The 55,141-nt window shown below is 75.2% G+C and carries 55 protein-coding genes, 1 pseudogene and 1 riboswitch (1 of these 57 cut by a window edge); of the genes and pseudogenes, 35 read left to right on the top strand and 21 right to left on the bottom strand.

Annotated elements, in window-relative coordinates; genetic code table 11:
- Positions 1-743, top strand: partial view of a hypothetical protein gene (locus tag ACP7CD_RS14120; protein WP_426120462.1) — the 3' portion only. 349 nt of this gene lie to the left of the window's left edge; only the last 743 of its 1,092 coding nucleotides appear in the window; its start codon lies beyond the left edge, outside the window; the stop codon is at positions 741-743.
- 36 nt (positions 744-779) lie between these two features.
- Here ACP7CD_RS14120 and ACP7CD_RS14115 read toward each other — a convergent pair whose 3' ends face one another.
- The 3 genes from ACP7CD_RS14115 to ACP7CD_RS14105 form a co-directional block, all read right to left on the bottom strand.
- Positions 780-2,006, bottom strand: coding sequence for an NAD(P)/FAD-dependent oxidoreductase (locus ACP7CD_RS14115; RefSeq protein WP_426120461.1), 1,227 nt, complete (start codon positions 2,004-2,006; stop codon positions 780-782).
- A gap of 9 nt (positions 2,007-2,015) precedes the next feature.
- A complete protein-coding gene (locus ACP7CD_RS14110) occupies positions 2,016-3,188 on the bottom strand; it encodes a type III polyketide synthase (RefSeq protein WP_133410964.1) in 1,173 nt (390 codons plus the stop codon).
- A gap of 93 nt (positions 3,189-3,281) precedes the next feature.
- Positions 3,282-3,893: a malonic semialdehyde reductase gene (locus ACP7CD_RS14105; RefSeq protein WP_207307521.1), complete on the bottom strand. Its 612-nt coding sequence runs from the start codon at positions 3,891-3,893 to the stop codon at positions 3,282-3,284.
- Positions 3,894-4,019: 126 nt separating this feature from the next.
- Between ACP7CD_RS14105 and ACP7CD_RS14100 the strand changes: the two genes are divergently transcribed.
- The 3 genes from ACP7CD_RS14100 to ACP7CD_RS14090 all read left to right on the top strand — a co-directional run bounded on the left by ACP7CD_RS14100 (position 4,020) and on the right by ACP7CD_RS14090 (position 8,663).
- Positions 4,020-4,442, top strand: coding sequence for a DoxX family protein (locus ACP7CD_RS14100; protein ID WP_426120460.1), 423 nt, complete (start codon positions 4,020-4,022; stop codon positions 4,440-4,442).
- 204 nt (positions 4,443-4,646) lie between these two features.
- Positions 4,647-6,302 carry a S8 family serine peptidase gene (locus ACP7CD_RS14095; RefSeq protein WP_426120459.1) on the top strand — a complete coding sequence of 552 codons (1,656 nt, stop codon included), beginning with the start codon at positions 4,647-4,649 and terminating at the stop codon, positions 6,300-6,302.
- Positions 6,303-6,536: 234 nt separating this feature from the next.
- A complete protein-coding gene (locus ACP7CD_RS14090; protein ID WP_426120458.1) occupies positions 6,537-8,663 on the top strand; it encodes a S8 family serine peptidase in 2,127 nt (708 codons plus the stop codon).
- A gap of 26 nt (positions 8,664-8,689) precedes the next feature.
- Here the strand turns inward: ACP7CD_RS14090 and ACP7CD_RS14085 are convergent, their stop codons facing one another.
- The 3 genes from ACP7CD_RS14085 to ACP7CD_RS14075 are packed head-to-tail and all read right to left on the bottom strand — an operon-like array spanning position 8,690 to position 10,695.
- Complete coding sequence (locus ACP7CD_RS14085) at positions 8,690-9,238, bottom strand: TspO/MBR family protein (protein WP_115163501.1); 549 nt, start codon at positions 9,236-9,238, stop codon at positions 8,690-8,692.
- 3 nt (positions 9,239-9,241) lie between these two features.
- Positions 9,242-9,895 (bottom strand): hypothetical protein, encoded by a 654-nt coding sequence (locus ACP7CD_RS14080; RefSeq protein ID WP_272026728.1) that lies wholly within the window; start codon positions 9,893-9,895, stop codon positions 9,242-9,244.
- A complete protein-coding gene (locus tag ACP7CD_RS14075) occupies positions 9,892-10,695 on the bottom strand; it encodes a glycosyltransferase family A protein (protein ID WP_095651197.1) in 804 nt (267 codons plus the stop codon). The genes ACP7CD_RS14080 and ACP7CD_RS14075 overlap by 4 nt, the downstream gene beginning before the upstream one ends.
- Before the next feature lie 38 nt (positions 10,696-10,733).
- On the opposite strand from ACP7CD_RS14075, the gene ACP7CD_RS14070 reads away from it, so the two are divergent.
- The 5 genes from ACP7CD_RS14070 to ACP7CD_RS14050 all read left to right on the top strand — a co-directional run bounded on the left by ACP7CD_RS14070 (position 10,734) and on the right by ACP7CD_RS14050 (position 16,519).
- Positions 10,734-11,339, top strand: coding sequence for a MarR family winged helix-turn-helix transcriptional regulator (locus ACP7CD_RS14070; RefSeq protein ID WP_035923226.1), 606 nt, complete (start codon positions 10,734-10,736; stop codon positions 11,337-11,339).
- 143 nt (positions 11,340-11,482) lie between these two features.
- Entirely contained in the window at positions 11,483-12,505 is a 1,023-nt protein-coding gene (locus ACP7CD_RS14065) for a polyprenyl synthetase family protein (protein WP_031283749.1), read from the top strand.
- Positions 12,502-14,988: a phytoene desaturase family protein gene (gene crtI, locus ACP7CD_RS14060; RefSeq protein ID WP_426120457.1), complete on the top strand. Its 2,487-nt coding sequence runs from the start codon at positions 12,502-12,504 to the stop codon at positions 14,986-14,988. Before ACP7CD_RS14065 ends, crtI begins: the two co-directional genes overlap by 4 nt.
- Positions 14,985-15,341, top strand: a complete 357-nt coding sequence (locus tag ACP7CD_RS14055; RefSeq protein WP_017834831.1) for a lycopene cyclase domain-containing protein — start codon at positions 14,985-14,987, stop codon at positions 15,339-15,341. Before crtI ends, ACP7CD_RS14055 begins: the two co-directional genes overlap by 4 nt.
- Positions 15,338-16,519 carry a prenyltransferase gene (locus tag ACP7CD_RS14050; protein ID WP_017834832.1) on the top strand — a complete coding sequence of 394 codons (1,182 nt, stop codon included), beginning with the start codon at positions 15,338-15,340 and terminating at the stop codon, positions 16,517-16,519. Before ACP7CD_RS14055 ends, ACP7CD_RS14050 begins: the two co-directional genes overlap by 4 nt.
- A 44-nt stretch (positions 16,520-16,563) precedes the next feature.
- On the opposite strand, the gene ACP7CD_RS14045 is transcribed toward ACP7CD_RS14050, so the two are convergent.
- Both ACP7CD_RS14045 and ACP7CD_RS14040 read right to left on the bottom strand, forming a co-directional pair.
- Complete coding sequence (locus tag ACP7CD_RS14045; RefSeq protein WP_109243072.1) at positions 16,564-17,997, bottom strand: phytoene desaturase family protein; 1,434 nt, start codon at positions 17,995-17,997, stop codon at positions 16,564-16,566.
- On the bottom strand, positions 17,994-18,860 hold the full coding sequence (locus tag ACP7CD_RS14040) for a UbiA family prenyltransferase (RefSeq protein WP_426120456.1): 867 nt from the start codon (positions 18,858-18,860) through the stop codon (positions 17,994-17,996). Before ACP7CD_RS14040 ends, ACP7CD_RS14045 begins: the two co-directional genes overlap by 4 nt.
- 161 nt (positions 18,861-19,021) lie before the next feature.
- Here ACP7CD_RS14040 and ACP7CD_RS14035 point away from each other — a divergent pair, with 161 nt between their 5' ends.
- From ACP7CD_RS14035 to ACP7CD_RS14025, 3 genes are all read left to right on the top strand, one after another.
- Entirely contained in the window at positions 19,022-20,215 is a 1,194-nt protein-coding gene (locus tag ACP7CD_RS14035; RefSeq protein ID WP_017834835.1) for a glycosyltransferase, read from the top strand.
- A gap of 186 nt (positions 20,216-20,401) precedes the next feature.
- Positions 20,402-20,563, top strand: a complete 162-nt coding sequence (locus ACP7CD_RS14030) for a hypothetical protein (protein WP_426120455.1) — start codon at positions 20,402-20,404, stop codon at positions 20,561-20,563.
- A 78-nt stretch (positions 20,564-20,641) separates the two neighbouring features.
- Positions 20,642-21,895, top strand: coding sequence for an alpha-hydroxy acid oxidase (locus tag ACP7CD_RS14025; RefSeq protein WP_426120454.1), 1,254 nt, complete (start codon positions 20,642-20,644; stop codon positions 21,893-21,895).
- A gap of 189 nt (positions 21,896-22,084) precedes the next feature.
- On the opposite strand, the gene ACP7CD_RS14020 is transcribed toward ACP7CD_RS14025, so the two are convergent.
- The 3 genes from ACP7CD_RS14020 to ACP7CD_RS14010 are packed head-to-tail and all read right to left on the bottom strand — an operon-like array spanning position 22,085 to position 25,847.
- Positions 22,085-23,623, bottom strand: a complete 1,539-nt coding sequence (locus tag ACP7CD_RS14020) for a dihydrolipoamide acetyltransferase family protein (protein ID WP_426120453.1) — start codon at positions 23,621-23,623, stop codon at positions 22,085-22,087.
- 2 nt (positions 23,624-23,625) lie between these two features.
- Positions 23,626-24,675: an alpha-ketoacid dehydrogenase subunit beta gene (locus ACP7CD_RS14015; protein ID WP_017834839.1), complete on the bottom strand. Its 1,050-nt coding sequence runs from the start codon at positions 24,673-24,675 to the stop codon at positions 23,626-23,628.
- Entirely contained in the window at positions 24,672-25,847 is a 1,176-nt protein-coding gene (locus tag ACP7CD_RS14010) for a thiamine pyrophosphate-dependent enzyme (RefSeq protein ID WP_336650429.1), read from the bottom strand. The genes ACP7CD_RS14015 and ACP7CD_RS14010 overlap by 4 nt, the downstream gene beginning before the upstream one ends.
- Positions 25,848-26,088: 241 nt before the next feature.
- Between ACP7CD_RS14010 and ACP7CD_RS14005 the strand changes: the two genes are divergently transcribed.
- From ACP7CD_RS14005 to ACP7CD_RS13995, 3 genes are all read left to right on the top strand, one after another.
- Positions 26,089-26,541: an Lrp/AsnC family transcriptional regulator gene (locus ACP7CD_RS14005; protein WP_017834841.1), complete on the top strand. Its 453-nt coding sequence runs from the start codon at positions 26,089-26,091 to the stop codon at positions 26,539-26,541.
- Positions 26,542-26,654: 113 nt separating this feature from the next.
- A riboswitch (SAM riboswitch) is annotated at positions 26,655-26,776 on the top strand.
- Positions 26,777-26,813: 37 nt separating this feature from the next.
- Positions 26,814-28,142, top strand: coding sequence for an O-acetylhomoserine aminocarboxypropyltransferase/cysteine synthase family protein (locus tag ACP7CD_RS14000; protein WP_109221296.1), 1,329 nt, complete (start codon positions 26,814-26,816; stop codon positions 28,140-28,142).
- Between the two features lie 8 nt (positions 28,143-28,150).
- The gene (locus ACP7CD_RS13995; RefSeq protein ID WP_426120452.1) at positions 28,151-29,338 is read left to right on the top strand and encodes a cystathionine gamma-synthase; all 1,188 of its coding nucleotides are present in this window, start codon (positions 28,151-28,153) and stop codon (positions 29,336-29,338) included.
- A gap of 71 nt (positions 29,339-29,409) precedes the next feature.
- Here ACP7CD_RS13995 and ACP7CD_RS13990 read toward each other — a convergent pair whose 3' ends face one another.
- A complete protein-coding gene (locus ACP7CD_RS13990; RefSeq protein ID WP_232035199.1) occupies positions 29,410-30,537 on the bottom strand; it encodes a tellurite resistance/C4-dicarboxylate transporter family protein in 1,128 nt (375 codons plus the stop codon).
- 87 nt (positions 30,538-30,624) lie between these two features.
- On the opposite strand from ACP7CD_RS13990, the gene ACP7CD_RS13985 reads away from it, so the two are divergent.
- Positions 30,625-31,524, top strand: a complete 900-nt coding sequence (locus ACP7CD_RS13985; protein ID WP_426120451.1) for a sulfurtransferase — start codon at positions 30,625-30,627, stop codon at positions 31,522-31,524.
- Here the strand turns inward: ACP7CD_RS13985 and ACP7CD_RS13980 are convergent.
- The 3 genes from ACP7CD_RS13980 to ACP7CD_RS13970 all read right to left on the bottom strand — a co-directional run bounded on the left by ACP7CD_RS13980 (position 31,490) and on the right by ACP7CD_RS13970 (position 35,414).
- Entirely contained in the window at positions 31,490-33,061 is a 1,572-nt protein-coding gene (locus ACP7CD_RS13980) for an SDR family oxidoreductase (protein WP_426120450.1), read from the bottom strand. The genes ACP7CD_RS13985 and ACP7CD_RS13980 overlap by 35 nt on opposite strands.
- 131 nt (positions 33,062-33,192) lie before the next feature.
- Complete coding sequence (locus ACP7CD_RS13975) at positions 33,193-34,308, bottom strand: fatty acid desaturase family protein (protein ID WP_017834847.1); 1,116 nt, start codon at positions 34,306-34,308, stop codon at positions 33,193-33,195.
- Between the two features lie 53 nt (positions 34,309-34,361).
- On the bottom strand, positions 34,362-35,414 hold the full coding sequence (locus ACP7CD_RS13970) for a ferredoxin reductase (protein ID WP_035923198.1): 1,053 nt from the start codon (positions 35,412-35,414) through the stop codon (positions 34,362-34,364).
- A 103-nt stretch (positions 35,415-35,517) separates the two neighbouring features.
- Here ACP7CD_RS13970 and ACP7CD_RS13965 point away from each other — a divergent pair, with 103 nt between their 5' ends.
- Positions 35,518-36,726 (top strand): PucR family transcriptional regulator, encoded by a 1,209-nt coding sequence (locus ACP7CD_RS13965; RefSeq protein WP_229588109.1) that lies wholly within the window; start codon positions 35,518-35,520, stop codon positions 36,724-36,726.
- 19 nt (positions 36,727-36,745) lie between these two features.
- Here the strand turns inward: ACP7CD_RS13965 and ACP7CD_RS13960 are convergent, their stop codons facing one another.
- The gene (locus ACP7CD_RS13960) at positions 36,746-37,561 is read right to left on the bottom strand and encodes a lysophospholipid acyltransferase family protein (RefSeq protein WP_035923195.1); all 816 of its coding nucleotides are present in this window, start codon (positions 37,559-37,561) and stop codon (positions 36,746-36,748) included.
- Positions 37,562-37,809: 248 nt separating this feature from the next.
- Between ACP7CD_RS13960 and ACP7CD_RS13955 the strand changes: the two genes are divergently transcribed.
- The 7 genes from ACP7CD_RS13955 (at position 37,810) to ACP7CD_RS13925 (ending at position 42,560) form a co-directional block, all read left to right on the top strand.
- A complete protein-coding gene (locus tag ACP7CD_RS13955; RefSeq protein WP_017834851.1) occupies positions 37,810-38,208 on the top strand; it encodes a DUF4870 domain-containing protein in 399 nt (132 codons plus the stop codon).
- Positions 38,209-38,369: 161 nt separating this feature from the next.
- Positions 38,370-38,654, top strand: coding sequence for a hypothetical protein (locus ACP7CD_RS13950; protein WP_017834852.1), 285 nt, complete (start codon positions 38,370-38,372; stop codon positions 38,652-38,654).
- A gap of 39 nt (positions 38,655-38,693) precedes the next feature.
- Entirely contained in the window at positions 38,694-39,266 is a 573-nt protein-coding gene (locus ACP7CD_RS13945) for a hypothetical protein (protein ID WP_426120449.1), read from the top strand.
- A gap of 34 nt (positions 39,267-39,300) precedes the next feature.
- Positions 39,301-39,873: a hypothetical protein gene (locus tag ACP7CD_RS13940; RefSeq protein WP_426120448.1), complete on the top strand. Its 573-nt coding sequence runs from the start codon at positions 39,301-39,303 to the stop codon at positions 39,871-39,873.
- Between the two features lie 73 nt (positions 39,874-39,946).
- On the top strand, positions 39,947-40,351 hold the full coding sequence (locus ACP7CD_RS13935; protein ID WP_035923187.1) for a hypothetical protein: 405 nt from the start codon (positions 39,947-39,949) through the stop codon (positions 40,349-40,351).
- Positions 40,348-41,907, top strand: coding sequence for a hypothetical protein (locus ACP7CD_RS13930; RefSeq protein ID WP_126346571.1), 1,560 nt, complete (start codon positions 40,348-40,350; stop codon positions 41,905-41,907). The genes ACP7CD_RS13935 and ACP7CD_RS13930 overlap by 4 nt, the downstream gene beginning before the upstream one ends.
- Positions 41,877-42,560 (top strand): ABC transporter ATP-binding protein, encoded by a 684-nt coding sequence (locus tag ACP7CD_RS13925; RefSeq protein WP_426120447.1) that lies wholly within the window; start codon positions 41,877-41,879, stop codon positions 42,558-42,560. The genes ACP7CD_RS13930 and ACP7CD_RS13925 overlap by 31 nt, the downstream gene beginning before the upstream one ends.
- Here the strand turns inward: ACP7CD_RS13925 and ACP7CD_RS13920 are convergent.
- The gene (locus ACP7CD_RS13920) at positions 42,524-43,219 is read right to left on the bottom strand and encodes a response regulator (RefSeq protein WP_017834857.1); all 696 of its coding nucleotides are present in this window, start codon (positions 43,217-43,219) and stop codon (positions 42,524-42,526) included. The two genes, ACP7CD_RS13925 and ACP7CD_RS13920, sit on opposite strands and share 37 nt — an antisense overlap.
- Before the next feature lie 182 nt (positions 43,220-43,401).
- Between ACP7CD_RS13920 and ACP7CD_RS13915 the strand changes: the two genes are divergently transcribed.
- The gene (locus tag ACP7CD_RS13915; protein ID WP_017834858.1) at positions 43,402-43,587 is read left to right on the top strand and encodes a hypothetical protein; all 186 of its coding nucleotides are present in this window, start codon (positions 43,402-43,404) and stop codon (positions 43,585-43,587) included.
- 86 nt (positions 43,588-43,673) lie between these two features.
- Positions 43,674-44,891, top strand: a complete 1,218-nt coding sequence (locus tag ACP7CD_RS13910; protein WP_272026736.1) for a sensor histidine kinase — start codon at positions 43,674-43,676, stop codon at positions 44,889-44,891.
- On the opposite strand, the gene ACP7CD_RS13905 is transcribed toward ACP7CD_RS13910, so the two are convergent.
- Positions 44,820-46,106 (bottom strand): MFS transporter, encoded by a 1,287-nt coding sequence (locus tag ACP7CD_RS13905; protein ID WP_017834860.1) that lies wholly within the window; start codon positions 46,104-46,106, stop codon positions 44,820-44,822. The genes ACP7CD_RS13910 and ACP7CD_RS13905 overlap by 72 nt on opposite strands.
- A gap of 56 nt (positions 46,107-46,162) precedes the next feature.
- On the opposite strand from ACP7CD_RS13905, the gene ACP7CD_RS13900 reads away from it, so the two are divergent.
- The 7 genes and pseudogenes from ACP7CD_RS13900 (at position 46,163) to ACP7CD_RS13870 (ending at position 50,005) form a co-directional block, all read left to right on the top strand.
- Positions 46,163-46,801, top strand: a complete 639-nt coding sequence (locus ACP7CD_RS13900) for a DNA-3-methyladenine glycosylase I (RefSeq protein ID WP_017834861.1) — start codon at positions 46,163-46,165, stop codon at positions 46,799-46,801.
- A 58-nt stretch (positions 46,802-46,859) separates the two neighbouring features.
- Positions 46,860-47,069: a hypothetical protein gene (locus ACP7CD_RS13895; protein ID WP_017834862.1), complete on the top strand. Its 210-nt coding sequence runs from the start codon at positions 46,860-46,862 to the stop codon at positions 47,067-47,069.
- Positions 47,070-47,073: 4 nt separating this feature from the next.
- Entirely contained in the window at positions 47,074-47,907 is an 834-nt protein-coding gene (locus ACP7CD_RS13890; RefSeq protein ID WP_017834863.1) for a PhzF family phenazine biosynthesis protein, read from the top strand.
- Positions 47,908-47,944: 37 nt separating this feature from the next.
- Positions 47,945-48,121 (top strand): annotated as a pseudogene (locus ACP7CD_RS13885) (acyl-CoA thioesterase); the annotation flags it as partial.
- A gap of 70 nt (positions 48,122-48,191) precedes the next feature.
- Complete coding sequence (locus ACP7CD_RS13880) at positions 48,192-49,061, top strand: SMP-30/gluconolactonase/LRE family protein (protein WP_426120446.1); 870 nt, start codon at positions 48,192-48,194, stop codon at positions 49,059-49,061.
- A gap of 5 nt (positions 49,062-49,066) precedes the next feature.
- Complete coding sequence (locus ACP7CD_RS13875) at positions 49,067-49,240, top strand: hypothetical protein (protein ID WP_017834866.1); 174 nt, start codon at positions 49,067-49,069, stop codon at positions 49,238-49,240.
- 60 nt (positions 49,241-49,300) lie between these two features.
- A complete protein-coding gene (locus tag ACP7CD_RS13870) occupies positions 49,301-50,005 on the top strand; it encodes a TetR/AcrR family transcriptional regulator (protein ID WP_017834867.1) in 705 nt (234 codons plus the stop codon).
- Position 50,006: 1 nt separating this feature from the next.
- Here the strand turns inward: ACP7CD_RS13870 and ACP7CD_RS13865 are convergent, their stop codons facing one another.
- On the bottom strand, positions 50,007-50,552 hold the full coding sequence (locus ACP7CD_RS13865) for a GNAT family N-acetyltransferase (RefSeq protein WP_095651855.1): 546 nt from the start codon (positions 50,550-50,552) through the stop codon (positions 50,007-50,009).
- Between the two features lie 131 nt (positions 50,553-50,683).
- Here ACP7CD_RS13865 and ACP7CD_RS13860 point away from each other — a divergent pair, with 131 nt between their 5' ends.
- Together ACP7CD_RS13860 and ACP7CD_RS13855 are read left to right on the top strand one after the other, a co-directional pair.
- Entirely contained in the window at positions 50,684-52,810 is a 2,127-nt protein-coding gene (locus ACP7CD_RS13860) for a 3-hydroxyacyl-CoA dehydrogenase NAD-binding domain-containing protein (RefSeq protein ID WP_109221283.1), read from the top strand.
- A 46-nt stretch (positions 52,811-52,856) separates the two neighbouring features.
- The gene (locus ACP7CD_RS13855; protein ID WP_035923166.1) at positions 52,857-54,095 is read left to right on the top strand and encodes an acyl-CoA dehydrogenase family protein; all 1,239 of its coding nucleotides are present in this window, start codon (positions 52,857-52,859) and stop codon (positions 54,093-54,095) included.
- A gap of 93 nt (positions 54,096-54,188) precedes the next feature.
- On the opposite strand, the gene ACP7CD_RS13850 is transcribed toward ACP7CD_RS13855, so the two are convergent.
- Together ACP7CD_RS13850 and ACP7CD_RS13845 are read right to left on the bottom strand one after the other, a co-directional pair.
- On the bottom strand, positions 54,189-54,527 hold the full coding sequence (locus ACP7CD_RS13850) for a hypothetical protein (protein ID WP_017834871.1): 339 nt from the start codon (positions 54,525-54,527) through the stop codon (positions 54,189-54,191).
- 205 nt (positions 54,528-54,732) lie between these two features.
- A partial coding sequence (locus ACP7CD_RS13845; RefSeq protein WP_426120445.1) for a hypothetical protein occupies positions 54,733-55,141 on the bottom strand: 409 nt, incomplete at its 5' end.

Here is a 55,141-nt window from a genome sequence, read left to right as displayed (position 1 = left end):
ACTTCTCCCGCAAGGCCTGCCGGCTGCTGGCCGCCCTGGTCGGCGCGATCCGGGACGGCGCCGAGGACGCCCCTTCGCCGTCCGCGGTGCACGGGGCCCTGGGACGGGCGGCGGCGCGCAAGGTCTCCTCCGGGGAGGCGGGAGGCGCGGCCTACGTCGTGCTTCCCGGGCGGATGAACCGGCTGCGGCTGCTGATCGGCATGATCCTGAGCAACCAGCCCGGGCGCCTGCTGCCGGCCCTGGCCAGCTGCGTGGCGGCCGCGGCCGCCACCGGCGCCTTCGGCATCTTCTACGCCTCCATCTGGAACATGTCCGACGTCCTGTCCCCGGTCCGGCTGGCCACGATCAGCGTGGTGGTCACCGCCGCGCTCAGCGGCTGGCTCATCCTCCACAACGGCCTGTGGAACCGTTCCGCGGACGACGGCGAACCCTGGCGGTCCCGGTCGGACAACGCCTCCACCGTCATCACCGTGTGGCTGAGCGTGGCCCTGATGTACGTGCTCCTGTGGGCGATGCTGCTCCTCGTGGGCCTGGCGGTGATCGAGGCCGGCTACCTCGAGTCCCAGCTGGGCCATCCCGTCGATCTCCTCGACTACCTGCACCTGTCCTGGCTCGCCGCGTCGCTGGGCACCCTGGCCGGCGCCCTGGGCTCGAACTTCGACAGCGACGAGGCCATCCGCGAGGCCACCTACAGCCGCCGGGAGCACCAGCGCCGCCGGCTCGCCGACACCTACGACGACTGACCCGGCGTGGCCGGGTCACCCCCGCAACCAGCGGGCTCAGGCCAACAGGGCCTCGGCCGCGCGGCGCCCGGAGCGCAGGGCGCCCTGGGTCGAGCCGTCGGTGCGGTGGTCGCCGCACACGTACAGGCCGTCGCCGAGGGCGGCGGGCCGGTCGGCCACGAGCCCGGGCGGCTGCTCCGGCAGCGCCCGGCGCACCTCGTGCACGGTCAGCAGGTCCCAGGCGGCGGCGTCGGCGGACCAGATCGTGCCCAGCTGCCGGCGGACGTCGGCCTCGGCGGGGAGCTCGGCGCCCCGCGGCAGGAGGGCGGTCGCCTGGATCAGCGCCCGGCCGTCCGGGGCGTAGCTGGGGGCGGCGTTGCTGACCACGGCCGTGTCGACGAGCGGGCCGGTCGACTCGCCCGGCAGGACCAGGCACCCGAGGTCGGAGGGCGCGGCGTCCGCCGCGAACCACCAGGTCGCCTCGCCCTTCATGGGGGTGTCCGGCAGGTCCAGGAGCCGGGCGGCGGCCGGGCCCTCGGTGGCCACGACCACGGAGGACGCCCGCCAGGCGGCGTCCCCGGCGCCCACGGTCCACCCGTTCCCGGTGCGCTCCACCGCGTCCACGCGGGCACCGAGGACGGCCGGGGACCGGAGCCCGTCGTGGATCCAGGCCGGGAGCGCGCCCATGCCCCCGGAGGGCAGACCGGGGGTGCCGAGCAGGAACCAGCCGACGAGCTCGCGCACGAAGGCGGCCGAGGTGCGGCCCTCGTCCTCGAGGATCACGCCGGCCAGGAACGGCTCGAGCACCAGGTCCCGCAGCGGTCCCCGCACTCCTGCGGCGTCGAGGGACTCGTGCCAGGGCAGGTCCCGCCGCTCCCGGCGCCGCGCGCGGGGGTCCAGGCCCGGGGCGAGCCAGGCCGCCAGGGCGGGCAGCCGGCGCAGCTCCACGAGCGGGCTGCGCAGCGTCCCCGGCAGCCGGGAGGGGACGCGGCGGGGGTCGGCGAGGACGTCGATGCCGTCGCCGCGGCGGACCCCGGCGGCGGCGTCGAACTTCTGGATCCCCAGGGCCGCGACGTCCACGCTGCGCCGCAGCTCGGTGTAGGCGGGGTTGAGGACCTGGAACCCGCGATCGCAGCGGAAGCCGTCGACCGTGTCGGTGCGGATCCGGCCCCCGACGCCGTCGGAGGCCTCCAGCACCACCACGTCCAGTCCGTGCCGTTCGAGCAGGTGGGCGCACTGCAGGCCGGCGAGCCCGGCGCCGACGACGACGACGTCGTGGTCCACGGGAACCTCCTAGCGGATCGGGACGGCCGCGGCGGGATCGAGCTCCGCGGCCGGTGCCGCGGCCCGGGCGGGGATCGTGAACAGCGCCGACTCTACGGTCAGGCCCGGCCCGAACGCCAGGGCGCAGACGGTGCGGGTCTCGTCCGCCGGGGCCGCGTCGATCACCTGGCGCAGGACGTGCAGGACGGTCACGCTGCTCATGTTGCCGCGCGTGGCGAGCACGTCGCGGGACTCCCGCAGCGCCTCGGGCGGCAGCCCCAGGGTGTCCTCGAGCTTGTCGAGGATGCCGCGGCCGCCGGGGTGGAGGGCCCAGTCGGTGATGCGGTCCCGGTCGACGGACCCCTCCGGCCCGTCCAGCAGCGCGGCGAGGGCGGTGTGGATGTTGTCCTCGAGGACCTGGGGCACCGCGGCGCCGAGGATCATCTCGAACCCGGCGTCGCCGATGGTCCAGGCCATGGCGTCCTCGCCGTCCGGGATCACGAGGGTGCGGAACCGGTCGAGCTCGAGCAGCGGGGTGACGCCCTCGGGCGTCCGCGCGCTGACCACGGCCGCCGCGGCGCCGTCGGCGAAGAGCGCGGCCCCCCTGATGGCGTCCGGGTCCCGGGCCGGGCGCAGGTGCAGCGTGCACAGCTCCACGGCCACGAGCAGGACCACGGCGTCCGGGTCCGCCGTGGCGATGGCCGCGGCCTGGCGCAGCCCGATCAGCCCGCCGTGGCAGCCCATGAAGCCGATGTGCGCACGGCGGACGGCCGGGTCGAGGCCGAGGTCCCGGACCAGCTGGTAGTCGGGGCCCGGGGCGAAGAAGCCGGTGCAGGAGACGGTCACCACGTCGGTGACGGTCGCGGGGTCGAGCCCGGGGCAGCGGGCGAGGGCGTCCCGCGCGGCCTCGGCGAAGAGCGCGGGGGCCTGCTCCACGTAGGTCCGGTTCCGGACGCCGGTGAGGGGGGTCAGGAACCGGCCGTCCTCCGTGATGTACGGGGATCCGGCGCGGGCGCCGTCCTCGACCAGCTCGGACAGCACCGTGTGCCGGCGCTGGACCCCGGAGGCGCCGAACACCGTGCGCAGCAGCCGGGCGTTGAGCCGGTCGGTGCCGGGCTGGGCCTGGTAGAGGTCCTGGGCGTCGGTCTGCTCGAGCACGTGCGGCGGGAGGGCCGTGCCGAGGGACAGGAGTGCGGGCGTCATCCCGTCCAGTATCCGTCCTCGGGCCGACAGGTGCCACGGAGGGCGCGCGGGGACCGGGCGGACCCGCGGCCGGCGGGTCCGCCCGGGGCCGCCTCAGACAGTGCGGGTCGCGGCGTCGAAGTCCAGGCGCGGCAGCCGGTCGTGGCGCGGGGCGGCGGGGGCGCCGATGTTCACGACCATCAGCGCGCGCAGGCTCGTCCCCGCGTGGAACTCGGCGTCCACCCCGGGAGCGTCGAAACCGCCCATGGGGCCCGCGGCGAGACCGACGGCGCGCACGGCCAGCACGAAGTACCCGGCCTGCAGGTGGGCGTTGTCCCGGCCCATCTGCGCGCGCAGCTCCTCGTTGCCCGCGAACATCTCCTGGTTGCCGGCGGCGGGCGGGAAGACGACGGGCAGGTGCTCGTGCCAGTCCACGTCGTAGCTGAGCACCGCGACGGCGGGCGCCGCGGCGGTCTTCGCCCGGTTGCCCTCGGCCATGTGGGGGAGCAGACGCTCCCGGGCCTCCGCGGAGCGGATCCACGTCACGCGCAGCGGCTGGATGTTCATGGCCGTGGGGCCCATCCTGGCGAGCTCGAAGGCCGCCCGGAGCTGCTCGTCGGCCACGGGCTCGTCGAGGAACTCCGAGGCCGTGCGGGCCTCGCGGAAGAGGAGGTCGGCGGCGAGGGCGTCGAGGGTGAGCTGGTCCTGCAGGGTCTCGGGGGCCACGGGGTGTCCTTTCGGAGGCACGGTCATCTTGATGTACACGTCAACAAAGAGCGGGGCGGGTCTATGCCGGGGACGTCGTGTGCCGTCCGTCACGTCGCGGCGCCTCCCGCTGGGTACCCTGGCCCCATGCCCCTCCGTCTCCCGCAGCTCCTGTCCGGACCGGACCGCCGCGCGGCCCGCTCCGGCGCCGAGGCGGCACGCGCCCTCCGCCTGGGCGCGGCCCTGTGCGGGACGGGCGTGCTCCACCTCGTCCGGCCCACGCTCTTCGACGGGCTGATCCCGCGGTCCCTGCCGGGCCCGCCCCGCGCCTGGACGCTGGGCTCCGGGGCGGCGGAGATCGGCGTCGGGGCGCTGCTGCTCCGTCCCGGCACCCGCCGCGCCGGCGGCTGGGCCGCGGCCGCCCTGTTCGTGGGCGTGTGGCCGGGCAACGTCACCATGGCCTGGCGGGCCCGCCGCGGCTCCCCGGTCCGGCGGGCCGTGACGCTCGTGCGGCTCCCCCTGCAGGTCCCCCTGATCGCCACAGCCCTGCGCATCGCCCGGGCGGGCTGAGGGCCCGCCGCCCGGCCCGGGGGCGTCCCCCGGACCCCGGTCCACGGGGTTCGCATTCGGTCACACACGCACACCGTCCCTACGCTGGGCAGAGCACAGGAGTGGGGGCTCCGTTTCCGCAGGGGGATCGCTCTCGCTCCAGTCCATCGGGGGGGTGGGCCGTGCGCACCATCCCGCCTCCCGTCCCGACGGCCGGAGGAATCCTTGACCACCACCCGCAGCACCACCGCTTCCCTCGCGCTCGCGGCCGCCCTCGCCCTCGTCCCGCTGGGCTCCGCCGCGGCGGAGCCCGGGGCCGCCGCGACCGCGGGCCAGGCCGTCCAGCCGGTCCCGGCGGCCACCGGAACCGCTCCCGGTGCCGACTCGGCAACGGCGGCGGCGACCGACCGCGTCGTCGTGAAGTTCCGGGACGGCACCGCCCCCGAGGACTCCCGCGACGTCGTGTACGCGCAGGCCGCCGGCCGGTCCGGGGGCGCCGGGCTCGTGGAGACCACGGCCACCGCGGACGGCGCCCAGGTGGTGCGGACCGACGGGATGCTGGCCGGCGCCGAGCTCGACGCGCTGACCACCGCCCTGGAGCAGGACCCCGCCGTGGAGTACGCGGAGCCGGACCTCCTGGCGACCACCACCGCCGTGCCGAACGACCCGTCCTACGCCGCGCTGCAGTGGAGCCTGTGGGACGACCCGGCCGGACTGGGCATGCCCCTCGCGTGGGACCGGGCCACCGGCGCCGGGCAGACCATCGCCGTCGTGGACACCGGCATCACCGCCCACCCCGACCTGGACGCCAACGTCCTGCCCGGCTACGACTTCGTCTCCACGGCCCAGAACGGCCGGGACGGCGACGGGTGGGACGCCGACCCGACGGACATGGGCGACTACCCCGACGCCGTGCTGTGCCCCAACAGCCCCATGCCCCCGAGCTCCACCTGGCACGGCACCCACACGGCCGGCATCGCCGCGGCCGACGCGAACAACGGACTGGGCGTCGCGGGGGTGGCCCCGGACGCGAGGATCCTGCCCGTGCGCGCCGTGGGCGCCTGCAGCCAGGGGTACATCACCGACGTCGCCGCCGGCGTCCTGTGGGCCGCCGGCGCCCCGGTGGCGGGCGCCGCCGCCAACCCGAACCCCGCGACGGTCATCAACCTCAGCCTCGGCGTGCCGGGGGAGTGCCCGGCGGTGCTGCAGTCCGCGATCAGCGAGGCCGTGAACCGCGGGATCCCCGTGGTCGTGGCCGCGGGCAACCAGGCCGTGGACGCCGCGCAGTCCGCGCCGGCCAACTGCGCCGGCGTGATCTCGGTCGCCGCGACGGACGTCTCGGGCGCGCTGGCCCCCTACTCCAACTTCGGCTCGGTCACGGTCGCGGCCCCGGGCGGGGACCCCTACGCGCAGATCCTCTCGACCGGCAACGCCGGGGCGCAGGGCCTCGGCGCACCCACGTACACGGAGCGCAACGGAACGTCCATGGCGGCCCCGGCGGTCGCCGGCACCGTGGCGCTGCTCCGGGAGCTCGCCCCGGGGCTGGGCGTGGCGGGTCTCCAGGACGCCCTGACCTCGACGGCCCGGCAGGCCCCCGGCGGGTGCGCGCCCGGCTGCGGCGCCGGCATCGTCGACCCGGTCTCCGCGCTGGTCGCGGTGCAGGGCGGCGAGCCCTTCAGCACCGCGGGCGGCATCGGGGCGCTGCACCGGAAGATCGGCGCGACCACCGGCGAGGCCCGCTCCCGGGAGCTGTGCGCCCTGGGCGGCACGCCCTGCTTCCAGGAGTTCGCCAACGGCTGGATCGTCTGGAACGCCGGCCTCGGGGCCCGCTGGCAGCAGGTCCTCCCGGCCCAGTGGTGGGCGATCCCCGCCGCCGGCTGACCCTCGCCCCGCCCGCCGGCGCCGTCCACCCGCTCGGGGTGGGCGGCGCCGTCGTCGTCCCCGGGCCGTTCCTCCGGAACGACCTCAAAGTCCAGCGAAAAGCATGGATCTTCCCATTCGGTAACACGAGCAAACGCTCCGTACGCTGAGCGCAGCGGCGCCGGCTCCCCTTCCCGTGGTCGGCGCGCCGCAGCTCCCCCGCTGCGCGCTGCACCCCCACCGGCTGGAGAGTCCATGACGTCCTTCCACGGCCGCGCCCTGACGGCCGCCCTGGTCCTGATCCTGGCCGGCGCCGCGGCCCCCGCCACGGCCCGGCCCCCGGTCGGGACCACCATGCCCGCCGCACCGGCGCCCGCGCCCGCTGCGGAGGGGGCCGGGAGCCCCGGCGCGACCGACCGGGTGATCGTGAAGTTCAAGGACGGCGCGGAACCCGCCCCGCTGGCCCGCGAGCGCGTCTACGCGGAGGCCGCGGAACGGATCGCGCCCGGGGGCGCGGCGGCGGGCGAGCCGGCGGCGGCGCCCCTGCTGGACGAGATCAGCCGGACCGTGGACTCGGCCCGGGTCGTGGCGGCGGACGGGCTCCTCGACGCGGAACAGCTCGAGACCCTGACCGGCGCCCTCGAGGAGGACCCGGCCGTCGAGTACGCCGAGCCGGACCATCTCGCGAGCATCGCCGCGGTGCCCGACGACCCGTACTACGCGACGTCGCAGTGGAACCTCCAGCCCGCCGCGGCAGGCCTCGACCTGCCCAGCGCCTGGGACCGGGCGACCGGCAGGGGCCAGACCATCGCGGTCGTGGACACCGGGATCACGTCCCACCCCGACCTGGACGCCAACGTGGCACCGGGCCACGACTTCGTCTCCCTGCACGCCGGGGGCGTGCAGCCGGGCCACTCCCGCGACGGGGACGGCTGGGACCCTGACCCGCAGGACGAGGGGGACCACGCCGGTCCCGGCGAGTGCGGATCCGGCTCCGCCGCCCGCTCCTCCTCCTGGCACGGCACGCACACGGCGGGCATCGCGGCGGCGCGGGGCAACAACGGCACCGGTGTGGCCGGTGTCGCCCACGGCGCGACGCTCCTGCCGGTGCGCGCCCTCGGGGCCTGCGGGGACGGGTACGTGTCCGACATCGCCGTGGCCATCGCCTGGGCCGCCGGCGAGGACGTCGACGCCGTCCCGGCGAACCCCCACCCGGCGACCGTGGTGAACCTCAGCCTGGGCTTCCTCTCCAGCACGTGCCCGGCCGCCCTGCAGGACGGGATCGACCGGGCCCTGTCCCGCGGGGCGAGCGTGGTCGTGGCGGCGGGCAACCACGACCGCGACGCCAGGATGGAGTCCCCGGCCAACTGCCGGGGGGTGATCACCGTGGCCGCCAGCACCGCCCGGGGCGCCCGCGCCGGGTACTCCAACTGGGGCCGGGTCACGCTGGCCGCCCCGGGCGGGGACCCCGCCCGGCAGATCCTGTCCACCGCCGACACCGGGAGCGCCCGGCCCGGCGGCGGCACCTACTCCTACAAGTACGGCACCTCGATGGCCAGCCCCACGGTCGCGGGGGTCGTGGCGCTGGTCCGCGAGACGGACCCGTCCCTCTCCCCGGCCCAGGTCAAGGAGGTCCTGGTCGCCACGGCCCGGCCCCTGCCCGGGTCCTGCCCGGGCGGCTGCGGCGCCGGGCTCGTGCACCCCAGGGCCGCCGTCGCCCGGGCCACGCTCCAGGAGGGCTACCGCACCCAGGGCGCCATCGGCGCCCTCCACGCCCGGATCGGCGCCTCCACCGGGGCGCCGCGCTCGCACGAACGGTGCGGCCTCGCCCAGGACGGCTGCTACCAGGAGTTCGAGCGCGGGGCCGTCTACTGGAGCGCGGACTCGGGCGCCCGGTGGGTGCACGGCGGTGTGCGCGGCGCCTGGAACCGCGCCGGCGGCGTGAACGGCCTCCTCGGCTATCCCCGGACCGGGGAGCGCGGCAACGGCGCCGGCGGCGTCCACCAGCAGTTCCAGCGGGGCACGGTCGTCTGGAGCGCCGGGACCGGTGCGGCCCCCGTGCACGGCGCCGTCGGCGCGCGCTGGGCGGCCCTCGGCGCGGAGACGGGTCTGCTGGGGCACCCGCTGGGCGGTGAGCACCGCGGCCCGGCCGGCGGGGCGCACCAGTCCTTCGAGCGGGGCAGGATCCTGTGGTCGCCCGCGACCGGCGCGCAGCCCGTGCGCGGGGCGATCGGCCGGGCCCACGCCGACCTCCGGGGCGAGCACGGCCGCCTGGGCTACCCGGTGACCCCGGAGCAGCGCTCCGGGGACACGGTCGTCCAGCGCTTCCAGGGCGGATCGATCGGCTACCGCCACGGCGCGATCACGGTCTCCGCCCGCTGAGCGGGCCCGGGCCGCCCGGACCCGCTTCAGGAGTTGAGCTGGTGGATGCGGGCGCTCAGGACCGTGGCGAAGCCGCACCAGCCGGCGTAGGGGAGCAGGGCGGCGCCGTGCAGGGGCCGTGCCTGCGCCGCCCGGCGCGCGAGATCGGCGGTGCTGACGGTCAGCGCCGCGGCCGTGACGGTGGCCAGGCCGGTGTCGTGCTTCGTGAAGAAGACCCAGCTCCACCCCGCGTTGAGGGCGAGGTTCAGCGCGAGCGCCCGGCGGTAGCCGCGCTCGCGCCGTGCTGCCTCGGACGGGGCGCACCCCGGGCGCCGGATCGTCCGCACCCGCGGGCCGCGCCGGCGCGCGCCCGGGCGGGTCTGCCGCTGCAGCTCGGTGAGCACGGCCGCGGAGGTCACCGCGAGATCCGCGTAGAGCACGGTCCACACGACCGGGAACACGGCGGCCGGCGGCTGCAGCCCCGGCTTCCGCAGGTCCCGGTACCAGGGGCTGTCCACCCCGGCGGAGGCCGCGGTGCCGGCCGCGGCGGCCGCCCCCGTCTGCGCGCTGGTCTTGAGCAGGTTCGTCCAGAACATGGGTCAGTCCTTCGTCTCGGTGGTGTCCGGGTCCTCGGCGGCGTGCCGCCTCCCGACGGCGTCCCGGGGGCCGGTGCGGTCCGGTGGGCCGGTGCGGTCCGGTGGGCCGGCGCCGTCCGGACGGGTGCCGCCGGAGGCGTCCGCCCGCTGCCGGGCCCAGGTGCCCAGGATCCCGGCGACCACCGCCCCGGCGTGGCCGGCGGCCATGTCGCCCATGGTGTCCAGGTAGCCCACGTTCACCTGGGGGTCCACGAGGTAGTAGCCGGCGAACTCGAGGTACTCCCACACGAGGGCCAGTGCCGCGCCCAGGGAGCTGACCAGGACCACGTGGGAGACCGGGCCGGGGGACGAGAGCCGGGACCAGCGCTCGAGGGCGCGGAACGTCAGCTCGGCCAGCACCGCGGTGGCCGCGAAGTGGACGACCAGGTCCCAGTGGTCGTACCTCTCGTAGAGCAGGAACACGGAGCTCCAGGCCGCGACCAGCAGCGTCAGGTCCGTGGTGATCTCCAGGGCCGCGGGCAGCCGGGCCCGCCACGTGATGGTGATGGCCAGGCACACGAGCATCATCACGGAGGCGCCCACGGCGTCGAAGAACAGGGCGGTGAGCAGCACGGAGAGCGGGCCGAGCCACCGCACCGCCAGGGCGAGCCGGCTCATGCGCGGCCCCCCGGCAGCCGGTGCCCCAGGCGCGCCTGCCACCGCTCCCACGGGCGCTCATCGGCCCAGTTGAGCCGGATCGTCCGGAAGGCGCGCGCCAGCCGGCGGACGGCGGGGCGCCCGCCCCGCAGCGCCCGCGGGGACATGCCCACGGACAGGCCGGGCCGGAAGAGGATCCGGTGCGCCGGGTCCAGCCGGAAGCTGAGGTCGAAGTCGTCGTGCAGCTCCGGGTCGTGCCGGTGGACGCCGTCCCGGACCTCGAGCCACCAGGAGCGGCGCATCGCCATGTTGGTGCCGAACAGGGGAGGGTGGGCCAGCGCGGCGGCCGTGCTGAGCACGTACAGGCCGATGTAGAGGGCGGAGAGCAGCCGGTCGAGGCCGGGCGGCAGGCCGTGGAAGCGGCCCGGGCCGGCCACGGCGACCACGTCCGGGCGGGACGCGAGGGCCGCGAGCAGCCCGGCGATCCACTCCGGGCCGGGGACGGTGTCCGCGTCGCAGCGCACCACCACCTCCCCCCGGGCGGCGTCGTAGCCGGCGGCCGCGGCGGGCGGGATGCCCGGCGCGGGCTCGTACACCACGCGGGCCCCGGCGGCGCGGGCCACGTCCGCGGTGCCGTCGCTCGAGGCGTTGTCCACCACCACGACCTCGTCCGGCGGCCGGGTCTGCGCGGCGAGCAGCCGCAGGCAGCGCGCGAGGTGCACGGCGTCGTCCCGGGCCGGCACGACCACGGACACCGTGGGGGCACCGGGCGCCCCCGGGGGCGGGAGGTCCGGTCCGGCGGGGTCTCTGCTCTCCGTCATGGCCCCATTCTCTCGCGCCCGCGCCCTAGAATCGGCACATGCAGTCCGACGAGGGCACGATCAGCACGTCCGGCGCCGCGGCGCCGGGCGGCAGCGCGCACCGGGGGCGGCGCGGATTCGACGTGCTCTTCCTGCTGCAGCAGTTCAGCACCGAGGCCGAGCGGTACGCGGACCAGGTCCGCCGCCGCTTCGGGCTGGCGCACAAGGACGTCCACGCCCTCAACGAGGTCATGCAGGCCAACCGCGCCGGCCGCCCGATCCGCGCCGGGGACATCGCCCGCCGGCTCGTGCTCAGCGGCTCGGCGACCACCACGGTGATCAAGCGCCTGGTCGCCGCGGGGCACCTGGTGCGCGCGGTCGACCCCCGCGACCGGCGGGAGGTCAGCCTGCAGGCCACCGAGCACGCCTACCGCTCCGGCCGCCAGATGTTCTCGGCCATGGGCGAGGAGGTCCTGGCGGTGCTCGACGACTGCACCGACGAGGAGATCGACGTCCTGCGGCGGCGCCTGCCCGAGCTCACCGAGGCGGTCCGCCGGGCCGGCCACCGGGCGGGGGAGGGCGCGCCCGAGGACGGGGCGGCGACCGGGGGGACCCCGCCCGCGGCGGCTCCGGAGGGTTCCGGGGCGGCTCCGCGCACGGCGTGACACGGACAATTGATTCGATTTTCGAAGGACTGTGGTGGAATGGGGGAATGGTGACGGTCTTCTCGCGCGAATCGGCCTTCTCGAGCGCTCGTCCGGGCACCGGGACGCGGACCGGGCACGGCGGGGGGCGAGAGCCTGCCCGGGTGCCCGTCCTGGAGGAGTTCCTCGCCGAGGCCACCGGCCGCGCCGAGGCCGTGGACCCCGGCTTCGCCCGGCTGTGGGGCGAGGTCGCCCGGCTCAGCTCCGGCGGCAAGCAGATCCGTCCGCACCTCGTGCGGCTCACGGCCGGCGCCTATCCCGCGCCCGAGCCGGACCCCGTGGTCGAGTCCGTCGGGGCGGCGTTCGAGCTGCTGCACACCGCCCTCATCGTGCACGACGACGTCATCGACCAGGACGAGCTGCGCCGGCACCAGCCCACCATCAACGCCGCCGCGGCCTCCCGGGCGTTCGCGTCCGGCTCGGGGCCGGACCAGGCGCGCCAGTACGGCGCGAGCGTGGGCGTCATCGCCGGGGACCTCGCCCTGGCCGGCGCGTACCGGCTCGTGGCCCGCTCCGGGCTCTCGCCCGAGCGGCTGCCCCGGGTCCTCGACCTGCTCGACGCCGCCCTGTTCTCCTCGGCCGCGGGCGAGCTGCTCGACGTCGACCACACCCTGCCCGGGGCCCGTCCCGGCCGCGAGCAGATCCTCGCGGCCACGTGCCTGAAGACCGCGGTCTACTCCTTCGAGACCCCCCTGCAGGCCGGGGGAGTGCTCGGCGGGGCCCCCGACCGGGACGTGGAGGTGCTCGGGCGCCTCGGCCGGACCGTGGGCACCGCCTACCAGCTCGTGGACGACCTGCTCGGCGTCTTCGGCGACCCGGAGGCCACGGGCAAGTCCGCGGTCAGCGACCTGCGGGAGGGCAAGCGGACCATGCTCGTGGCCGCCGCCCAGCGCACGCCCGCCGGTGAGGAGCTCGACGCGATCCTGGGCCGCCACGAGATCAGCAGCGAGCACGCCCTGCGCGCCCGCGACCTGCTCGAGCAGTGCGGGGCGCGGCAGGAGGTCGAGGACATGGTCGCCGGGTGCGCGGCCGAGGCCCGTGCCCTGCTCGACGCCGCGGGGCTGCCCCCCGCCCTCGAGGAGGACCTGCGCCGCATCGTGGCCGGGGCCACGGAGCGCATCCGGTGACCGCCGCCCAGCACACCGGGTCACCGGCCGAGGCCGCCGCCCGGTACGACGCCACCGCCCAGCAGGCCGCCGCGACCGTCATCCGCCGCTACTCCACGTCCTTCGGCCTCGCCTGCCGGCTGCTGGGCCCGGAGATCCGCCCGCACGTCTACGCCGTCTACGCCCTGGTGCGGATCGCCGACGAGATCGTCGACGGCGCCAGCGCCGGCGCCGGCGTCCCGCCCCGGGGCTCGCGGGAGCTGCTGGACGGCCTCGAGGACGAGACGTACGGGGCGATCGAGCGCGGCTTCAGCAGCAACCTCGTGGTGCACGCCTTCGCCCGCACCGCGCGCCACGCGGGGATCGGCCCCGACCTCGTGCGCCCGTTCTTCGCGTCTATGCGCGCCGACCTCAGCGAGGACCGGCACAGCGCCGACTCCCTCGACGAGTACGTGTACGGCTCGGCCGAGGTCGTGGGGCTGATGTGCCTGCAGGTCTTCCTGGCCGGCCGCACCGTGCCCGAGCGGCGCCGCGCGCAGCTCGTGGCGGGGGCCCGCCGCCTGGGCGCGGCGTTCCAGAAGGTCAACTTCCTGCGCGACCTGGCCGAGGACTACGGGGAGCTCGGCCGCGTGTACTTCCCCGGCGTGGAGCCGGGGGAGTTCTCCGAGACCGAGAAGAACCGCCTCCTCGACGACATCGACGCCGACCTCGCGGCCGCCCGCGCGGTCATCGACGACCTGCCGGGGTCCTCCCGCGCCGCCGTCCTCGCCGCCCACGACCTGTTCCGGGAGCTGTCCGTGCGGATCCGCGCCACCCCTGCCCGGGAGCTGCTGAGCTCCCGCATCCGCGTGCCGAACCCCCGCAAGGCCGCGCTCGCCGCGGCCGCCGTGGTCAGGGCGCACACCCGCCGCCGCCCCACCGGGCCCCGGGGGCGGCACGCCGTGGTGGTGGGGGCCGGAATCGCCGGGCTCGCCGCCGCGGGCCTGCTCGCGAAGGACGGGTGGGACGTGACCGTCCTGGAGCGCGGGAGCACGACGGGCGGGCGCGCCGGACGGCTCGAGCGGGACGGCTTCCGCTTCGACACCGGGCCCTCCTGGTACCTCATGCCGGAGGTCTTCGACCACTTCTTCCGGCTCATGGGCTCCAGCGCCGCCCAGGAGCTCGAGCTGCTCCGCCTGGACCCCGCCTACCGGGTCTGGGGCGAGCGCTACGAGCAGCCCATCGACATCCGCTCGGACCTCGAGGACACCGTGGCGCTGTTCGAGTCCGTGGAGCCCGGGGCGGGCGAGCGGATCCGGGCGTACCTGGCCTCCGCGAAGCGGACCTACCAGCTGGCCGTCGACCACTTCCTCTACACCTCCTACGCCTCGTTCACGCCGCTGCTCACCCGGCCGGTCGTGCGGGGCCTGCCCGAGCTCGCCCGGCACCTCACCGGCTCGCTGCACGACTTCGCCGCCGGCACCGTGCAGGACACGCGGCTGCGGCAGGTGCTCGGCTACCCCGCCGTCTTCCTGGCCAGCGCGCCCCGGATGACGCCGTCGCTCTACCACCTCATGAGCCACATGGACCTCACGGACTCCGTCCAGTACCCGCAGGGCGGGTTCCGCCGGGTCGTCGAGGCCGTCGAGCGGCTCGCCGTCGCCCACGGGGCACGGATCCGGACGGGCGCGGACGTGGTGCGGATCAGCACCTCCCCGGCCGCCGAGGGCCCCGTCGGGGCCACCGGCGTCGTGTGGCGGGACGCGGACGGGGCGGAGCACGAGCTGGCGGCGGACGTCGTCGTCTCGGCCGCGGACCTGCACCACACCGAGACCGCGCTGCTCCCGCGCGAGCTGCAGAGCTACCCGCAGCGGTACTGGGACCGGCGCCAGACCGGCCCCGGCGCGGTGCTCGTGATGCTCGGGGTCCGCGGAGAGCTGCCCGAGCTCCCGCACCACAGCCTGTTCTTCAGCGAGGACTGGGACACGAACTTCCGGGCGATCTTCGAGGAGCCCACGAGCGTCCCGGACCCCGCGTCCGTCTACGTCTGCAAGCCCTCGGCGACCGACCCCGGCGTGGCCCCGGACGGGCACGAGAACCTCTTCGTGCTGATCCCGGTCCCCGCCGACCCCGCGCTGGGCGCGGGCGGACCGGACGGCACCGGCTCCCCGCGGGTCGAGGCCGTCGCGGACCGGGTGATCGACCAGGTCGCGGCGTGGGCCGGTGTGCCGGACCTGCGGGAGCGCGTGGTGGTGCGCCACACCGTGGGCCCCGAGGACTTCCGGCGGGACTTCAACTCCTGGCGCGGCAACGTGCTCGGTCCCGCCCACGTGCTCAAGCAGTCCGCGTTCTTCCGGGGCGCCAACCGCAGCCGGAAGGTCGCCGGCCTGCACTACTGCGGGGCCTCGACGATCCCCGGCATCGGCCTGCCGATGTGCCTGATCAGCGCGGAGATCCTGCTCAAGGACCTGCGCGGGGACACCTCCACCGGACCGCTGGCAGAACCCCTGGTGTCGCGCGGATGAGCTTCGTGTACCTCGGCTTCCTGCTCCTCAGCCTGGCCGGGATGGTGCTCCTCGACGTGCGGGAGCGGCTGTTCTTCGCCCAGGACCCCCGCCGGGCGGCCCTCGTGCTGCTCGCTGGCCTGGTGTTCTTCCTCGCCTGGGACGTCGCCGGGATCAGCCTCGGGATCTTCCTGCACAGCCGCAGCGCGTGGGCGACCGGCTGGATGGTCGCCCCGCAGATCCCCGTCGAGGAGGTCGTGTTCCTCGTGTTCCTCTGCTACCTGACGATGAACCTCGTCCGGCTCACGGAGAAGGCGCTGGCGCGCCGCTCCGCGGCGGCCGGTCCGGCCCGCGGAGGAGCGGACGCCCCGTGACCTACGCCCTCGTGATCCCCGTCTTCCTCGCGCTCGCCCTGACCCCGGCCACCCTGCTGGTCCGCCGGCCCTCCCCGGCGCCGCCGCGGCGCCGGGCCCTGGCCGTGCTCGGGATCTCCTTCGCCGTGCTCGCGCTGCTGACGGTCGTGTTCGACAACCTCATGATCGCCGCCGGGTTCTTCGACTACGGGGCCGGGCACATCACGGAGCTGCGGATCGGCCTCGTGCCGGTCGAGGACTTCGCGTACCCGCTCGCCGCGCTGCTGCTGCTGCCCTCGCTGTGGTGGGGGCTGGCCGAGCGCGGCCGGCTCACCGCCACCGTGCGCACCCTGGTGGCCACCTCCCGGCCGGTCTCCTGGGTCAACACCGCCTACCCCTTCGCGGCGGCCTATGTCCTGACCACGGGCCGGGTGGACCTGCCCCTGGTGGTGGGGACGCTGTTCTTCCTCTTCCCGTACAACCTCCTGATGTACGGGATCAACGACGTCTTCGACTACGAGTCCGACCTCCGCAACCCCCGCAAGGGCGGTGTCGAGGGCGCGCTCGTGGACCGCTCCGAGCACCGGTCGGTCCTCGTGGGCTCGGTGCTGACGGCGCTGCCGTTCCTGGCGTACCTGTTCCTGGCGGGCGGGGCCGCCGCGGCGGGGGTGCTCGGGATCAGCCTGTTCGCGGTGGCGGCCTACAGCCTGAAGGGGCTGCGCTTCAAGGAGGTCCCGTTCCTGGACTCGGCGACCTCCGCCACCCACTTCGTGTCCCCGGCGGTCTACGGCCTCGTGCTCGCCGGCGCGGCCTGGTCGGGGGGACTCGTGGCCCTGTGCGCCGGGTTCTTCCTGTGGTCGATGGCCTCGCAGGCGTTCGGGGCCGTGCAGGATGTCCAGGCGGACCGGGAGGGCGGGCTGCGCTCGATCGCCACCGTCCTGGGCGCCCGCCCCACGGTGTGGGCCGCCGCGGCCCTCTACCTCGCCGCCGGGGTGCTCCTGCTGCTCGCCCCCTGGCCCGGGCCGGTCGGGTCCCTCCTGGTGCTGCCCTATCTCGCCAACCTCGTGCCGTTCCTGACCATCACGGACGCCGGCTGCGAGCGCGCCAACCGGGGCTGGCGGCGGTTCCTGTGGCTGAACTACCTCACCGGGTTCCTCGCGACGCTGCTGCTGCTCTGGGCGTGGGAGCTCGCCCGCTGATCGGCCGCCCGGCCCGGGGCGGGGACCTGCCGGGGGCTCCGGCCCTACCCGAGGCGCTTCAGCAGCTTGTCGGTCGAGATCATGGCGCCGCCCAGCACCGCGGGCAGCCCGCCGCCCGGGTGCACGGATGCGCCCACCCGCCACAGCCACGGCCGCAGCGGACTCGTGTGGGCCGGGGCGTGGAACGGGCCGCTGCGCCACGCGGGACGCACGGCGCCGTAGAGCGCCCCTCCTGCCGAGCCGTGCGCGGCGAAGTACGCGGGGTCCAGGATCTCCGCGCTCCGGAAGCGGTCCGTGATCGGCCCGGGCAGCCCGAGCACCCGCGCCGTGCGCTCGAGCTCGCGCGCGACGAACGGGTCCTCGAGGGTGTAGGACTTCCCGTTGGCCGGCGCGGTCAGCAGCAGGGCGAGCGTGGCCGCGCTGTTGGGGTGGCCCGCGTGCGCCGGATAGTGGTTGGCGAAGGCCATGGTCTGCTCGGGCTCGGTCCCGGCCTCCAGGTCGGCGTAGAGGTCGGCGGGCCGGTCGGGCATGATCACCCCGTGCCGGGGCGTCCCCTCGGGCAGCTCGTGGTCGAGCACGGCGTAGACCGCGATCGCCGAGCAGCTGAGCCGGCGCGGGGCCCGGGGCGCGCGCCCGGCGAGCAGCCCGTCCAGCCGGTGGGCGTCGAGCCCGCTGACGACGGCGTCGGCCGGGTACGCGCCCCGGGCAGTCAGGACGCGCCGGCGGGCGACGGAGGTCACCGGCTCCCCGGTGCGGAGCTCGACCCCGGCGTCCACGGCGAGGCGCCGGAGCGCCTCGACGAGCTCGTAGACCCCACCCCGGGGGATCCAGACGCCGTCGCGCGCCATGACGGCGGGCATGCTCGCGTACAGGGCCGGGGTCCGTGCCGGGCCGACACCGGCGTTGAGAGTGTGGATGGCGATGACCTCGCGCAGGCCCTCCGGCATCCAGGTGAGGCTGTCGAGGTAGTCGCGGGTCGTGAGCCGGCGCCCGTACAGCGTCCCGAGCCGGCCCAGCGCGGGATAGGCCGCCCGGTCCAGCACGTCGGTGGTCAGCAGCCGGGTGATGTCCGGGCCGAGCACGCCGTGCTCGGCCTCGAATCGGGTCCAGGCCGCGTGCCAGGGGTGCCCGGGCGGGACGGGCAGCTCGCACCGGGTGCCGCGGTAGTAGTACGTGCCGACCGCGGGCAGGCGCTCCAGCTCCAGCCCGGCGGTCTCCTCGGCCCTCGGCGCTCCGGCTCCCGCGGTGCCGGCGTCCCGCAGCCGGTCCAGGCGGCGGAGGAGCTCCTCCCACACCCCCGGGAAGGTGAAGAGGGACGGTCCGGTGTCCAGGCGCTGCCCCTCGGCCTCGAGCCGGCGGCTCTTGCCGCCGAGGTGGTCGGCGGCCTCGAGGAGGGTGACGCGGTGACCGGCGTGGCCGAGCAGCACGGCCGAGGTCAGCCCCCCGATCCCCCCGCCGACGACGACGACGCGGCTCACGGGTACAGCCCGAAGAACAGCGCCACCGTCAGCTGCACGCCGGCCACGGCGCCGGCGACGTAGGGGAACGCGATCGAGTACCGGTACAACCGGTGCCCGGTCCCCGGCCTCGGGTCCCGCAGGAGGGAGACCACGAGCCACCCGGCGATGAGCGCGTTGACCGCGGCCACCGGGAGGCTGACCAGCGCGAAGCCCAGCGTGGACACGGCCCACCAGCCGCCGCTCCACAGGGCCGTCCCGCGCGCGCCCAGCCGGACCGCCGTCGTCGTGATGGCCACCGTGCGGTCCTCCTCGATGTCCTGGACGGCGTCGAACGCGTGCTTGGCCACGCTCCAGGCCATCAGGCCGAGGGCCGCGGGCCACACGGGGGCCGCCCCGAGCGCGTGGGCGACGAAGACCAGCGGCAGCGCGTAGGCGGCGTTGCTCAGGGAGTCGAGGTATGCCCGGGCCTTGAAGCGCAGGGGAGGGGCCGAGTAGAACACGAAGACCAGGACGTACAGCGCGATCCAGCCCAGCGCGGCCGGGGGCAGGGTCACGGCGAACCAGACGACGAACGGCACATTGGTGACGAGCACCGCGGTCAGGATCGTGCGCACCTCCTCGGACCGGATGAGGGCTCCCTCGAGCGAGCCCTTGCGGGGGTTGAGGGCGTCGGTGTCCTGGTCGAAGACGTCGTTGACGCCGTAGATCAGCAGGTTGAAGGGGAGGGTGAGCCACAGCAGCAGCGGCAGCGCCTCCCACTGCCAGAGCGAGCCCGCCAGCCACATGCCCACCACGCCGGTGCCCAGGGCGTTGATCCAGAGCACCGGTCGCGAGATGTGCACGATCCGCTGGAGCGCGGGGGCGAATCCGGCCTGGGGCACGGCGGCGGACCTCCTCGGACGTCAGGTGACCCGGGGGTCCGGGTGCACCCCACACTACGTCGGTTCCGGGGCCGGTGCGGCGGCGGGCCCCGGCGGTCCCGGGGTGCTCCGCCGGTCCGTTCGTGCGCCGTCCCGCCGCGGGGCAGACTGTGGGGGTGCGCATGATGCTGCTGACCTCCGGAACCCGCGGCGACGTGGAGCCCTTCGCGGCCCTGGCCCGGCACGCCGCCGCACAGGGCCACCGGGTCCGGCTGGGGGTGCCGGAGAACTCCGGGGTGGACCTGGCCGGGATCGACACCGTCGGCCTGGACGTGGACTTCCACCGGCTGATGGACGCCCCCGGGGCCTCGCCGCGGGCGGCGGTGCACCACGTCCGCGCGGAGGTCCGCCCCGGGATGCGGCGGATGTTCTCCGCGGCGGTGCGCGAGACCCTGGCGTTCGACCCGGACCTGGTCCTGCACCACCCGCTGATCCTCAGCGCGCCGGCCGTGGCCGACGCCCTCGGCGTCCCCCGCGCGCTCGCCGAGTTCGTGCCCGTGGCGACGCCCACCCGGGAGTTCTCCGCACCGGGCGGGCCCACGGTCTCGAAGGACCTCGGGCGGTTCAACCGGGCGACCTACGCGGTGCCCCGCGGCGGCGCCCGGCTGTTCCGCCGGGACGTCGAGCACGCGTGCCGGCAGCTGCCCGGCGGCCGGGCGCCCCGGCACCCCGCACCCTCCCGCGCCACGCTGATGGGGATCAGCCCGCAGCTGCTGCCCCGGCCCGCCGACTGGCCGGCCCGGGTGCACCTGACCGGTGCCTGGCACCCCGGCGCGGCCGCCCCCGCCCCGGACCCGGCGGTGGCCGAGTTCGTCCGGGGCGGGCCGTGCCTGGTGGCGACCTTCGGGTCCATGGCGGCCGGGGACCCGTCCGCGCGGGGGAGGACGGTCGTGGACAGCGCGCGCGCCCACGGGCTGCGGACCCTCCTGGTCACGGGCTGGGGCGGTCTGTCCCTGCCGCCGGACCGCCGCGGCGAGGACGTGCTGGTGGTGCCGGCCGCCCCGCTGGGCGCCCTGCTCCCGGACGCCGCGGTGGCGGTCCACCACGGCGGAGCCGGGACGGTGCACGCGGTGGCCCGTGCGGGCGTCCCGTCCGTGGTGGTGCCCTTCCTCGTCGACCAGCCCTTCTGGGGCCGGCAGCTGCACCGGCTCGGCATCGCCGCGGCCCCCATCCCGCGCCGGTCGCTGACGGCGGAGGCCCTGGTCCCCGCCGTGGGCGACGCCCTCGCCCGCCGGGAGCGGGCGCAGCGCGTGGGGCGCGCGGTCCGGGCGGAGCAGGGCCTGGACACCGCCCTCGACGTCCTCACCGGCCTCTGAGCGCGGGCCGCCTCCCGGGGCACGTCCCCGGGATCTCGTGACCGGGCTGGCGACCCCGGCAGAAATCATCAGCGGGGCTGACGGATCAGCATGGGAAAACATCGCTGTTCCGCACGGATGACGCCCCCGATACTGGAGGGACCGGGCGACGCCCCGCCCGCCACCACCCTCCCGGAGGACTGCACCATGACCGTCGACCTGCTCCCGCCCCGTTCCCCCCGGACCTCCTCGCGCCCGGACGGCGCCGCCGGCCGCGGACCGGCGGCACCGCTCCTCCGGGGCGGGCGGCACAGCTGGGCCGACGTCGAGCAGAACTGCCCGTACTGCGCGGGCCCCGAGACCGACTGAACGGCGCCCCGCCCAAGGCGTCGTCGGGGCCTCCGACGTAGTGTGGTCGGGAACACCCCGACCGTCAGGAGGTCCGCCGTGGAACGGCGTCTGCCCCAGTGGTCCGAGCTGCGCCCGCTCCTGCAGTTCGAGACCCCCGCCCTCGACCGCCGCGCGGCCCGGCTCGCCCGGGCCGCGGACCTCTGGGACCTGCGCCGGATCGCCCGCCGCCGCACCCCGCGCCCGGCCTTCGACTACGCGGACGGCGCCGCCCAGCGCGAACTGACCCGCCGGCGCTCGCGGGAGGCGTTCGACGCGGTCGAGCTGCTGCCCCGGATCCTGCACGGCATCGCCGCTCCCGACCTGTCCACGCCGATCGCCGGGGCGCGGTCCGCGCTGCCGTTCGGGATCGCCCCGACCGGCTTCACCCGCTTCATGCACGCCGAGGGCGAGATCGGGGGAGTCCGTGCGGCGGAGCAGGCCGGCATCCCCTTCACGCTGTCCACCATGGGCACCCGCTCGCTGGAGGAGGTCGCCGCGGCCGGACCGGACGCCACCCGCTGGTTCCAGCTGTACCTGTGGAAGGACCGGGCCTGGTCCCGGGACCTGCTGGAGCGCGCCGCGGCCCACGGCTACGGCACCCTGCTCGTCACCGTGGACACCCCGGTGGCGGGCCAGCGGCTGCGGGACGTGCGCAACGGCATGGTCATCCCGCCCAGGATCACGCTGCGGACGGTGGCCGACGCCTCCTACCGGCCCGAGTGGTGGTTCAACTTCCTCACCACGGACTCCCTGAAGTTCGCGTCCCTCTCGAGCACGAGCGCCGACCTGCCCACCATCACGAACTCGATGTTCGACCCGACCTTGTCCTACGCGGACCTCGAGTGGATCCGCTCCGTGTGGCCGGGGAAGCTCTTCGTGAAGGGCGTGCTGACCCGGGACGACGCCCGGCAGTCCCTGGCCGCGGGGGCCGACGGGCTGGTGGTCTCCAACCACGGCGGCCGCCAGCTGGACCGCGCCCCCGCCTCGCTGCACGCGCTGCCCGAGGTGCGGGACGAGGTGGGGGAGGGCGTCGAGCTGATCCTCGACTCCGGGGTGATGAGCGGCGCCGACGTGATCACCGCCCTGTGCGCCGGAGCGGACTTCGTCCTCATCGGCCGGGCCTACCTCTACGGGCTGATGGCCGGCGGGCAGCAGGGCGTGGAGCGGGCGATCGAGCTGCTGGCCGAGGAGGTGCGGATCAGCATGCAGCTGATGGGCGCCGAGACGGTCGCCGACCTGGGCCCGCACCTGCTCGGCGCCCGCCACCACCCCGCCGCCTCCCGCCGGGACACCCCGGCCGACCGGCGCTGAACCACCGGCCCCCGCACCGAGGGGTCGCGTTCCGCCTCCGCCGCTGCCGAGGGGTCGCGTTCCGCCTCCGCCGCTGCCGAGGGGTCGCGTTCTGTCGACAAGTGACCGCGATACCAGCCGAACGCGACCCCTCGCGATGGGGGTGCGCCGGACGCGACCCCTCGCGGGCGGCGGCGGGACCGGGGGCCGCTACAGGTCCGCGAGCACCGACACCGGGTTCTCCACCGCGTCGGCCACCATGCGCAGGAAGCCGCCGGCGGCCCCGCCGTCGCACACCCGGTGGTCGAACGCGAGGGAGAGCTGGGTGACCTTGCGGACGGCCAGCTGCCCGTCGACCACCCACGGGCGGTCGATGATCCGGCCGATCCCGAGGATCGCGACCTCCGGGTGGTTGATGATCGCCGCGGCCCCGTCCGTGCCGAACACCCCGTAGTTGTTGAGGGTGAACGTGGAGCCGGACAGCTCGGCGGGCCCGGCCTTCCCGGAGCGGGCGAGCTCGGTGAGCCGCCGGAGCTCGGCGTCGAGCCCGCGGGCGCTCAGGGTGTGCGCGCCGCGGATGTTCGGCACCACGAGCCCGCGGTCGGTCTGCGCCGCGAAGCCGAGGTTCACGCCGTCGAAGCGCACGATCTCCTGGCTGCCGTCCTCGAGGGTCTCGATCCGCGTGGCGAGCTCGGGGTGGCGGGCCAGGCCGGCGAGCACGAACCGCGCGATCAGCGCCATGAGCCCCGGGGCGGTCGCGGGGTCCTGGGCCTTGAGCTCGGCGCGCAGCTCCACGAGCCTCGTGGCGTCCACGTCCACCCAGACGGTGGCCTCGGGGATCTCGGCGCGGGAACGGGTCATGGCCTGGCCGATGGCCTTGCGGATCCCGGAGACCGGGACCCGCTCCGCGACCCCGAGCCCCGTGCGGGCGTCCACGGCGGACGGCGCCGCGGTGGTGGACGGCGCCGGGGCCGACGACGTCGGGGCCGTGCTCTCCCGTGCGGCCGGTGCGGCGGTGGCGGCGGGGGCGGCCGCCGCGGTCACCACGTCCCGGCGCAGGATGAGCCCGCCGGGGCCCGAGCCGCGCACGGTGGAGATGTCGACCCCGCGGTCCTTGGCGAGCTTGCGCACGATCGGCGAGACGACCGTGGGCGCCAGGCGCGGGGCCGAGGCCATCGCGTCGTGGGCGGCACCCGCGGCCTGCGCCGCCCGGGCCGCGGCCTGCTCCGCGGCCCGCGCGCGGGCGGGCTCGGGGACCGGCCGGGCGGCGGAGGCGGCCGGGCCGGTGGCACCGGCCCGCTTCGGCCGGCGCCGGCGTCCGGCCGTGCCGCCGGCGGGCGTGCCGTAGCCGATGAGCACGCTGCCCGACCCGGCGTCGTCGTCGGCGGACGCGGCGACCGCAGAGGCCGCGGCGGCCGCCGCGGGGTCCGCCCCGGCGCGCTCCTCCTCCCGGTAGGACTGCCCGCCCTTCGGGCCGCCGCCCTGCGGGGCGGGCGTCCCGGCCCGGTCCGCGGTGTCGACGGAGATCAGCGGCGCGCCGACGTCGAGGGTCTGCCCCGAGGCGCCGTGCAGCTGGTGCACGGTCCCGGCGAAGGGGCATGGCACCTCCACGGCGGACTTGGCGGTCTCCACCTCGGCGATCGGCTGGTCCACGGCGACGGTGTCGCCCACCTGGACGAGCCAGCTCACGAGCTCGGCCTCGGTCAGTCCCTCGCCGAGATCCGGCAGGGTGAACGTCTTCACGGTCATGGTCAGTCCTCCCACTGCAGGTCGTCCACGGCGTCGAGGATGCGGTCGACGCTCGGCAGGTAGTGCTCCTCGAGCTTGGGCGCCGGGTACGGGATGTCGAACCCGGTCACGCGGCGCACGGGCGCGGCCAGGGAGTGGAAGCAGCGCTCCTGGACGCGGGCCACGATCTCGGCGGCCACGGACGCGAAGCCCGGCGCCTCGGCCACGACCACCACGCGCCCGGTCTTCCGCACCGACGCGGCGACCGTCTCGTCGTCGAACGGGACGATGCTGCGCAGGTCCACGACCTCGAGCGAGCGCCCCTCGGCGGCGGCGGCCGCGGCGGCCGCCACGGCGGTCGGCACGGACGGCCCGTAGGCCAGCAGCGTGGCGTCCTCGCCGGCGCGGGCGACGACGGCGCGGCCCTCCCGGCGCTCGGGCGCCCCGTTCTCGTAGCGGTCCCTCAGTTCGGCCAGGTCCACGGGGGCCTTGGACCAGTAGAGCTTCTTGGGCTCGAAGAACACGACGGGGTCGTCCGAGTCGATCGCCTCGCGCAGCATGAGGTAGGCGTCCTCGACCGTGGCGGGGGTGAACACCTTCAGCCCGGGGGTGTGGGCGTAGTAGGCCTCGGAGGAGTCGCAGTGGTGCTCCACGCCGCCGATGCCGCCGGCGTAGGGGATCCGGATGACGATCGGCAGGCGCACGGCGCCGCGGGTGCGGTTGTGCATCTTCGCGATGTGCGAGGCGACCTGCTCGAAGGCAGGGTAGGCGAAGGCGTCGAACTGCATCTCGATGACGGGGCGCATCCGGTTCATCGCCATGCCCACGGCCATGCCGGCGATCCCGGACTCGGCCAGCGGGGTGTCGAAGCACCGGGTGCGGCCGAAGCGCTTCGTCAGCCCGTCGGTGATGCGGAAGACGCCGCCGAGGGTGCCGACGTCCTCGCCGAAGACGACGACGGCGGGGTCGGCGGCCAGCGCGTCGGCCAGGGCGGTGTTGAGCGCCTGGGCGAAAGTGGCGGGCTTGACCGCCGGGGCCTCGCCGGCCGGGGCGGGGGCATGCAGGGTGCTCACTGTCCGGTCTCCTCTCGGGCGAGCTCGGCGGTCAGGAACTGCTCCTGCTCGGCGAGCTGCGGGGTCTGCTCGGTGTAGACGTGGCGGAACAGCTCGAGCGGGTCGATCTCCACGTCGGCGTTCATGCCGTCGCGCAGGGCCGTGGCGACGTCCTCGGCGGCGGCGGCGATGCGCTGCTCCGCCGCGTCGTCGAGCACGCCCTCGGCGCCGAGGTAGGCGCGCATCCGGGTCACCGGGTCCTTGGCGATCCACTCCTGCACCTCGGCGTCGTCCCGGTAGCGGGTGGCGTCGTCGGCGTTGGTGTGCGCCTGCATGCGGTAGGTGTGCGCCTCCACGAGGAGGGGCTCGGACTCGGAGCGGGCCAGGTCCACGGCGCGCCGCAGGGTGGCGAGCAGCGCCACGAGGTCGTTGCCGTCCACGCGCTCGCCGGCCATGCCGTAGCCGACCGCCTTGTGGGCGAGGCTCGGGGCCGCGGACTGCTGGGACAGGGGCACGGAGATCGCGTAGCCGTTGTTCTGCACGAAGAACACGACCGGCAGCTTGAACACGGCCGCGAAGTTCAGGGCCTCGTGGAAGTCGCCCTCGCTGGTGGCGCCGTCCCCGCACATCGCCAGGACCACGGTGTCCTCGCCGCGCAGCTTGGCGGCGTGGGCCACGCCCACCGCGTGCAGCAGCTGGGTGGTGAGCGGGGTCGACTGGATGCCCACGTGGTGCTCGTGCGGGTCGTAGCCGCTGTGCCACTCGCCGCGGAAGATCGCCATGACCTGCATCGGGTCCACGCCCTTGGTCATGACCGCCACGGTGTCCCGGTAGGTGGGGAACAGCCAGTCGCCCTCCTCGAGGCACAGGGCGGCCGCCACCTGGCAGGCCTCCTGGCCGTGGCTGGACGGGTAGACGGCCATCCGGCCCTGGCGGACCAGCGCGGAGTTCTGGTCGTTGACCCGCCGCCCGACCACCAGCTTCTCGTAGGCGCCCAGCAGGACGTCCGGGGCCGGCAGCGGGTACTCGTGGCCGGGGCCGGTGCCCTGCTCCTCGGGGGCGAGCAGCCGCCCGCTCGGGTCGACCATGCGGATCTCGCCGCGGGCCGGGAGCATGTACTGCTCCGGTGTGATGCCGAAGCTCTGGGAGGCCCGGAGGATCGGGTCCTCGGGGGTCTCGACGGTCTGGCTCATGGTGTCCCCTCGGTCGGTCCCCGGTGCGGCCGCGGTCCGGGGAGGGCAGGAAGGTGGTGCGGCTCTGTCTCCCCAGTATGGGAACCGGGCATGGTTCGTATCCACAGAGCGGGGAAAATGCAGAAGTCTGAGACGGACAGTGCACCGCGCGTGGACGAAATGTTCTAGTGTGGCGTGGAGCACACGCATTCGTCCGACACGTTCCGGGCCCCGCGCCCGACCCGCCCCGAAGGAGCCCGCCGTGCCCTCGACCCCCGTGCCGCTGGACGAGACCGACCGGAAGATCCTCGCGGAGCTGTCCCGGGACGCGAGGCAGTCCGTGACGGCGATCGCCGCGGCCGTGCACGTCTCCCGCGCCCACGCCTACGCCCGGATCAACCGGCTCCGGGACGAGGGGGTGATCCTGCGCTTCAGCACCGTGATCGACCCGGTCCGGGCGGGCCTGCAGGCCTCCGCGTACGTGACGCTCAAGCTCCAGCAGAACACCTGGCGGGAGCTGTGCGCCCAGCTCCAGGCGATCCCCGCCGTGCACCACATCGCCCTGGTGGGCGGGAACTTCGACGTCATGCTCCTCGTGCGGGCCGTGGACACCGTGCACCTGCGGCAGGTGATCTTCGAGCACGTCCAGCAGCTGCCCGGCGTGGTGGACACCCAGACGTTCCTGATCTTCGAGGACATCGACACCCGGGCCTGACGCGCCGGCCCCGCGCCGGGCCCGGCGCGCACGGCCGGCGTCACGAACCGTCACGGTCGTCATCTTCCGACGCGGAGGGACACCCACTACCTCTGCGCATAGTGTTGTTCCAGCTTCACGAGACGTGACCGCCAAGCTCCGACTTGGTCACGCACCAACCCCATGCTCATTGGGTGGTTCGGATGAGGAAGCGGCCTGCATCTTCCGCGGCGTGCCCACCGGGCCCGCGCGGATGACCGGTGCGGGTAAGAGCAAGGCACAGGAGCAGCGCCATGTCCATCCCCGTGACCGACCACGACCTCGCGACCCGGCAGATCCACGCCGGCACCCACGACCAGGTCGTCCAGCGCACCCTGACGGTGCCGATCTACCAGACCGCGGCCTTCGAGTTCCCGGACTACGAGGCGGCCCGGCAGATGTTCGCCCAGACCCGGGCAGGCTTCACCTACACGCGCACCGGCAACCCCACGGTGGCCGTGCTCGAGCAGCGGATCAGCGACCTCGAGGGCGGCGCGGGCGCCGTGGCGACCGGCTCGGGCCAGTCCGCCGTGGCCGTGGCGCTGCTGGCCCTGCTCGGCCAGGGCGCCGGGAAGCACCTCGTGGCCTCCGAGAAGCTCTACGGGGGCACGGTGGACCTGCTCACCGACTCCTTCGCGGACTACGGCATCGAGGTCTCCTTCGTGGACCCCACCGCCCCGGGGGCGTGGGCCGCGGCCGTGCGCCCCGACACCCGCGCGTTCCTGCTCGAGTCCATCGGCAACCCGCTGGCCACCCTCCCGGACCTGCCCGGGATCGCCGACGTCGCCCGGACCGCCGGGGTGCCTGTCGTCGTCGACAACACCCTCGCGTCCCCGGCCCTGTACCGGCCGCTGGAGAAGGGCGCGGACATCGTGGTGCACTCGGCCACCAAGTTCCTGGGCGGGCACGGCAACGCGCTCGCCGGGGCGGTCGTGGACGGCGGGACCTTCGACTGGTCCGCCCGGCCGGACAAGTGGCCGCAGTTCACCCAGGCCCGCGCCCGCTGGGGCGGACTCAGCCTCGTCGACAAGTGCGCCGCCGCCAGCCCCTACCTGCACCTGGTCCGGGCGAAGTACGTGCACGACCTCGGCACCACGCTCTCCCCGTTCAACGCCAGCCAGATCCTGCAGGGCACCGAGACCCTCGACCTGCGCGTGGCCCGCCACACGGCCTCGGCGCTGGCGGTGGCCGAGTTCCTGGCCGGGCACCCCGCCGTCGCCCGCGTCCACCACCCCGGCGTGCCCGGGGACCCCGGCGCCGGGATCGCGGCCCGGGACTTCCCGCGCGGGACCGGCTCCGTGTTCTCCTTCGACCTCGCCGCCCCGGACGGCGCCGTGGGCCCGTTCATCGACGCGCTCCGGCTGTTCAAGCTGGTCGCCAACATCGGGGACACCCGCAGCCTCGTGGCCCACCCGGCGGCCATGACGCACTGCCGCCTGACCCCCGAGCAGCGCCGGGCCGGCGGGATCGCCGAGACCACGATCCGGCTCTCGATCGGCCTCGAGTCCCCCCAGGACCTCGTGGCCGACCTCGGCCAGGCCCTCGACACCGTCGTCACCGCCGTCCAGACCACCCGGAAGTGAGCCCCGCCATGACGTCCCCCACCGAGACCCGCACCCGCCACCGGGGCTTCACGACCACCGCCGTCCACGCCGGCCAGGAGCCCGACCCGCTGACCGGGGCGGTCATCCCGCCGATCTACCAGACCTCCACGTTCGCCCAGGACGGGATCAACGTGCTGCGCGCCGGGCACGAGTACAGCCGCGGCTCCAACCCCACCCGCAGCGGCTTCGAAAAGCAGCTCGCGGCCCTGGAGCGCGGCGAGCGGGGGTTCGCGTTCGCCTCGGGGATCGCGGCAGAGGACGCCCTGCTGCGCGCCGTGCTGCGCCCGGGCGACCACATCGTGCTCGGCGCCGACGGCTACGGCGGCACCAACCGGCTGATCACCCGGGGCCTCGCCCCGTGGGACATCGGGCACACGCCCGTGGAGATCACGGACCTCGACGCCGTCCGGGCGGCCGTGCGCCCCGGCGCCACGAAGGTGCTGTGGCTCGAGACGCCGTCCAACCCGCTGCTCGGCATCGCCGACGTCGCGGCGTGGGCGCAGCTGGCCCGGGACGCCGGGGCGCTGCTCGTCGTCGACAACACCTTCGCGTCCCCGTACCTGCAGACCCCCCTCGAGCTCGGCGCGCACGCCGTGGTGCACTCCACCACGAAGTACATCGGGGGGCACTCGGACGTGCTCGGCGGCGCCGTGGTCGTGGGCGCGGCCCAGTGGCGCGGGGCCCCGCTCGCCGAGGCGGTCGGCTTCCAGCAGTTCGCCGCCGGCGCCGTGGCGGGCCCCCAGGACAGCTACCTGGCCGCCCGCGGGCTCAAGACCCTGAGCCTGCGGATGGAGCGCCACCAGGACAACGCGCAGCGGATCGCCGAGTGGCTCCTGGAGCGCCCCGAGGTCGCGCAGGTGCTCTACCCCGGGCTGCCCGGGCACCCCGGCCACGCGCTCGCCGCCGCGCAGATGCGCGGGTTCGGCGGCATGGTCTCCTTCCGGCTGACCGGCGGGGAGGCCGCGGCCCGGGCGGTGGCGGAGGGCACCCGGCTGTACTCGCTGTCGGTGAGCCTGGGCGGGGTGGAGTCCCTGATCTGCTACCCCTCGGAGATGACGCACGCCTCCGTGAAGGGCACCGCGCTGGCCGTGCCCGTGGACCTGGTGCGGCTCTCGGTGGGCATCGAGGACGTCGAGGACCAGCTGGAGGACCTCGAGCGCGCGCTCGCCGCCTGACCGGTCCTTTCCGCCCGGTCGGCTGCGCCGTCGGCGCCGCCGGCGCCGCCGGCGGCGCCGGTTCCGCCGGGTCAGCGGGCCGCGCCCGGTCCGCCCCCTGGGTCCGGCCTGACGGATGCGTCCGGCTCCGGCCAGGCCGGAGCCGGATCCTCCCGGCCGAGGAGCAGCCGGCGGACCAGGTGCACGAGCATGGCAGTGAACACCATCGCCCAGGCGCTCAGGGCCACCCACAGCCAGACGGCCCCGACCAGACCCACGATCGGCAGGTCGTCCGCGCGACCCAGATAGATGCTGGCCACGGCGTACATCCCCAGCGGGAAGACCACACTCCACAGCGAGGACTCGTAGCGCAGCGGCACCCGGTGCACGCGGTGGCGCCACCACCCGGCCGCCACCAGGGCCGGGATCAACCAGGTGGCGAACGCCCAGAAGACCAGGCCCAGACCCGCCACGAGCCCGCGGACCACGGCGACCATCGGGGTGTCGGACATCTCCACGATCCGGGATGCCGCCAGCACGGTGATGGCGCACGCGCCCATCGCCACCCAGTACGGCGGGGTCAGGTCGACCGGCCGCAGCGGATAGAGCATCATGCGCAGCGTCACGAGCACGCCCGCCGCGGCGTAGAGGAACAGCCCCACGGACCAGCCGGCGACCGCGACGACGGAGAGCACGTGCCGCCAGGCGTCGCTGCCCACCACCGGGTCCAGGGCCGCGGCGGCCACGGCCACGGACTGGCTGGCCACCACCCAGATGAACCAGGTCCCGTTGGCGGTGCTGACCACGGGGCGGGTGCGCCGGGAGAGCACCGCGCTCCACGGGACCACGTAGCCGAGGCCCAGCCACACCGCCCCGGCGAGTCCTAGGAGCGCGGCCGTGGCCCCGTGCCAGCCCGTCGTCGCGAGCCGGGACGCCAGCACGTTCGTGCCGGCCACGAAGGTGAAGAAGCCGAACGCGCGGCGAGGGTCGAGGAACTCCACGACGAACTCTCGCCGGAAGACGGCGAACCGCCAGACGGTGAGCAGGCACAGCGCCGCCCAGCTGCCCGCGCACACCGCGAGCAGGGCCGTGGACAGCGCGGCGAAGCCCTGCATCTGCAGGCCCACCGAGAGGATGCCGCTGGCCATGACGAGGGCGAAGTAACCGGGCGCCAGGCCGCGGACGCCGCCGAGGACACGTTGTCGGAGCGATTCGGCCACCTGCCCAGGCTACCGGGGCCCCGCCCGCGGCCCCGCCCCGTGCGGCTGCCGGGACGGTACTGCCCCGGCGGAACTAGCCTTGGACGCATGAGCACCGGCACCCGGAACGACGACATCAGCGCATCGCTCGAGCTCCCCGGGCCCGTGGTGAGCACCCACTGGCTGGCCGAGCACCTCCAGGACCCCCGGCTGGTGCTCGTGGACGCGAGCTCCACGCTCAACCGGACCGACGAGGCCCTCCCCGGGGCGGTGCTCCTGGACCTGGACGGGGCCTTCTCGGACCCGTCCTCGGACCTGCCGCACACGGCGCCCCCGGCGGAGCAGCTGAGCGCGGCGGCCCGGGCGCTCGGCATCTCGCACTCGAGCACGGTGTTGGCCTACGACGCCAAGGGCGTCTTCGCGTCCGCCCGCGTCTGGTGGCTGCTCCGGACCGCGGGCTTCGACCGGGTCGCCGTCCTCGACGGCGGCCTCCCGGCGTGGGCCGCGGAGGGCCGGCCCACGGGGGCGCACGCCGCGCCGCCGGCCGAGCCCGGCGACGTGGAGCTCGTGCCCCGTCAGGGCGGCTTCGTCGGGGCGGAGGACGTCGCCCGCGCCCTGGCCGACCCGGACGCCACCGTCCTGGACGCCCGCTCCGCCGGCCGGTTCGCGGGCACCGAGCCCGAGCCGCGGCCGGGCCTGCGCCCGGGGCACATGCCGGGGGCGGTCAGCCTGCCCTACACCGACCTGCAGGACGGGCAGGGGCGGCTGCTGCCGCTGCCGCAGCTGCGGGAGCGGATCGCGGCGGCCGCGCCCGAGGGGCGGCGGATCGTCACCAGCTGCGGCTCGGGCCTCACGGCGTGCGTCCTGGCGCTCGGCGCCCACCTCGCCGGCCGCGAGGACGTGACGGTCTACGACGGCTCCTGGAGCGAGTGGGGCCGCCCCGGTCCCCGGCCCGTGGCGGGCCCCGAGGGGCTCAGCCGCGGGCCGGGGTCTCCCCGGCAGGACTGATCCGCGCCGCGGCCTCGTCGGCCTGGTCTGCCTGGTCCGACTGTCCCGGGGCGCCGGGGGCTGGGTCGTCCAGCGCGGCGGCGGTGGCGAGGATGTTGCGGGCCATGGACGGGAAGATGAAGCCGTGGAAGGGCCACACGCCCCACCAGTAGAGCCGGCCCGGCAGGCCCCGGGGGAAGAAGATGGCCCGCTGCGTGTACCGGCTGCCCTCGCCCTCGGGCCCCACGGACAGCTCGAGCCACGCCCGGCCGGGGGCGCGCATCTCGGCGTGCAGGAGCAGCTTGTGCCCCTCCTCCATGGCCTCGACGCGCCACCAGTCCACGTACTCGCCCACCTGCAGGTCCGTGGCGTCGCGGCGGCCGCGGTTCAGGCCGGCCCCGCCCACGAGCTTGTCCATGACGCCGCGGACCTGCCACGCCAGGGGCAGCGAGTACCAGCCGTTGCGCCCGCCGATGGACTCGACGACCCGCCACACCTGCTCGGGCCGCGCCGGGCCCGTGCGGCTGCGCTCGTCCACGAACACGGTGCGCCCTGCCCAGTCCGGGTCCGAGGGCAGCGGGTCCGCGGCCGCCTCGGAGGAGCTGTAGTGGACGTCCCACGTGGTCTCCACGGAGTTGTCCTCGATCTTCTTCAGCGCGAGCGCCACGGCGCGGCGGTAGCCGGCCAGCCCCTCGGGGGGCGGCGGGATGTGGTCGTCGATGTCGTGCTCGCCCGACACGGCGTCGTGCTGCAGCGACTGCACGAGCGGCACGGCCAGGCCCAGGGGGATCGGCGTGACCATGCCCACCCAGAACCCGGACAGCCGGGGCGCGGGGAGGGGGAAGTGGAAGACCACCCGCCGGCGCAGCCCGGCCACCCGGGCGTAGCGGCGCATGGCGTCCGCGTAGGTCATGACGTCGCGGGAGCCGATGTCGAAGGTGCGGTTGAGGCCCTCCGACAGGTCCATGGCGTGGATCAGGTAGTACAGCACGTCACGGACGGCGATGGGCTCGATGCTGTTGGTCACCCAGGACGGCGCCGGCATGATCGGGAGGGTGTCGCCGAGGTGGCGGATCATCTCGAAGGACGCCGAGCCGGAGCCGATGACCACGCCGGCCTGGAAGACCACCGCCGGGACCGAGCTCGCGAGCAGGATCTCGCCCACCCGGACCCGGGAGCGCATGTGCTGGGACAGCTCCACGCCCTGGGGGTGCAGCCCCGAGAGGTAGACGATGCGCCGCACCCCGGCCCGCTCCGCGGCCCGGGCCACGGTCCGGGCCATCTCGGCCTCCTCCTCCTCGAACTCCCGGGAACCGCCCATGGAGTGCACCAGGTAGTAGAGGGTGTGCACGTCCTGGCACGCGGCGGTCATCCCGTCGAGGTCGTTGAGGTCCGTCTCGGCGACCTCCACCCGGTCCCGCCACGGCACGGCGCGCAGCTTGCCGGGGGACCGGACGGCGACGCGCACGGTGTGCCCGGCCTCCAGCATCCTGGGCGCCAGGCGCCCTCCGATGTAACCGGTGGCACCGGTGATGAGGACGCGCTGGGGAGAGCTCATGGCCTGCCTTTCGTGCGGGTCCCGCGAGCCTACCAACGCCGCCCGACAGGAGCCCGGCCCGGTCCCGGCACGCGGAACGGCCGCGTGCCGGAGCATCGCGGCCGTTCGGCCCGTCGTCGTGCGGGGACGGATCAGGGCAGGGCCAGGCGGAACACCTTCGCCCACGCGGAGGCGACCTGCTTCGGCAGGGGCCCGGTGGTGTAGGGCAGCTCGTAGCGCTCGCAGATCTCGCGCACCTTGACGGCGACCTCGGCGTAGCGGTTCGAGGGCAGGTCCGGGAACAGGTGGTGCTCGATCTGGAAGGACAGGTTGCCGGTCATGAGGTGCATCAGCCTCGACCCGGAGATGTTGGCCGAGCCGATCATCTGCCGCACGTACCAGTCGCCGCGGGTCTCGCCCTCGATCTGCTCCTCGGTGAACGTGTCCGCCCCGGCGGGGAAGTGGCCGCAGAAGATCACGGCGTGCGCCCAGACGTTGCGGACGGCGTTGGCGGTCAGGGTCGCGGTCAGGGCCTGCTTCCCGGAGCCGGCCAGGGCCGCGGCGGCGGGGGTGGCCACGTAGTCCTTCGCGGCCTGCTTCAGGAACTTCGCCCCGAGGGCCTTCAGGCTGCGCCGGAGCTCCGACTTCGGCTTGCGGCCCTCGCGGTACTCGTCGAGCTCGAGGTCGTAGATCGCGATCCCCCACTCGAAGACCGGGGCGAGCAGCGCGTTGTACACCGGGTTGCCGAGGTTCCAGGGCTTCCACTCCTGGTCCTCGTCCATGCGCAGGATGGTGTACCCGACGTCCCGGTCCTTGCCGACCACGTTGGTCCAGGTGTGGTGCAGGTCGTTGTGGGTGTGCTGCCACGCCCGGGACGGGGTCACGAAGTCCCACTCCCAGGTGGTGGAGTGGATGTCGGGATCGCGCATCCAGTCCCACTGCCCGTGCAGCACGTTGTGCCCGATCTCCATGTTCTCCAGGATCTTGGCGACGGTCAGCATGCCGGTGCCGGCGAACCAGGCGGGCTTGTGCTTGGCGAACAGCAGCGTGGCGCGCCCGGCCAGCTCGAGGGAGCGCTGCGTGGCGATGACGCGGCGGATGTAGGCCGCGTCCTTCGCCCCGCGGGTGGCGATCACGGACTCCCGGAGGGCGTCGAGCTCGCGGCCCAGCTCCTCGACCTGCTCGTCGGAGAGGTGCGCGGCGGCGGAGGGCTTGGCCGACTCGGTGGGGCGGCCCGAGTCGAGCAGGAAGGGGGTGACGATCGTCATGGTGTCGGTCCTTTCGGAACGGGGTCGGGGAACGAGTGCTGGAAGCTTCGGGGTCAGGCGTCGAGGCTGACGGGACCGGCGGCCGTGGACACGCAGGTCTGGACGAGGTGGCCGGGCTCGCCGTGGACCTCGCCGGTGCGGGTGTCACGGACCTGCCCGGAGAGCAGCGGGGTCACGCACGCGTGGCAGATGCCCATGCGGCAGCCGCTGCGCATCATCAGACCGGCGTCCTCGCCGGCGGCCAGGAGGGTCGTGGCGCTGTCGGCCTCGACCTCCTTGTCGGACTTCTCGAAGGTCACGCGCCCGCCCTCCCCGCCGGAGCCGGGGGCGACCACGGCGGCGAAGCGCTCGACCCGCAGCTCGCCCTCCTCCCGCTGCCAGAGCGCCTCGGCGGCGTCGAGGAAGTCGGCGGGGCCGCACGCGTAGGCGGCGCGGTCGCGCCAGTCGGGGCACGCGGCGTCGAGGTCGGCGGTGGCCGCGAGGTCGAGGCGGCGGCCGCGCTCGCCGGTGAACCACTGGACCAGGCGGAAGCCGGGGAACTGGTCGGTGAGCTCCAGCAGCTCCTCGCGGAACAGGGACTCCTCCGGGGAGCGCGAGGAGTGCACGAGCACCAGGTCGGCGTCCGGGCGGCGGGGCACGAGGGTGCGGATCATGGACATGACCGGCGTCAGGCCGCTGCCGGCGGTGAGCATCAGCAGCGGGCGCGGGCTCTCGGGGAGGACGAAGTCGCCCTCGGGCGGGGCGAGGAACAGCACGTCACCGGGTCGGGTCCCCCGGACGAGGGCGGTGGAGACCTTGCCCATCGCCGTCACCGTGATCGCCGGGTCCTGGCCGGCGCCCGTGCTGAGGGAGTAGGAGCGCCAGTGCCGCACGCCGTCGATCTCCACGCCGATGCGGGCCCACTGACCGGCCTCGTGCGCGTTCCAGCCGCGGCCGGGGCGGAAGCGGATCGTCACCGAGTCCGCGGTCTCGGGCACCACGGCGGTCACCAGGCCGCGCAGCTGGCGGGCGCTGGCCAGGGGGTCGATGAGCCGCAGGAAGTCCTCGGGGGAGCGGGGCGTGGTGAAGGCCGAGGCCAGGCGGGTGAACAGTCGCAGTTGGGGCACGTAATAACTGTGCCCCAAATCCGACGGCAGTTCTCGTCCCGTCGCGTACTCTTTCAGCAGAGAAATTGTGGTGTCGGAATGAAAGCGGGGGATCGTGGAGCGGGTGGACCACACGACGGAGCACGCGCAGCCGGGGCGGCGGGCGGACCGGGAGCTGCCGTGGACCTCCCTGCCGCCGGCGCTGACCCCCCTCCTGGTCCCGCACCTGCCCGCGGTGACGGAGGAGCTGCTGGACGCCGTGCGGCTCGACGTCCCGGTCTACGCCCGGCCGCTGGAGGGCCTGTTCGGCGACAGCATCCGGCGCGGGGTCGAGGTGGCCCTGACCCGGTTCCTGCAGCTGCCCGGCACCCAGCAGCCGGCGCTGATGGGGGACGACCGGCGGGTCTACGAGGGGCTCGGCCGCGGCGAGGTGCGCGAGGGCCGGCCGATGGACGCCCTCTTCGCGGCCTACCGCTCCGGGGCGCGCACCACGCTGCGCTCGCTCTCCCGCGTGGCCATGGACGCGGGGTTCGAGGCGTCCGTGCTGATCGGCCTCGCGGAGTCCGTGTTCGCCTACATCGAGGAGCTCTCCGCGGCCAGCGCCGAGGGCTATGCCATGGAGCAGTCCGAGCGTGCCGGGGAGCGGGACCGTCTGCTGGACGCGCTCGCGGACATGCTCGTCCGCGGCCACGTGGTGGAGGACGCGGTGCGCACGGCCGCCGCCGCCGCGGGGTGGCCGGTGCCCGACCGGGTGGTCGTGGTGACGCTGGCCGCCGACCGGCGGGTGGGGCTGCGCTCGCGCCTCGGGGAGCGGGCGCTGCTCACGTCCCGCCCCGGCGACGTGGTGGCGGTGGTCCCCGAGCCCTCCTCGCCGACCGGCCGCCGGGAGCTGGAGCGCGCGCTCACCGGGCGGGGCGCGGTGATCGGCCCGGGCCGGCCCTGGTACGCGGCCCCCGAGTCCCTGCGCCTGGCCGTGCTGACCCGGGACCTGCTGCAGCGGGAGGAGCCGGCCGACGCCGGGCCGCTGTGGGTCTCGGAGCACCTCATGGAGCTCGTCCTGCACAGCGAGCGCAGCGTGGTCGCGGACCTCGCCGCGCAGTGCCTGGCCCCGCTGGACGAGCTCAAGGCCGGGCAGCGGGAGCGGCTGGTCGCGACCCTGCTGTGCTGGCTCGAGCACCACGGGCAGCGCGCGGCGATGGCCGCCGAGCTGAACATCCACGAGCAGACGGTGGGCTACCGGGTGAACCAGCTCCGGGAGGTCTTCGGGGACCGCCTCAACGACCCCAGGAGCCGGTTCCAGCTCGAGCTGGTGCTGCGCGCCGGCTTCCGCTGAGACGGTGCCCCGGCCGGGCTCAGCCGGTGCGCTTGTAGGCCTCCCGCTCCCGGGCGTCGGCGTCGATCTGCTCCTGGACCGTGATCGCGCTCCCACCCCGGTGCGCCGGCATCCACCACGCACCCGGCTCCGGGGTCACGGGGTAGCTGTCGATGCACCGGTCGATCCCCTCCTGCAGCACCGCGCGCAGCCGGGCGCTCGCGGCGCGGACGTCCTCGTCGGGGTCCACCCGCAGCACCGGGCCGACGTGCACGCGCACCGGTGTGCGCCACACGTCGCGCAGCCGGATCCGGCCGCGCCCGCGGGTGAGCATCCGGTGGCCGCCCCACACGGACACCGGGATGACGGGGGCGCCGGTCTCGGCGGCCATGCGCACGGCGCCGGTGCGCAGCGGGCGCACGGTCCAGCTGCGGCTGACCCCGCCCTCCGGGAACACCGCGAGGAACTCGCCGCGCGCCAGCTTGGCCACGGCCTCGGCGTAGGCCGGGGCGCCGTCGGCGCGGTCGACCACCACGTGGTCGCACAGCCGGCACACCGCCGTGACGAAGGCGCTGCCGGTGTGCTTGCGGGTGATGAGGAAGCGGGAGTGGGCCCGCAGCCGGCGCCAGACCACCAGCTGCGCGAAGACGAAGTCGAGGTAGCCGAAGTGGGTCACCGCGACGACGGCGCCCCGGCCCGGGCGGACCTCCCGGTGCAGGCCGCGCACCACCTGGTCGGTGGGCAGGTGCTCCTCGCCCGAGGCCAGCAGGGGCACGCGGAAGAGCTTCACCGCGGCGAGGCCGGCGAGCACGATGGCCCGGTAGGCGTACTTGTTGGGGCGCAGCTGCGGAGCCACGGGCCTCCCTCGGGAAGAGACCCGCGGGGGCGGGCCGGGAACGGTCTGCCGAGAATCGTAGACCAGCGCGCGGCGCGGCGCCGTCGTCGGTGCCGTGCGTGACGGCGGGGATCCGCCGCCGTCGAGTGCGGTCTTCCCCCATACCGGGCGCGGGCCCCGCCCCGATACGCTGGCTGCACCGCGCCGGTCCGGCGTCCGCTGCACCCGGTGCCGCGACCGGTTCCGCCACTGCCCACCAGGAGAACCCCATGTCCTACCTTCCACCGTCAGCACCCCGTCCGCAGTACCGGGCGCAGGGGGACGACCGCACCATCGCGGTCCTCACCCACCTGTCCGGACTGATCGGCGCGCTGGTCTCCGTCGGGTGGCTCGGATTCGTGGGTCCCCTCGTCGTCTGGCTCGTCCACCGGGACAAGAACGCGTTCCTGCGCGCCACCTCCGCCGGGTCGTTCAACTTCAACCTGTCCATGTGGCTGCTCAACGTGGTGGCGTGGGTGTGCCTGTTCACCGTGATCCTGATCCCCGTGGCGATCGTGCTGTGGATCCTCGCCGCGGTCCTGCTCGTGGTGTGCCACGTCCTGGCCGTGCTCAAGGCCAACAAGGGCGAGGTGTACCGCTACCCGCTCCAGCTGCCGGTGCTGCAGTGACGTCCTTCCGGACCGGCCGGCGGCATCCTCCGGACGGTCCGGAACCATTCCTTCGGCCGATGGCCGAGGCTTCCCGGCTCTCGTAGATTCTGAGCCATCACCCGGGGAACCCGCCGGATGATGCACCCCCCACAGAAACCTCGGGAACACAGGAGCTCTTCATGACCACCCCCCGCACCCCCTCCGTCCGCACGGTCCTGCCCGTCTCGGCCGCCGCCTCCGTCGCCGTCCTCGGCCTCGTCCTCGGCGGTGTCGGCATCGCCTGGGTCGCCGGCTCCCTCGGCATCTCCGCCGCGTCCGCGAGCCAGATCGTGGCCGCGGTCGAGGCAGGCGGCTGGGCGCTGACCCTCGTGGCCGCGATGTTCGGCTTCGGCATCGGCGGCGCGGTCGTCGGCACCATCCGCTGGTACCTGTCCAAGAAGGCCCGCAACCTGGCCATCGCCTGAGCCGCCGCCCGCTCCGCTGACCCTGCCGGGACCCCAGCCATGAAGACCGTGCCCACGGACCTCCGCACTGCCCCCCGCGACGCCCGGGCCGCGCGCCGCACCCTCGGGTGGGCGGCGGCGGCCGCCACGGCGCTCTTCGTGGCGGGGTTCCTGGTGGGCTACGAGAGCATCTCCCGCGTCCCCGCGACCCTGCAGGACACGGCCGGCGCCGGTCAGGACCACGACGGGTCCTTCGGCGCCATCGTGGTCCGCAACCTCGGCGCCGCCGCCCTGCTCTACAGCGGCGTACTCACCGGCGGCCTGCTGACCGGCACGTCCCTGGCGCTGCTGTCGGTCTACGTGGGGGCCACGGCGAAGATCGGCGTGCTCAACGTCGGCGCCGCCGCGCTCGTCGGTGCGGCCGGGTGGTACGCGGGGCTCGAGTTCCTCGGCTGCCTCGTGGCCGCGGCCGCGGGCCTGCTCCCCCTCACCGCCGCCCTCACCGCCCGCCGGCACGGCCTGGTGCGCAGCTACCTCACGGCGCTGCCGGCCTCCCTCGGCGTCCTCGCCCTCGCCGTCGCCCTCCTGCTCGCCGCCGCGGGCATCGAGGCGGCGCTCATCGCCCGGCGGTGAGCGCCGCCGTTCCCCCGCTATCGGAAGGCCCCCGATGTCCAGCCTCCACGTCTCCGCCCACCCCGGCGCCGGGACCCCTGCCACCCGTCCGCTGCCGGCGACCACCCGGCCCGTCCGGACCGTCCTCTGGGCGGTGGGGCTCGGGCTGCTGCTGCTGCGGCTGCCGGCGACCACCGACCAGATGCAGGACCAGGCCGCGGCGGCCGTGACCGGCGAGCTGGAGGGGGTCGACCCGTCCCTGATCGGGCTCTCGGTCAACGTCGCCGTGCTCGTCGGCGTCCTGGTCTTCGCCGTGGTCCTCGCCCTGTACCTCTGGTTCGCCGGGCTCCTCGAGAGCAGACTCCTCCCGCAGGGCCTGCCGCTCGGCGGCGGGCAGCGGATCGGGCTCTACACGCTGGTGGTCGGCGGCCTCACGGTGCTGTCCCAGGGCTTGGCCCTGGCCACCGGGCGGATGGCGGAGGGACCCGTGGAGGCCGCCGCGGTGCTGGCCCTCGCCCTCGCCGCGGCGCTGCTCTACCGCGGCCGGTGGAGGTCCTGCGGCGCCGGCCGCCAGGTGCTCGTGGTCGTCGTCGCCGTCGCGACCGCCGCGCTCGTCGCCATGGTGTGACCCGGCCACCGTTCCCGCCGCCGGCCCCGCCCCCCACCACTCATCAGATCCTCGACCACCAGGAGTGCCCACCGTGCCGACCCTCACCCAGAACCACGTCCGACTGGTCCTCGTCACCGTGGCCGTCCTGAGCGCCGCAGCCCTGACCGCGATCCTCCTCGAGGGCCGGGGCACCAGCACCGTCCCGGTCGGGCTGTGGTCCCTCCTCGTGGGCGGGCTGGCGGTCGCCGGGGTGCTCCTGCCGCTCGTGGCCGCCGCGACCCCGCTGTCCCGCCCGCGCTCCGTGGCACCGGCCGTGCTGCTGTTCCTGGCCATGACGGCCCACGCGACCTTCCTCGACGAGCAGCTGAGCGGGTTCCCCGTGGGCTGGCTGTGCACCATGGGCGTGGTCGTCGCCCTCGCGGGCACGGTCGTGCTCCTGTTCAACGCGCTCGGGCTGCGCCGGGAGCGGTCCGGGACGCGCAGCAGGCTCTCGTGACGACCAGCGCGACCGCGAGCCCCACGAGCGGGTCGGTGCGGCGGCGGCCGCCCGCCCCGCCGGCCCGCCGCCGTCTCCGGCTCCTGGCGGACCTGCGGATCGCGGACCTGCTGCAGGCGCTGGGCACGTCCGTGCCGGTGGACACGGCCCGCCGCATCGTGGTCGGGGCCGCCGCCGGAGCTGTGCTCCTGGCGCTCGCGGCCGGGATCCTCGCGGCGCGCGCGGCCGCGGTGCTGGCGCCGGGCGCGGACGTGGTCGGGCTCTTCGTGCTGCTCTGCGCCTACGCCGGGCTCGGCGCCCTCGCGGGCGAGACCCTCGGCCGGTTCCGCAGCTGCGTCAGCGACCACCCGCAGCGGGACTTCTTCGTGGGCCTCGACGTCCGGGCCGCGGACGTGTTCGTCGTCCACGCCCTCCCGCGCGTGGCCGTGGCGAGCGCCGTGTGGGGCGCCGCGGGCCTGGGGGTGCTCGCCGGGTCCGTCCTGGCCGGGCACGGGCCCGGGGCCGCGGGGACGGCACTGCTGCTGGGGACGCCCGTGGCCTTCGGCGCGCTGACGGCCGCCGGGGCGCTGCGCTCCGCCGCCCGCCCCGAGAACGGGCGCCGGCACTTCCCCGCGGTGCTCGCGGCGGCGTCCGTCCTGGCCGGGGCCGGGGCGCACGGGGCGGTGCTGCTGCTGGCCCCCCTCGTCCCCGGCGCCCTCGTCCCGGCGGCCGGTGCGGCACCCGGTCCCGCGCCGGGGCTGCCGGAGCCCGTCCTCCTCGCCGGTCTCACGGCGGTCGCGGCCGTCGGCGCGGCCGGTGCCGTCGCCGGCCGCCGCGCCCTCGCGGCGGTGTCCTTCCCGGCCCGGCGCGCCGCGCCCCCGGTGCGCCGGCCGCGCCTGAGCGGTCCCGCGGTCCTGCAGTTCGCCCGGGTGCTGGGCGTCCAGCGGGCGCACGGGTGGCGCCTGCGGGCCCAGCAGCGGATCACCGTCGCGGTCGCCGCCGCGACCACGGCGCTGCTCGGGGCGACCTCCGCAGGTCTCCGGATGCCGCCGCTGCCCGCCGTGCCGGACGCGGCGTGGGAGGCGGCGCTGCGGCCCACCCTGGGCTTCGCCGCCCTCATGACGGGTCTCGCTCTCGCGGAGCTCGTGAGCTCGGACATCGGCGCCTTCCGCTACGGCCGCCACCTGCGCACCGCCGTGGAGTCCGGGGCGTCCCGCTCCTCCGTGGCGCTGGGGCACCTCACCGCGCTCACCCTGCCGCTGCTGCTGCCGGCCCTGCTGCTCGTCGTCGCGGCCCGGGTGCTGACGGGGACCCTGTCCGCGGCGCCCGCGGCCGTGGTGCTGGGCGCGGTGTGGGCCGCGACCGTCGCGGAGCACCTGCTGCCCCCGCCGCGCACGGTCGAGGGGACGGGCGCGGACAGCCCGCTCACGGGGGTCCTCACCGTCGTCCTCGCCGCGGCGCCCGTGGCCGTCCCGCTGACCTTCCCCGCCACCGACCCGTGGATCGTCCCCCTGCTCGCCCTGACCCTCGCCGGAGGTGCCCTCACATGCCTGCACCGCTCCCTCACCCGCCGCTGATCCACGTCGAGGCGGTGAGCGCCGGCTTCGACGCCGGGCGCCCCGTCCACCGGGGGCTCACGCTGCGGATCGACGCCCCCGGGCTGACGCTGCTGCAGGGGCCCAACGGCTCCGGCAAGTCGACGCTCGTCGAGGTCCTCAGCGGGCACCTGCCGCAGACCGCGGGCACGGTCACGCTCGCCGGCGTGGACGCACGCTCGCCGGAGGCCTCCCGGGTGCGCCGGATCTGCCGCACCGAACCGGCGCTCTACCCCACGATGACCGCACGGGACCACGTGGTGTTCGCGAGCGGCTGGTGCGGGGCCGACCCGCAGGAGGGGCTGCGCCGGGCGGAGCGCCACGGGCTCGGACCGTGGCTGGACGAGTCCGCCGAGCACCTGTCCACGGGCAACCAGCGCAAGCTGTGGACGATCGTGTGCACCAGCGGCGACTTCGACGTCGTCGTCCTGGACGAGCCGTTCAACGGACTGGACGGCGCGTCCACGACGGTGCTCTGCGAGGAGCTCACGGAGTGGGCGGCGCGGCGCGCGGTCCTGGTGGTGGCCCACCGACCGCCGGCGCAGCTGGCGCCGGACGCGGTGCTGACCCTCCCCGGCGGCGCGGACCCGCGGGCGGCTCAGGACGAGGGGATCGTCACCAGCCCGGTGCGGTAGGCCTTGATCACCACCTGCACCCGGTCCCGCACCTCCATCTTCGTGAGGATGTGGCTGAGGTGGGACTTGACGGTCGGCTCGGACACGAAGAGCGCGGCGGCGATCTCGCGGTTGCTGAGGCCCTCGCAGAGCAGGGCCACGACCTCGCGCTCCCGCGCCGAGAGCCCCTCCACCGCGGCGACGTCCTCCGGCCGCGGCCCCGCCGGCTCCGGGTCCGCGACGACGCTGCGGACGAGGGTGGCGGCCACCCGCCGGGAGATCGCGGCCTCCCCGGCCAGCACGCTGCGCACGGCGCCCACGATCTCGTGGGGCTCGGAGTCCTTGACCACGTAGCCGCTCGCCCCGGCCCGGAGCGCGGGGATCACCCAGTCCTCCGAGTGGAACGTGGTCACGGCCAGCACCTTCACCTCCGGGTGCTCGTGCGTGATCGCACGGGTGGCCTCGATGCCGTCGAGGACCGGCATCTGAAGGTCCATGACCACCACGTCCGGGCGCAGGGCGCGGCACTGCTCGACCGCCGCCCGGCCGTTGCGGGCCTCGCCCACGACCACGAGGTCCTGCTCGGCGTCGATGAACACGCGCAGGGCGCGGAGCATGAGCTGCTGGTCGTCGACGATCAGGACCTTGACGGGGCTCGTCGCCGGCGCGTGCTCGTTCATAGCTCTCACCGTAGCGGAGAGGGGCCGCGGCGCCGGCGGGACGGGGCCGCCCGGCGCGCGGGTCCGCCCAAGGGATGACCCCCGGCCATCCTCCCGGATGACCCCGCGGACCCCACCCCTCGGCGACCATGGTTCACGACCGCACACCGATCGGGTGCGGCGCACTGCCGGAAGGACCCCCCGTGAACACGCTCTCCGCCGCCTCGCTGCTCGCCGCCGTGCTGCTGACCGCCGGCGGTGTCCCCACCGCCGTGGCCCCGGAGCCGCCGGTCGCCCTGGCGCCGGTCCTGAAGGTCGACCCCGGCACCGACAGCCCGGACGGGCACACGAGCCGCGGGTGCTCGTTCCTCTTCTTGCGCTGGTGCTGATCCGGCGCGCTCCCGGACGGGCCCGGCGCCCGCGGCTATCCTCCGAGGTGGACCGGAGCACCGGGCCACCGCACCGGAAGGACCGCATGGCACGCCGCGCAGCGCAGCAGGACCGCCGGCCCGGCCTGGGCGCGCTCCTGCCGCAGGGGATCGCCCGGGCCCGCCCCCTGCACCGGTGGGTGCGGGCGGCCCTGCTGCTGTTCATCACGGTGAGCGCCCTGGACGCCGTCCGGCTCGTCCTGACCGGCCCGGGCCTGGGCTTCGGGGACCGGGACTACGAGCTGCTGCTCGTGGTCCTCGAAACCGCCACGGTCGCCGTCCTGGCGCTGCGCTCCAGCTGGACGTGGCTGCCGCTCGCCGCGCTGCTGGTCCTGCTCCACCCCCAGACCAACCCGGGCAGCTACATGGTCGTGATCCCGCTGGTCCTGGCCTTCTCCGCCTACGGGGCGGCCCTGCCCGGACTCGCCGCGGCCGTCGGGGCCTTCCTCGTGTGGCAGACCTCGTGGGCCGTCAACGTCTCGGTCGTGGGCCCGCAGTTCCTCTGGAGCTACGTGCCGCTGACCCTGGTCCTCCTCCTGCCCGGTCTCGTCCTGCGGGCCCTGAGTGCGCAGCAGGAGCTGGACCGCGTCGAGATCGCCGCGGGCCAGGAGCGCACTGCCCACGCCCTCGAGCAGCAGCGCCTCGAGCTGGCCCGGGAGCTGCACGACATCGTCGCCCACGACCTCACGCTCATCGCCATGCAGGCGCGCTCGGGGGCCTACTCCCGGGACCCGGAGACCATGAAGGAGGCCCTGGACGTGGTGGGCGACTCCTCCCGCGCGGCACTCAAGGACCTGCGCCGGCTGCTGGGGATCATGCGCGTGGAGCCGGGCGCCGGGCTCGCGCAGGACTCCAGCGCCGCCGCGGCCGTCGACACGGGCCGGGGCCTCGAGGAGGTCGCGGCCGCGCTGCGGGAGGTCGGGTTCCGCACGGACACCCGGGTGCGGGGCGACCTCGCGCGGATCCCGGAAGGGGTGCGGCCCACGGTCCAGCGGGTCCTCCAGGAGGGGGCGACGAACATCATGAAGCACGCGCCCGCCCGGACGAGCTGCGTGCTGGCCGTGCAGGTCGACGAGGCCGACGTCGTGGTCGAGGTGCACAACGCCGCGGGGCCGGGCTCCGGGCCCGGCCTCCCGGCCTCGGGGTACGGGCTGCTCGGGCTGCGCGAGCGCGTCCAGCTGCTCGGCGGGGAGCTAGCGGCGGGACCGGCGGACGGCGGCTGGCGCGTCGGCGCCCGCATCCCGCTGGGTCCGGCCGCCGTGTGAGACCACCACGACCGCCACGAGGACGAGCAGGGCCGCGCTGAGCCCGTCGAAGCCGATCAGCGCCAGCACCGGTCCGGCGAGCGCCCCGCCGGTCGCCCCGGCGAGGTTCATGAACAGGTCCGAGACGCCCTGCAGCTTCGGCCGCTCGGCCGGCGGGACGGCCTCGGCCACGAGCGTGGAGCCCGCGACCGTGGAGGCGGACCAGCCGAGCCCGAGCAGGACCAGGCTGACCGTCACCAGCACGGGGGACGTCGAGCCGAACCAGGACAGCACGAGGGACGCCACGAACAGGGCCTGGCCGAGCAGGACGGTGGGGCGGCGCCCGGCCCGGTCCGCGAGCCAGCCGAACACGGGGGCGAGGGCGTACATCCCGGCCACGTGCAGGCTGATGGTCAGGCCCACGACGCTCAGCGATGCCCCGTGGAGGGTCAGGTGCACGGGCGTCATGGACATGAGCGCCACCATGACGGCGTGGCTCAGCGCCACGGTGAGCACGGCCCGGCGGGCCGGCGACGAGGCCCGCAGCACCGCCAGCCCGCCCGCGGGGGAGGGCTTGCCCCTGCCCGCGGCCTCGCCGTCGGCCACGGCCAGCAGCAGGGGGTCCGGCCGCAGCGCCGTGAGGTAGACCAGGGCCCCGAAGGCCTGCGCCACGAGGGCGATGACGAATCCGCCCGTCAGCGCCGGCAGGCCCAGGGCCCGCCCGAGCAGCTCGCCCGGCTCGAAGAGGTTGGGGCCGAGCACCGCGCCGATCGTCGTGGACCAGACCACCAGGGAGAGGTCCCGGGCGCGGGTGTCGTCCGCGGCCAGGTCGGTCGCCGCGAACCGGGACTGGAGGTTGAGCGCCGAGCCGGCGCCGAGCAGGGCCAGGCCCAGCAGCAGGACGGGGAAGCTCGAGAGGACGGCGGCGCCGATCGTGATCGACGCGCCCGCCATGGCGGTGAACGCCCCGGTGCTGAGCGAGATCCGCCGGCCGCGGGCCTGGGCGAGCCGCGCGAGGGGGACGGCGAGCAGGGCCGCGCCGAGGGTGTTCATGGTCGCGGCCATGCCGGACCAGGCGGAGGAGCCGGAGACCTCGGTGACGAGGAGGGCGCCGAGGGCCAGGGTGGCGCCGACGCCCAGCCCACCGAGGATCTGGCCGAGGGCGAGGACGCGGACGACCCTCCGCTGCAGGGCGCGCCGGTCCACGGCGGGGTTCGTCGGGTGCATGACCGCCATCCTATACCCCTGGGGGTACTCGCTCCGGGTGTGTCGGAGCCTCTCGGTGTGGTTCGATGCTCGGCATGAGCTCCCTGCCCGATCCCGCGACCGGACTCGTCCTCGGCGAGGACGGGCTCGCCCGCCCCGTCTGGGCCGCCACGGACCCGCTCCTGCGCGAGTACTACGACACCGAGTGGGGCGTCCCCGTGCGGGACGAGCGGGGGCTCTACGAGCGGATCTGCCTCGAGGGCTTCCAGTCCGGGCTGTCCTGGGCCACGATCCTGCGCAAGCGGCCCGCCTTCCGGGCGGCCTTCGCGGACTTCGACCCGGACGCGGTCGCCGGCTTCGGCCCGGCCGACGTCGACCGCCTGCTGGGCGACGCCGGGATCGTGCGCCACCGGGGCAAGATCGAGGCCGCCGTCGGCAACGCCCGCGCCACCGTGGCCCTGCGCGCCGAGGGCGGGCTGACCGAGCTCGTGTGGTCGTTCCGCCCGGCGCGGACCCCGCGTCCGCGCACGGCGGAGGAGGTCCCGACCCGCTCGCCGGAGTCCGAGGCCCTGTCCCGGGCCCTGCGGGCGCACGGCTTCCGCTTCGTGGGGCCGACCACGATGCACGCGCTCATGGAGGCGGTCGGGATCGTCGACACCCACCTGCTCGGCAGCCACCGCCGGGGCAGCTCCGGGGTGTGGCCGGAGGCACCGGAGGGTGCGTAGGATTCCTGGCACCGAACCCGACGACGCCCCGCGTCGCCTTCCGGCAGGAGGCCCGGCCATGTACGACAACAGCGAGCAGCGCAGCGCGGTGCTGCCCCTGGTGCTGAGCACCGTGGGCTCCGTCCTGGTCGGCCTGGTGGTCCGGAGGCTGCGGGAGGACCGGGCGGCGGCCCGTGGCGGGACCGCCGCCGGGCCCGCCGGCCGGGACGCCCGGCGAAAGGGACGGGCCCGGCCCGCCCGGAGGAACACGCGCGGGCCGGTGCTCTGAGACCATGACGAGCCACGCGATCAGCTGGGTGGACGTCTTCTCGCCGGCGCCGCTGGGCGGCAACCCGCTCGCCGTCGTGCACGGGGCCGACGCCCTCGACGAGGACACGATGGCGCGCTTCGCCCGCTGGACCAACCTCTCCGAGACCACGTTCCTGCTCGAGCCCACGGTCCCCGGCGCCGACTACCGGGTGCGGATCTTCACCCCCGGCGGGGAGCTGCCCTTCGCGGGTCACCCCACGCTCGGGACGGCGTCCGCCTGGCTCGCCCTCGGCGGGGAGCCCGCGGGAGCGGACGTCGTCCAGGAGTGCGGGGTCGGGCTGGTGACCGTCCGGCGCCGCGAGGGCAGGCTCTCGTTCGCCGCCCCGCCCCTGACGCGCTACGAGCCCGTGGCGGAGCCCGCGCTGCTGGACCGGGTGGCGCGGTCCCTGCGGCTGGACCCGTCCGCGCTGCTCGACGTGTCCTGGCTGGACAACGGCCCCGGCTGGATCGGGGTGCGCGTGGCCGACGCCGGGACCGTGCTGGGCGTGCGTGCGGACTGGTCCGCCATGGCCGGGCTCAAGCTCGGCGTGGTGGGCCCCCACCGCGAGGGCGCCGAGTGCGCGGTCGAGGTGCGGGCGTTCGTGGGGGACTGGGTCGTGGAGGACCCGGTCACTGGCAGCCTCAACGCGGGCCTGGCCCGGTGGCTGACGGACAACGGGTGGGCCCCGGAGCGCTACGTCGCCGCCCAGGGCACCGTGCTCGGGCGCACCGGGCGCGTGCTGCTGGAGCGGGACGCGGACACCGTCTGGGTCGGCGGCCAGGTCAGCCCGGTGGTCCGCGGGACCGTGGAGCTGTAGCCGACGGTGCGGAGGGCGCCCTCGGTATCGTGGGGGCATGACCACCCAGGACATCACCTTCCGCACCCGCAAGTGGGTCAAGCCGGAGGACCTCAACGCCAACGGCACCCTGTTCGGCGGCAGCCTGCTCCGCTGGATCGACGAGGAGGCGGCGATCTACGCCATCGTCCAGCTCGGCAACCAGCGCGCGGTGACGAAGTACATGTCGGAGATCCTCCTGAACCCCGACCGGGACCGGATCCCCACCACGGCGCTGCCCGCGGTGCACGAGAAGGGACTCTGAGATGGCGGCACGGCGGCTGCGCGCCGAGCGGATCACCGACTCCGTCACCTACCACGGCGAGGGGCCGTGCTGGTCGGAGTCCTGGGGCGGGCTGCGGTGGGTCGACATGCTCGCCGGGGACGTGCTGTCCCTCGGCGCGGACGGCGAGGTGCTCCGCAAGCACGTCGGGGACGTCGTGGCCTGCGTGCGCCCGCGCGCGACCGGGGGAGCGGTGCTGGCCCTGGAGGCCGGCGTGGCCCTCGAGGACCCGGACGGCACCGTCCATCCGGCCGAGCAGCTCTGGGAGCCCGGGGCGGTCCGGATGAACGAGGGCGGGGCCGGCCCGGACGGCTCCTTCTACGTCGGCTCCATGGCCTGGGACCAGACGGAGGGCGCGGCCACGCTCTGGCGCGTGCACCCGGACCTGCGCGGGGAGCCGGTCCTGGAGGGCGTCACCGTCTCCAACGGCATCGCCTGGTCCCCGGACGGCGCGCTGGCCTACTACAACGACACGCCCACCGGGAAGGTCGACGTCCTCGACTGGTCCCCGGACGGGGGTCTGCACGGGCGCCGCACCTTCGTGGTGCCCGAGCTCGAGGAGGGGGACGTCCATCCCGACGGGCTGACCGTCGACGCCGAGGGCGCAGTCTGGGTGGCGCTGCACGGCGCCGGGCAGGTGCACCGCTACACGGCCGACGGCGCCCTGGACACCGTCGTGGAGGTCGGCGCGCGCCAGACGACCGCGTGCTGCCTGGGCGGGGAGGACCTGCGCACCCTCTACGTCACCACGTCCCGGGAGAACCTCGCCCCGGACGAGGACCCCGTCGCGGGCTCCCTGTTCGCGGTCCGGGTCGACGTTCCCGGCCTGCCCGTCCTGCCCTTCACGGGCTGAGCGCGGTGCGGAACCCCAGGCGCACCGCCGGACTGCTGTGGCTGCTCGTGCTCGTGTGGGCCGTCGCCCTCGTGGGCTCCCTGCTCAGCGGGGGCACCTCCTCGGCGCTCTCCTTCGCCGTGCTCGGGGTGCTGTGCGCCGCCGGGGCGGTGTTCTTCGGCGCCCGGGCCCGCCGCTGACGGGCTCGACCCGCACACGGCGGGAGGCCCGGGTCTACCATCGTCAGCGAGGAGGCACCCATGACCGAGACCCCCCGGGCGGCCCCGGACGTCGTCACCGGCTCGATCCGCCTGCTCGCGGAGCAGGGCTGGGACGCCACGACCGTGGACCGGCTCGCGCTCGCCGCGGGCATCAGTCGGGCCACGTTCTTCCGCAAGTACGGGTCCAAGGAGGACATCGTCTTCGCGGACCACGCCGCGAACCTCGAGCGCCTCGAGCAGCAGCTGGCCCGGGCGGGGGAGGAGCCGGGCACCGATCCGGCCGTCGCCCTGCGGGACGGCGTGCTGCTGGTCTTCCGCCACCACCTCGACCACCGCGAGCGGGCGCTGGCCCGCAACGCCCTGCTCCGGCAGGTCCCGCAGCTGCGGGACCGGGAGCTCATCACGTCCCACCGCTACGAGCGGGTCCTGCGGCGCTACCTGCGCTCCGCGCTGCCCGACTCGCCGGGGCGGAGCACGCTGGCCACGGCGCTGTCCGCCGCCGCGGTGGCGGTGCACAACGCTGCCCTGCGGGCCTGGCTGCGCGCACCCGACACCGACCCCTCGGCCGAGCTGGCCGGGCAGCTCGAGCGCCTCGCGCACACGCTCGTCTCCGGCTACGAGGACGGCGCGGCGCGGCCGGCCGCCGCGCCCGGGGCCCGCCCCGCCGTCGTCGTCACCGTCCTGGACCCCGGCGCGGACACGGAGGAGATCCTGGCGTCCGTGCGGGACGCCCTGCGCCGATGACTCAGGCCTCGTCGGCGAGGATCGCGTAGATCAGCTCGTCGCGCCACTCGCCCAGCTGGCGGTGGCTCTCACGCAGGGTCGCCTCCAGGCGCATGCCGATGCGCTCGCAGACCTTGGCGGAGCTCACGTTGAGGGCGTCCAGGCTCGCGCAGACCCGGTGGGCGCCCAGCTCGGCGAACGCGAACTCGATCGCGGCGCGGGCCGCCTCGGAGGCGATGCCCCGGCCCGCGTGGTCGGGGTGGACCACCCAGCCGATCTCGACCTGCGCGGCCGCCGCGTCCGTGAGGGTCAGCACGATCTCGCCCACGAGCTCCCGCGAGCCCCGGGGGGAGACGGCGAAGCGGACGGAGTCGCCGTCCCGGCCCCACGGCCGCAGGCCGCTGTTCTCGGCCAGGGTGCGCTCGCACTCCTCGCGCGTGCGCGGGCCCCGCCACGCGTACTGCGCGTAGTCCTCGCGGCTCTGATAGGAGTGCATGGGCTCGAGGTCCGCGCCGTCGAAGCGGCGGAACGCGAGGCGCTCGGTCTCTGGGGGCAGCACGTCGATCATCACCAGCCAGAATACGGCCTGAACGCCCCGGAACCGCACGCCGCACCACCACACTGAGACTCAATCCCTTGACCTGAGACTCGGTATCAGTCAGAGTGGTGACGATCACACCACTCGTCAGGAGTCCGCCCATGGCACCCGCCGCGCCCGCCCCGTCCTTCCCCTCCACCGTCGCGGTGGACGTCGAGCAGCTGGTCCTGCCCGGACGCTCCGCGCCCGTCGCCCTGGTGCGGCTGGACTCCACCCCGCCGGGCGGGCTGATCATCTGGGGCTCCGCGGCCCTGGAGCAGCTCCGGGACGTCCTGGGCTCGATCGACCAGTCGGCGGTCGAGGCCATCGTGGTCACCGGCAACGCCCGGTCCTTCGGCGCGGGGGCCAACCTCAAGGAGATCCGCCACGCCCAGCTCAGCGGCGTCTCCGACCGGTACGTGGGGCTCGGCCACGAGGCCTTCGGCGTCCTGGCCGACGCGAGCGTGCCCACCTTCTCCCTGCTCACGGGTCAGGCCCTGGGCGGCGGGCTCGAGCTCGCCCTGCACACGGACTACCGTGCGGCCCACCCGCGCACCGGCCCGCTCGGACTGCCGGAGTGCAGGCTCGGCTTCTTCCCCGGCTGGGGCGGCGTGCACCTGCTCCCGCACCTGATCGGCCCGGCCGCGGCGCTGCGCGTCATCGTGTTCGACTCCCTGCGGGGCCGGAACACCAAGGCGGCGGAGGCCCTCGAGCTCGGCCTCGTGGACGTGGTGCTCGACGCCGCCCCGGGGACCGGGGAGTGGGACACCGCCTGGCAGCGGTGGGTGGCCGGCACGCTCGACGCGCTCGACGCGGGGGAGACCCGCCGCCGCGCGGGCACGCCCGGCGGCACCGGGGAGCAGGAGTGGCAGGACGCCGTGGACCAGGCCCGGGACCGCGCCGAGCGCACCTGGCACGGCGCCGCGCCGGCACCGCTCGTGGCGATCGACCTCGTGGCCGACGCCCGGACGGAGTCCCGCACCGAGAACGGGACGAAGGCCGTGGCCGCCTTCGCCGAGCTGGTCCGCGGGGACGTGGCCAAGGCCTCCCTCTACGCGTTCGAGCTCGTCTCGGCCCGCTCCCGGCAGGCCGCGGACGTGCCCGCCGCCGAGCCCGTGCCCCTGCGCAAGGCCGCCGTGATCGGCGCCGGCCTGATGGCCGGCCAGCTCGCCTCCCTCATCGCGAGCGGCGCCCGGATCCCCGTGGTCATGACCGACCTCGACGACGAGCGGCTCGCCGCCGGCGTGGCCCGGACCCGGGAGCGCTTCGCCGCGCAGGCGGCCAGGGGCCGGATCAGCGCGGAGCAGGCCGAGCAGCTCGGCGCCCTCGTCACGGGGGCGAGCGGGCCGGAGGACCTCGCCGACGCGGACTTCGTGATCGAGGCCGTCTTCGAGGACCTCGACGTGAAGAAGAAGGTGTTCGCCCAGTGGGAGGAGGTCGTGCGCCCGGACGCGATCCTCGCGACCAACACGAGCTCCCTGTCCGTCACCGCCATGGCGGAGGGCCTCCGGCACCCCGAACGGGTGGTCGGCTTCCACGTCTTCAACCCCGTGGAGGTCACCCCGCTCCTCGAGATCGTCGCCGGGCGGCGGACCGGCGACGCGGCCCTCGCGACCGCCTTCGAGCTCGCCGCGGCGCTGCGCCGCACGGCGGTGCGCGTCCAGGACGCCCCCGGCTTCGTGGTCAACCGGGTGCTGACCCGGCTGTTCGACGTGATCGTCCAGGCGATCGATGCGGGCACGGACGTGGCGGCCGCCGACCACGCCCCCGATCCGATGGGCCTGCCCATGACCCCGCTGCGGCTGCTCGACTTCGTGGGCCCGGCCGTGCTGCACCACGTGGACGAGACCATGCACCGGGCCTACCCCGAGCGCTTCGCGCGGTCCCCATGGATGGACGCGGTGGTCGGGGCGGGCCTCACCCACGTGCTGCCCACCGAGCAGGCCCCGGGGACGGGCGCGGACGGCTACCTCGCCGCCGACGCCGCCCGGCTGCTCGAGCGGACCCGGGCGGAGCACCCCGCCGACGCTCCCGTCCCGGCGGAGGAGCTGCTCGTGCGGGTGCAGGACGCCCTGGCCGAGGAGATCGGCGCGATGCTGGCCGAGGGCGTCGTCGCCGGGCCCGAGGACGTGGACCTGTGCATGGTCCTCGGCGCCAACTACCCCTTCCACCTGGGCGGGATCACCCCGTACCTCGACCGCACGGGCGCCTCCGAGCGCGTCCTCGGCCGCCGCTTCCACCAGGACTGACCTTGTCCCCGACCTCCCACCAGCCCACAGAACGAAGGACCCAGCCATGACCGCCACCCCCGAGACCGGCGCGACCCTGTTCCCCGCCGGCACCGTGGAGCCCGACTACGTCCTCGACAAGGCCCTCGACACCGACGCCGCCGGCGCGTTCGACGCGGTCTCCGACACCGACCGGGGGCACTGGATGCGCGCCCGCCGGTTCGTCCAGGAGGACCTGCTGCCCGTCATCGGCGAGCACTGGGACCGCTCGGAGTACTCCCTCGACCTCGTCCGCCGGCTCGGGGAGCTCGACCTGCTGCGCGACGGCGTGGCCGTCGACGGCTACGAGCAGATGTCCAAGACCGCCGCGGGCCTGATCAGCATGGAGCTCTCCCGCGGCGACGGGTCCATCGCGACCGTCTCCGGCGTCCAGGGCGGGCTCGCGATGCGCTCGATCGCCATGTGCGGCTCCGAGGAGCAGCGGCAGCGCTGGCTGCCGCGGATGGCCACGGGCGAGCTCCTCGGCGCGTTCGCCCTCACGGAGCCCACCCACGGCTCCGACTCCGTCAGCCTCGAGACCCGTGCCACCCCGGTGGACGGCGGCTGGGTGCTCAACGGGGAGAAGAAGTGGATCGGCAACGGCTCGATGGGCGGGATCACCGTGGTGTGGGCCCGCGCCGACGAGGACGGCCAGGTCAGGGGTTTCGTGGTCCCGCAGGAGAGCGAGGGCTACACCGGCACGACCATCCGTGGAAAGCTCGCCCTCCGGGCCATCCACCAGGCGCACCTCCGGTTCGAGAACGTCTTCGTGCCCGAGGAGAACGCGCTGCCGGCGGCACGGTCCTTCAGGAACACCGCCGATGTCCTGTTCGCCACCCGCATCAGCGTGGCGTGGGGCGCGGTGGGGCACGCCCAGGCCTGCTACGAGACCGCCGTGCAGTACGCGGCCCAGCGCGTGCAGTTCGGCCGCCCGCTGGCCGCATCGCAGATCGTGCAGGAGCGGCTGGCCCGGATGCTGAGCGAGCTCACCCAGATCCAGCTCCTCGTGGCACGGATGACCGAGCGGGAGGAGGCCGGCCGGCTCACCGCCGAGCAGGCGTCGCTAGCGAAGTACACCTCCACGCGCACGGCCCGCTCGATCGCGGCCAACGCCCGGGACCTCCTGGGCGGCAACGGCATCCTCATCGAGAACCGCGTGGCCCGCCACTTCGCGGACATCGAGGCGCTGCACACCTACGAGGGCACCGAGACCGTGCAGGCCCTGATCATCGGACGCGGGATCACCGGCATCTCCGCGTTCGCCTGACCTACCGGCGCTCCGACCGACGACGGCGCCCCGACCGACGACGGCGCCCCGGCCGTGGAGGCCGGGGCGCCGTCGTGCTCGGTCCGTCGGGGCTCAGAGGTCGGCGCCGCCGTGGAACGAGTCGTTGCTCGGGTCGACCTCGTCCTCGAACGCGGGGTCCTCGGGGACGTCGAGGTCCGCGATCGCCTCGCCCATGCGGGGCTCCTCGGGCGGGACCTGCTCCTCGCCCGCCTCGTAACGGGCCTCGGCCGTCTCGTCCCGGAGCTCCTGCTCCGAGGGGACCTCCGGGTGCTCGGGGTCCACGCGCTCGTCCTGCGCGCCGGCCTCGGCGCCCTCGATCAGCGGATCCTCGCGCCAGTGCTCGGGGTCGACCTCGGCGGCGCCCTCGTAGGTGTCGGGGGTCTCCGGCAGCTCTTCCGGTGAGGTGCTCATCTGCTGTCCTTTCGGGTCGGGGCATCGATGTGCCATCAGCCTACGCACTGCCGTCGCCGCCGCTCCGGCCGCCGGTCCTCCGGGGTTTTGACGGTCCTGCGGGGCGTGTGTAATGTATTCCGAGTCGCCGCAAGGGACGCGAGAGATCGCCCCGGACGGCAACGCCGAATCCGGCGGACCGAACCCCCTCGAACCATCAAGCCGATCACCGCTGCGCGGTGGCCGACAGCTTGTGGGCCGGGACCGGGTCGGGTACGCTGGTGGAGCTGTTTCGGGCAGCAGCGAGGAATCGCTGCGGCCCACGGCGTCGAATCCGGCAGATCCAGGAATTCTCCTCCCGAAGAGCTTTTTCGCCGCTGAGCGAAGGAAAAGCGATTTGGGAAAGCGGAGAAGATCGGGATAAGCTGAGGAGGTCGCCGCGGGGAAAGCGAGAGATCGCGAGAACCGAGCGAAAAAGAATTCCAACACGGTTTCCGGGTGTGGTGCCTGGTTGCTGGTCTGTTGTTTGAGAACTCAATAGTGTGCCATGTTTGTTGATACCGGATGTTTTATTCGGTTGATTGGTTGTTGCCGTCCTGCCTCCGTGGGGTGGTGGCGACATTTTCAGCCGGGGT

This window comes from Kocuria sp. LHG3120 (genome assembly GCF_049897445.1).
Lineage (GTDB): Bacteria > Actinomycetota > Actinomycetes > Actinomycetales > Micrococcaceae > Kocuria > Kocuria rosea.
Note: the sequence above shows the minus strand (reverse complement) of the source record. Positions and strands in the feature narration are given on the sequence as shown.

Bases quoted from the DNA above. Each gene is read 5' to 3' on its own strand.
- ACP7CD_RS14110 (WP_133410964.1), bottom strand. From the start codon at position 3,188: ATGACGCCCGCACTCCTGTCCCTCGGCACGGCCCTCCCGCCGCACGTG.
- ACP7CD_RS14100 (WP_426120460.1), top strand. From the start codon at position 4,020: ATGCCCCTCCGTCTCCCGCAGCTCCTGTCCGGACCGGACCGCCGCGCG.
- ACP7CD_RS14090 (WP_426120458.1), top strand. From the start codon at position 6,537: ATGACGTCCTTCCACGGCCGCGCCCTGACGGCCGCCCTGGTCCTGATC.
- ACP7CD_RS14085 (WP_115163501.1), bottom strand. From the start codon at position 9,238: ATGTTCTGGACGAACCTGCTCAAGACCAGCGCGCAGACGGGGGCGGCC.
- ACP7CD_RS14080 (WP_272026728.1), bottom strand. From the start codon at position 9,895: ATGAGCCGGCTCGCCCTGGCGGTGCGGTGGCTCGGCCCGCTCTCCGTG.
- ACP7CD_RS14075 (WP_095651197.1), bottom strand. From the start codon at position 10,695: ATGACGGAGAGCAGAGACCCCGCCGGACCGGACCTCCCGCCCCCGGGG.
- ACP7CD_RS14070 (WP_035923226.1), top strand. From the start codon at position 10,734: ATGCAGTCCGACGAGGGCACGATCAGCACGTCCGGCGCCGCGGCGCCG.
- ACP7CD_RS14055 (WP_017834831.1), top strand. From the start codon at position 14,985: ATGAGCTTCGTGTACCTCGGCTTCCTGCTCCTCAGCCTGGCCGGGATG.
- ACP7CD_RS14035 (WP_017834835.1), top strand. From the start codon at position 19,022: ATGATGCTGCTGACCTCCGGAACCCGCGGCGACGTGGAGCCCTTCGCG.
- ACP7CD_RS14030 (WP_426120455.1), top strand. From the start codon at position 20,402: ATGACCGTCGACCTGCTCCCGCCCCGTTCCCCCCGGACCTCCTCGCGC.
- ACP7CD_RS14020 (WP_426120453.1), bottom strand. From the start codon at position 23,623: ATGACCGTGAAGACGTTCACCCTGCCGGATCTCGGCGAGGGACTGACC.
- ACP7CD_RS14010 (WP_336650429.1), bottom strand. From the start codon at position 25,847: ATGAGCCAGACCGTCGAGACCCCCGAGGACCCGATCCTCCGGGCCTCC.
- ACP7CD_RS14000 (WP_109221296.1), top strand. From the start codon at position 26,814: ATGTCCATCCCCGTGACCGACCACGACCTCGCGACCCGGCAGATCCAC.
- ACP7CD_RS13995 (WP_426120452.1), top strand. From the start codon at position 28,151: ATGACGTCCCCCACCGAGACCCGCACCCGCCACCGGGGCTTCACGACC.
- ACP7CD_RS13985 (WP_426120451.1), top strand. From the start codon at position 30,625: ATGAGCACCGGCACCCGGAACGACGACATCAGCGCATCGCTCGAGCTC.
- ACP7CD_RS13980 (WP_426120450.1), bottom strand. From the start codon at position 33,061: ATGAGCTCTCCCCAGCGCGTCCTCATCACCGGTGCCACCGGTTACATC.
- ACP7CD_RS13975 (WP_017834847.1), bottom strand. From the start codon at position 34,308: ATGACGATCGTCACCCCCTTCCTGCTCGACTCGGGCCGCCCCACCGAG.
- ACP7CD_RS13955 (WP_017834851.1), top strand. From the start codon at position 37,810: ATGTCCTACCTTCCACCGTCAGCACCCCGTCCGCAGTACCGGGCGCAG.
- ACP7CD_RS13950 (WP_017834852.1), top strand. From the start codon at position 38,370: ATGACCACCCCCCGCACCCCCTCCGTCCGCACGGTCCTGCCCGTCTCG.
- ACP7CD_RS13945 (WP_426120449.1), top strand. From the start codon at position 38,694: ATGAAGACCGTGCCCACGGACCTCCGCACTGCCCCCCGCGACGCCCGG.
- ACP7CD_RS13940 (WP_426120448.1), top strand. From the start codon at position 39,301: ATGTCCAGCCTCCACGTCTCCGCCCACCCCGGCGCCGGGACCCCTGCC.
- ACP7CD_RS13925 (WP_426120447.1), top strand. From the start codon at position 41,877: ATGCCTGCACCGCTCCCTCACCCGCCGCTGATCCACGTCGAGGCGGTG.
- ACP7CD_RS13920 (WP_017834857.1), bottom strand. From the start codon at position 43,219: ATGAACGAGCACGCGCCGGCGACGAGCCCCGTCAAGGTCCTGATCGTC.
- ACP7CD_RS13910 (WP_272026736.1), top strand. From the start codon at position 43,674: ATGGCACGCCGCGCAGCGCAGCAGGACCGCCGGCCCGGCCTGGGCGCG.
- ACP7CD_RS13905 (WP_017834860.1), bottom strand. From the start codon at position 46,106: ATGGCGGTCATGCACCCGACGAACCCCGCCGTGGACCGGCGCGCCCTG.
- ACP7CD_RS13900 (WP_017834861.1), top strand. From the start codon at position 46,163: ATGCTCGGCATGAGCTCCCTGCCCGATCCCGCGACCGGACTCGTCCTC.
- ACP7CD_RS13895 (WP_017834862.1), top strand. From the start codon at position 46,860: ATGTACGACAACAGCGAGCAGCGCAGCGCGGTGCTGCCCCTGGTGCTG.
- ACP7CD_RS13890 (WP_017834863.1), top strand. From the start codon at position 47,074: ATGACGAGCCACGCGATCAGCTGGGTGGACGTCTTCTCGCCGGCGCCG.
- ACP7CD_RS13880 (WP_426120446.1), top strand. From the start codon at position 48,192: ATGGCGGCACGGCGGCTGCGCGCCGAGCGGATCACCGACTCCGTCACC.
- ACP7CD_RS13870 (WP_017834867.1), top strand. From the start codon at position 49,301: ATGACCGAGACCCCCCGGGCGGCCCCGGACGTCGTCACCGGCTCGATC.
- ACP7CD_RS13865 (WP_095651855.1), bottom strand. From the start codon at position 50,552: ATGATCGACGTGCTGCCCCCAGAGACCGAGCGCCTCGCGTTCCGCCGC.
- ACP7CD_RS13860 (WP_109221283.1), top strand. From the start codon at position 50,684: ATGGCACCCGCCGCGCCCGCCCCGTCCTTCCCCTCCACCGTCGCGGTG.
- ACP7CD_RS13855 (WP_035923166.1), top strand. From the start codon at position 52,857: ATGACCGCCACCCCCGAGACCGGCGCGACCCTGTTCCCCGCCGGCACC.
- ACP7CD_RS13850 (WP_017834871.1), bottom strand. From the start codon at position 54,527: ATGAGCACCTCACCGGAAGAGCTGCCGGAGACCCCCGACACCTACGAG.